Raw genomic sequence first — 43,522 nt, forward strand, 5'->3', positions numbered from 1 at the left:
AAATACGGCAACCATATTCATTTATTATTACATTTACACAATATGAAATGGAATAACGCTTTACACGATTACCAATTTTATTTAAAAATAGAAAAAGGCTTGTCGCAAAATACCATTGACAGTTATTCGCGTGACGTAAAAAAGTTGATTTTATATTTGGAGGTAAATGAAATGATCATTTCTCCCATTTCAATAAATCAGGAGGATTTTAAGCAATTTATTTACGAAACTTCCAAACATATCAATGCACGATCGCAGGCACGTTTAATTTCGGGCATTCGAAATTTTTTCAGCTACTTAATTTTTGAAGATTATCGGAAAGACAATCCAACCGAATTGATTGAAACGCCTAAAATTGGCAGAAAATTACCAGATACTTTGGCTTTAAAAGAAATTGATTTGCTCATTTGCGCCATCGATTTAAGTGAGCCGCAAGGCGAGCGAAACAGGACAATCCTGGAAACATTATACAGTTGCGGTTTGCGTGTTTCTGAACTTACAAATTTGAAGATTTCCGATTTATTTTTTGAGGAAGATTTTATTCGGGTCATAGGAAAAGGCAATAAACAACGTTTTGTGCCCATCAATTCACAAACTCAAAAGTATATTTTATTTTACCTAAATGCGATTAGAACCCATATTGAAGTTCAAAAAGGATTTGAAGACACGGTTTTTTTAAACAGAAGAGGAAAAAAATTAACCCGCGTGATGATTTTTACCATTATCAAAAATTTAGCAATTAAAGCCGGCATTAAAAAGAAGATAAGTCCGCATACATTCCGTCATTCCTTTGCCACACATTTATTGGAACGGGGCGCCGATTTAAGAGCAATTCAACAAATGTTAGGGCACGAAAGCATTACCACCACAGAAATTTATATGCATTTGGATAAAAGTTTTTTAAAGCAAGTAATTAATACTTTTCACCCACGTAAATAATAAAGATGGGGTCTATTGCCAAATCTTGTTTATGCTATCACCTTAATGATAAAACAAATTAACCTAGATATTTATTGGTTGCAATTTACTTATTTCGAACATAAATCAATTTAAATCGCACCCCGCTTTGAACCCTCTCATCAATTTCAAACTGGTTAAGCGACTTAAACAAAGGTGTCAATTTATCAAACCCGAAATTTCTGGCATCGAAATTAGGTTGTATTTTCAGAATCAAAGAACCAACATCGCCTAAAAAAGCCCATCCGTCTTCATCTGCTACATCTGAAACTGATTGTTTAAGGAATTTAATCACTTTTGGTGTGATTTTGTCTAAATTTCGCTTCTTCGACTCCCCTCCTGTTTCATCTTTAGTTTCACTATAAGGTTCTAAAATTTCCAGATATATAAATTTATCACAAGCCACAATAAACGGATCAGGTGTTTTCTTTTCCCCAATTCCATAAACCTGCATTCCTGATTCTCTCAGTCTTGTTGCCAATCGCGTAAAATCGCTGTCTGATGAAACCAGACAAAAACCATCAACGTAATTTGAATATAAAATATCCATAGCGTCTATTATCATCGCGGAATCTGTTGCGTTTTTTCCTATTGTATAACCATACTGTTGGATTGGTGTTATGGCATTTTCCAGCAAAATGGCTTTCCATTTACCCAATTGCGGCTTGGTCCAGTCTCCATATATTCTTTTTATAGTTGGAGTGCCATATTTGGCAATTTCTTCCATCATTTCCTTAATATATTTTGAGGGTATGTTATCACCATCAATTAAAACTGCTAATTTTAAGTCTTTTATCATACTATTTAAATGTATAAAATTATTATCTATATTTATTTAATTCATTTTATTTAACCCTTAAAATGAATAAGTTAACTACTTTATATCGCGAATTTCGTAAAACTATTCATAACAATAAATCAAAAGAAAGCGGGTTTCAGAAAAAAAATAAATTATTTTATCGCTAAATTAGTAAAACCCAATTATAAAACAGTATCTTTGCGGCTAATATTATATTTAAAATTTTTAACAATGAGTAAAGGAACAGTAAAATTCTTCAATGAAGCAAAAGGATTTGGTTTTATTAGTGAGGAAGGTTCAAACAAAGAACATTTTGTACACATTTCTGGATTAATCGACGAAGTACGCGAAGGTGACGAAGTTGAATTCGATTTACAGGAAGGTAAAAAAGGATTAAACGCAGTAAATGTAAAAGTTATTTAATATATACTTACCTTTTTACAATGTAGAGCCTGTCATTTTTGACAGGCTTTTTTTTTGAATGATGACCATTGAAAGAATAGCCAAAACTAATTGCAGTATTTACCCTCATTTTCAATGCTTTATACATAAAATTACATATATCCAAACAATTCACCTACCTTTGCCACTTTTAATAAAACTACATGACATTTAAAGATCTAGAAATTATTGAACCTATACTGAAAGCCTTAAGTGCTGAAGGCTATACACATCCCACTCCAATTCAAGAACAATCAATTCCAATTTTGCTTAATCGAAACGACCTTTTGGGTTGTGCGCAAACCGGAACAGGAAAAACGGCAGCATTTGCCGTTCCAATATTACAGCACCTTTACCTTGATCATAAAAGTACTAGCAAAAATCAGCGTAAAATTAGAGCGCTCATTATTACACCTACACGAGAATTGGCTATCCAAATTTCGGACAGTTTTACGGCTTACGGAAAATTTACGGGAATTAAAAACACTGTTATTTTTGGCGGCGTGAAACAAGGCGGACAAACAGATACCCTTCGCAGAGGTGTGGACGTTCTTGTTGCAACACCTGGAAGATTACTAGACTTGATGAATCAAGGCTACATTTCATTAAAAGATGTTGAGTATTTTGTATTGGATGAAGCTGATCATATGTTAGATATGGGATTTATTCACGACATTAAAAAGATTATCGCCAAATTACCGACAAAACGACAATCATTGTTCTTTTCTGCTACAATGCCTGCAGATATTGTAGATTTATCCCGAAAAATATTGGGGAACCCACAAAGAGTGACCGTGAAACCTGAGCAGGCAACTGCCGAAAAAGTGGAACAGGCCGTCTATTTTGTGAGTAAAAAAAGCAAACCTAAATTACTTGTTCATTTGCTGGAATCGGAAGAAGTATTTTCCACACTTGTTTTTTCAAGAACCAAACATGGTGCGGATAAAATTGTTCGGTTTTTAGCGAAAGCCGACATTAGTGCCGCTGCAATTCACGGCAATAAATCACAAGGAGCGAGACAAAGGGCATTGGGCAATTTTAAAAGTGGTGAAACAAGTGTTTTGGTTGCGACTGACATTGCTGCTCGTGGTATAGACATTGACGAATTATCGCATGTAATAAACTACGACTTGCCAAATATTCCTGAAACCTATGTTCACCGTATTGGAAGAACCGGACGTGCAAGCGCCAGCGGAATCGCACTTTCGTTCTGCGATGCAGAAGAAAGAGCATTTTTACGCGATATCCAAAAATTAATTGACCAAAAAATTCCTGTGGTGACAGAACACCCTTTTCTGATTGATGGCATTGATGATGTGCCTGTAAATGAGGAAAAATCAAAAAATTCACGTTCCCAAAAATCAAGTAATGGCGGCGGAAGAAATAATGGTTGGAAGCACCGTAAACCGGTGGCAAAAAAACAACGTTAGTAACAAATATTAAGTTCCTAAACTATAAAAAAAAAGGCTATCATTTCTGATAGCTTTTTTTTTTTGGATTATATAAAGATTAAAATCTTTTTTTTCCACCAAATTTGTTGTCACGCCTTGGTGAATCAGTTTTTGGTTTTGCTTTACTAACAACAATTGTGCTGTTGTCGTATTGGCACTCATCAAGCTCTTCAATTGCTTTTAAAGCTTCGTCGTCCTTCGCCATTTCTACGAAACCAAATCTTTTAGATTCGCCCGTTTCTTTGTCTGTAATAACTTTCGCAGAAACTACCTCGCCATACTCTTCAAATAATCCCTGTAAGTCTTCACTAGTTGTAGAAGAACTCAATTTTGCTATGAAAATGTTCATGTTTTTAGATAAAATGTTTTATGATTTAAGTTTAAGAGATTGCAGTAAGTAATTGAATAAAAACACTTACAATACTAAAATTTCCATTTAATCGGCAAATATAAAAAATTAAATTCAATTTATTTTATAAAAAACTAACTATCTTACTCTATGCTAAATTAATAGAACGAGATATTCAAATTTAAAAATGTAGTTTTGCAGTCAAGAATATTATTTTATTAAATTTAAATTATGGCTAAAAAGGGACGCGCAAAAAATACGGAGAACAAAGCATTACATACCAAACTTCTTAATAGAAAAAAAGAGAAGTTAAAAAATTCTAAAATAACTACCAAAGAACGTCTTAAAGCCATTATAAAAAAATCAAAGGAAGCTTCTTAACTGTTACTCGCTATCGCCTTCTATTTGGTAATAATGGTGGCGGCTCTCCATTAAAAGGATTCCAACGGCTTATGCTTTTTGCGCCCATACCTGAAGCTCTAATCACAGCCCTATCACCATAGCGTTCCCGCATTTTATCCATAGCCTGGTAAAGATTCAGAATTTTATCATTGTCTTCAAATAAATTAATTTGATGTCCGCCACTTACCAAATCACTGAACTTCACTCCTATCATTCTAACCAGCAATCGCCTTTGGTATAAACTATTGTAAAGTTCTAAAACAAAGGGTAAAATTGAATGGTCTGACGAGCTGTACGGTATTTTTTTTTGTTTTGTGTAGGTTTGAAAATCAGAATATCTAATTTTAAAAGTAATACAAGCTGTTAATTTATCGCCTCTTCGCAATTGAAAAATCAAATTCTCCGTCATCGCAACAATAATAGTTTTCAATTTCTCTATATCTGTGGTGTCTTTATCAAATGTGCGTTCGGTTGAAATTGATTTTCGTTCATGGTATTTTATAACCGGTGAATTGTCTATTCCATTCGCTTTTTTCCAAATACCGCCACCCTGTTTCCCAAAAACTTTAGTCATCATATCAATCGGCATTTCCTGAACGGTTTTTATGCGTTTAATCCCTAAATCGCACAATATATTATAGGTTTTTTCTCCCACCATAGGAATTTTACGGACAGATAGCGGCGCCAGGAAAAACTTTTCGGTACCGCTGTTTATTTTCAGCTCATTGTTGGGTTTTGCTTCTCCTGTTGCTATTTTTGAAACGGTTTTATTTACGGACAAGCCGAAAGAAATGGGCAAGCCGGTTTCTTTTATAATTTTACTTCTTAATTCTGAAGCCAATTGATGACATCCAAAAAATTTATCCATTCCCGTTAAATCAATATAAAACTCATCAATAGATGATTTTTCGTACAAAGGAACGGACTCATTGATAACCTCCGTAACCAGTTTTGAAAATTTGGTGTAAATCCCCGAATTACCTCGCAGTACAATAGCCTCCGGACATAATTGTTTTGCCATACGCATGGGCATCGCCGAATGGACGCCGTATTTTCGGGCTTCATAACTGCACGAAGCAACGACGCCTCTATCTGAAGCACCTCCGATTAATACAGGTTTCCCTTCTAATCGACTGTTTGTTAAACGTTCGCAGGATACAAAAAAAGTGTCCAAATCCATGTGCGCAATCGCGCGTTCTAACGTATTCATACTACTGTTTTTTTAGTGGTATCTGCATATCTGGGATCTTGAATAATTGCCAGTTTTTCCATTCTTTCTATTTCAACAGTGATACAGTCAAATTCCTCCGTAACTTTTCCCGTTAATTCATACACGCCTCTTCCCTTAAATGGATATTTTTTGGCGGCTGGCGGAAAATGCACCGTGTCAATATGATCTCCTTTTACATCCACAAAATTTCCAAAATACATGAGATCTCCTTTAGAAGTACTTACTCTTTTTGTCGTAACATAATAGCCGTAAACCGTTACAATTTTCCCAATGTAATGTGCCAAATCACTTGCAACCAATTGTTGGTGTATTGGTTGTGTCAATAAATCAAACGGACTGCATAACGGAAAACCGAGATATTGAATTTCATCAAATGCGTCTTCAAAATTACTGCAATTGAGTTGTGGCGTGTTATATACTATTTTTTCTGATTTGAAAAGTGTAGAAACATGTTCTTTCAAACACACTTTATTCACTTTCATATAAGCTTCCCATAACAATTCGCGTTTATTTCTCCCTGTAAACTGAAAGGCATTTATTTTAATTAAAATTGAAAGCTGTTCCAACGAAATGACGATCCTCTCTATAAAATCATCCAAATCTAAAAACAAGCCGTTTTTTTCTCTTTCATTTACAATTTTTGTTGCATTCTTTAATTCAAAACTTTCCAGCATCATAAAACCCAAATAAATATTATTTCCTTCGATATAATTCTGATAATGAGACTTGTTAGTGGTTGGCGGATAAATAATTGCTCCGTTCATCCGCGCTTCGTGCACATAATATTCCGGCTGGTAAAATCCACCGAAATTATTGAGTGTCGCCACTAAATATTCCAGCGGATAATAGGCTTTTAAAAACAGGCTTTGGTAGCTTTCAACGGCATAGGAAGCCGAATGGCCTTTGGCAAAAGCGTAACCTGCAAAACTCTCAATTTGTCTCCAAATTTCTGAAGTCAGTTCATCGTTGTGCCCTTGGTTTTTACAGTTTTCAAAAAATTGGTTTTTCACTTTTGAAAATTCTTCTCTTGATCTAAATTTCCCACTCATTCCGCGCCTCAACATATCCGCTTCCCCCAAACTTAATCCACCAAAATGGTGCGCCACTTTTATCACATCTTCCTGATAAATCATAATGCCATAAGTTTCCGGCATTATTTCAAGCAACATCGGATTTGCCTCTTTTCTGCGTTCGGGATTTCTGTAGCGCAAAATATATTCCCGCATCATTCCCGATTTTGCGACACCCGGTCGTATGACCGAACTTGCCGCCACCAATCCCAAATAATTATCAACCTGCAATTTTTTCAGCAACATCCGCATTGCGGGAGATTCCACATAAAAACAACCAATTGCCTTTGCATTTTTCAACAGGTTTTTAATTTTTGAATCCTCCTTGAAGCGTTTTATGTCGTGAATGTCAATCTCGGAATGACTTGGATGGTTGTATTTTACAATGTCAACGGCTTCCCTTATTTTTCCCAAACCGCGCTGACTCAAAATATCAAATTTATACAAGCCAATATCTTCTGCCACAACCATATCAAACATGGTGGTCGAAAACCCTTTTGGAGGCAAATAAGTGGCTGTATAATAATCAATTGGCTTTTCTGAAATTAGAATTCCGCCGGGATGAATGCCCAAATAATTTGGAAATCCCTGAATGTGTTTGCTGTAAATCAACACCAGTTTAGACAAATCATCCAATTCATTTGGGTTGAAATTCCCTATGGAAAGCTTGTCTATTTCTTCTTTTGGAAGTCCGAAAACTTTCCCCAATTCCCGAACTGAAGCTCTGTATTTAAAAGTGTTGTAAACTGCAATTAATGACGTATTTTTAAATCGATCAAAAATAAAATTCATGACGTCATCCCTGTCTCGCCAGGAAAAATCCAGATCAAAATCGGGCGGATTTATTCTGTGCAAATTAATGAAACGTTCAAAATATAAATCCAGTTCTATGGGATCAACATCGGTAATTCGCAACAAATACGCCACAATGCTATTGGCGCCGCTTCCCCTGCCAACATAATAATATTTTTTGCTTCTGGCATATTTCAATATTTTCCAATTGATTAAAAAGTAGGAAACAAACTGCTTTTGCTGAATCATTTCAAGTTCTTTTTCCAACCGGACAAACACACGTTTTCCCAATTTTTTGTATCGATAATTTAAGCCGTCATAAGCCAGTTTTTTCAGTAGTTTAAAATCCAGCTCTTCATTGTTACTGTAGGTTTTCTGATTTTTAGGTGCATTTTTAGAAAAATCAAAACTGATATGGCAATTGTCTAAAATACGTTGTGTGTTTTCAATAATTTGCGGATATTCTTCAAAAATATCTTTCAACGATTTTTCAGAAATCATAACGTCCGTTACCTCTCCCTGCTCCGATTTTGGCAATTTACTAAGCAAGGCATTATTATCAATAGCCCGTAACAATCGGTGTGTATTAAATCCTTTTTTATGTTGAAATGAAACCGTTTTCAATACCACCAATTTCTCCTGATGTAATTGCCATTTTGAAAACTTTAGCTGGTTTAAATCAGAAGGTTTTACGCCTATAAATTCATTTTCATGAAGATCTGTTATTGTGTTTTGATACGGATAAATCACATAAGTATCCGGAATGTATTTTGCGTGTTTTGGAATCGTCATTTTATCCAAATGCAAAAATTCCGACAGGTATTTATTCAGTTGCTGTAAGGCCTCATTATTTTTTGCCAACATCACAAATTGTTGTTGTGCACCATTCCTAAAATCGACCCCAAGTATCGGTTTTATGCCATATTTATCCGCCAAACGCACAAAATCCAAATTGGCAGAAGTACTGTTTATATCAGTCAGTGCCATTGCCGTAATACTATGCTCAAATGCCTTTTGCAATAAGGCTTCCGGCGCTATTGTTCCGTATCTTAAGCTATAATATGAGTGCGTGTTCAAATACATTTTTTCAGAAAAAATTAGGCGGTAAACTTTTTTTTGCTAAATTAGCTCAAAATATTAGCAATTGTTGCTCATAAATTTAGCATTATGAATTATTTGTCACAAAATATCAAACACATCAGGACCTTAAAAGGTTTGACGCAGGAACAATTTGCGGAGGATTTAAAAGTCTCCCGCTCACGCATAAGTTCTTATGAAGAAAACAGGGCCATTCCTCCTATTGAATTTTTAATTGACTTGTCCGATTATTTTAAAATCCCCATTGATATTTTAATTAAAAATGATTTGTCGGGCGCAAAAGATGTTTCGTTTATTGAAATTGGAAACAGAAGGGTTTTATTTCCAATTACCATAGATGGCGCCAACGAAGATTTGATAGAAATTATTCCTGTTGAAGCTTCCGCAGGTTATTTAAGAGGCTATGCCGACCCAGAATACATTGAGCATTTGGAAAAAATAAAATTGCCGTTTTTACCTACAGGAACACATCGCGCATTTCCCATAAAAGGAGATTCTATGCTGCCAGTGAAAAGCGGTTCTTATATTGTTGCACGATTTGTTGAAGAAATTAGCAACCTAAAAGACGGTAAAACGTATATTGTGCTCACTTTAAATGACGGCATTGTTTATAAGCGGGTTTTTAATAAATTGGAAGAAAACAACATGCTTTTGCTGGTTTCCGACAACAAAAAATACGATCCATATTATGTGCCTGTTAATGAAGTATTGGAATTATGGGAATTTACGTGCAGCATCAACACGCAGGAATATGAAGAACACGAATTAAAAATAAGCAGCATTGCCGCTATGTTAAATCAGTTGGGAATTGAGTTAAAAGCACTGGAAAAATCGATAAAATAAATGTACGCAATAGTTGATATAGAAACCACCGGGCATAGTTCCAAAATAACAGAAATTTCCATTTTTGTGTATGATGGAGAAAAAGTAATTGACGAGTTTACGACACTTGTGAATCCGGAATGCAACATTCCTCCTTTTATCACCAATTTAACGGGAATTACGAATTCTATGGTGGGCAATGCCCCAAAATTTTATGAAATTGCCAAAAAAGTAGCCGAAATCACCCAAGACACCATCTTTGTGGCGCACAATGTAAATTTTGATTACAACATCATACAAAAAGAATTTAAAGATTTAGGATTTGAATTTAAACGAAAAAAACTGTGCACTATTCGATTATCCAGAAAATTAATTCCAAATTTAAGATCGTACAGTTTGGGCGCGCTTTGCATTACGCAAAATATTGTAATTAAAGACAGGCACCGGGCACAAGGAGACGCGGAAGCCACTGTTGTTTTATTCGAAAAATTGTTGCAGCTGGATACCCAAAATGTATTCAATTCCTTTTTAAATCCACGGTCAAAACAATCGACATTACCGCCTTTATTACCGAAAAAAACGGTTGATGAACTTTCAGAAAATTCGGGCGTTTATTATTTCAAAAACGAAAAAAATGAAACCATTTACGTTGGCAAAGCCAAAAATATAAAGCAACGCGTGCTGAGCCATTTTTACGACAAGACCAAAAAAGAAATTACGATGTGCCTGGAGACCAGCAATGTTTCTTACGTTGAAACCGGTAGTGAATTGCTTGCCTTGCTATTGGAATCTTCGGAAATAAAAAAAATATTTCCCAAATACAATCGGGCACAAAGAAGGGCTCAGGAAAGTATCGGATTGTTTACTTATGAAGACAGAGACGGCATACTTCACCTGGCTTATAATCGGTTAAAATTAATTACATCTCCCTTAATGAAGTTTTCCAATATTACGGAATGCCGTATTTTTATGGAAAATTTATGCGAAGAATTTGAATTGTGTCCAAAATATTGTCATTTACAAACCAATGTTTCCACTTGTTTTCATTATCAAATTAAAAAATGCAAAGGCATTTGTAAAGACGAAGAACCTGTTGAATCGTATAATTTAAGGGTGCAAAAATCCATTGATTCCTTAAAGTTTAAAACTGAAAATTTTATCATTAAAGAAACCGGCAGAACCACCAATGAATACGCTTATGTTTTGGTTATTAACGGAATTTACAAGGGATTTGGCTACGCAAGCAAGAAAAAAAAGATAACATCCGTTGCCGATTATTTTGATTTGCTATGCGCACAAAAAGAAAATAACGATGTCAGGCGAATTTTAAATGCTTATGTGGGGAGAAATAGCACAAGTATTGTTCCGTTAGATTACGTCAATACACCGTTTGAGCTCAACTTTTTTTGATTTCTTCTAAAAAAGAAAATTTTTGCAGTTATTAAAAGCTTTATTCAGCCATTAATTATCGCAAAAATTTTACTTTGTTTTATATTCCTAAAAATTATCTCGAGTAATTTGGAGATTCTTTTGTGATGGTTACATTGTGTGGATGACTTTCACGCATTCCTGCAGCGGTAATTTTAACAAACTTGGCTTGTTTTTGGGCTTCAATATCTTTTGCACCACAATAGCCCATTCCGGCACGTAAACCGCCAATAAACTGAACCATCGTTTCATTTAATTCCCCTTTATAAGGCACTCTTCCCACAATTCCTTCAGGGACTAATTTTTTAATATCGTCTTCAACATCCTGAAAATAACGATCTTTAGAACCATGTTCCATGGCTTCAATGGAACCCATTCCTCTGTACGATTTAAATTTTCGGCCTTCATAAATAATGGTTTCACCCGGCGATTCTTTTGTGCCTGCCAATAATGAACCCAGCATCACACAATCAGCTCCTGCAGCAATGGCTTTTGGAATATCTCCTGTATAACGAATGCCTCCATCAGCAATTACGGGAACTCCTGAGCCCTTGATTGCATTTGCCACTTCAATAATAGCAGAAAGTTGGGGAAAACCAACACCAGCAATTACACGGGTTGTACAAATAGAACCCGGTCCAATACCTACTTTTACTGCATCGGCGCCAGCTTCAACTAAATATTTTGCAGCTTCACCTGTAGCAATGTTCCCCACAACAATATCAATATTAGGGTGAACGCCTTTAATTTGTTTTAAAACAGTAACTACGCCTTTTGTATGTCCGTGCGCAGTATCAATAATTAGCGCATCAACTCCGGCTGTTATTAAGGCTGAGGCTCTTTCAAGCGCATCAGGGGTAACACCTATTGCTGCCGCTACGCACAAACGCCCATATTGGTCTTTATTCGCATTCGGATTTTCCAAAACCTTAATAATATCTCTATAGGTTATGAGTCCTACCAATTTATAATTGGCATCAACAACCGGTAATTTTTCAATTTTATTTTCCTGAAGAATAAGTTCTGCCTGTTTTAATGAAGTTCCGGCAGCAACGGTAATCAGGTTTTTAGAAGTCATTACTTCAGAAATTTTACGCTTATTATCTCCCTCAAAACGCAAATCCCTATTGGTTATGATTCCAATTAATTTTCCTTCTTCATCAATCACAGGAATCCCACCTATACCATACTCTTTCATCAAGCTTTTAGCGACAAATACCGTTTCATTTTTAGTGATGGTAATTGGTTCTAAAATCATCCCCGATTCTGAACGCTTCACTTTTTTAACTTCTATAGCCTGTTTTTCTATGGACATATTTTTATGCAACACCCCAATTCCGCCTTCACGAGCCATGGCAATTGCCATATTCGATTCGGTAACGGTATCCATCGCTGCGGAAACGATAGGAACATTTAATGTAATGTTTTTTGTGAATTTTGTCTGAATTTTTACCTCACGCGGTAAAACTTCTGAAAATGCCGGAATTAATAGTACGTCATCGTAGGTTAAACCTTCACCTACTATTTTTGAAGAATCTAAAATCATAATGCAATCAACTTATAAATTAATTGCGTGCAAATTTAGACTATTTAATTTAAATAGCGCTATTTACTGCTTTTTTGAAAATAAAATTTGATATCCTATTGCTAATGTTGCCGATACAAAACTAAAAGTCATTAATATTCCAGAAAATATCACCACATATTTAAACCAGGTAACCCCGCTCCAAAGCAAATAGATACCGCCAAAAGTTAAAATGACGGACAAAAAAGGTTCAATCATTAAAAAATACTTGAATTTCTTATTGATGGAAGTTGTAGATAGAATTAATGAAAGCAAAAAGAAAATTACGGACAAGGAAAGAATATGGTTATGAACAATTGTTAAAATTTCGCTTTCACTTTTTTTGAATTTCATGATTTCAGCGGCTTCATCATTCTCATTTCCCAAATAATGACTTTCTAATTCTGAAGAGTTCATAGAAGTTGTGTTGTTAACAAAACTCAATCCGCCGTAAAAACCAACACTAAGCACACAAATAAAAATAAGAATAAGAGATTTTATTTCTTTAGGAAATTGATGTATAAGTCCGTGAATTTGCATTATAGCTGTTTTTTATTATATAAAATCGTTACTGTTTTCAGTAATTTATTTACCTCATTGGTCATAGATTTTGCTGAAATTGTTGCTCCTGAAATTGCTGCAATATCTTTTTGATATTCTAAATTTTCCTCTTTTGTTTTTCCATTAAACTGATTCAACCATCGTTTACTTCCAACTTCACCTCCGTGGGCTTCTCTATATACCAAAATTTTTACTTTTGAAACAATCAAGTCTTTGTCAAAAATAACAATAAAATCGAAATAATCTGCTTTGCCAAATGCTTGACCTAAATAATAATAGCCTAATAATTTATCCTTGCCGTTAATTTTAAAGAAATTGGTTTCATCAATTTTTATTGGAAGTGTTTCCTTTACTTCCGAAGAAACAGCTATTGGCTGCTTGGAATATTTTTCCAAATTAAATGCTGTTTTAATTTCTTTTTCAATTAAGGCTTCAATCTTTTTATTTGTTGTGAAACTTGAAACTAAAAGCACTATAATTGTTAAAATGGCTATTTTTTTCATTTTATAAATTTTTAAATTGAATGGTTTCTAATAAAAAACAATTAAATCCGTCATTCTGAACCAGCCTACTGGCAAGCAGGTTCAGAATAGCGGAAATTTAAATCATTATTTTAGAACCAAATGGCAACACCGGCATTGAATTGTTTTGCGGCATTACTTCCTGAAACCGCATTATTAACCAACTGATAATCAACTTTAAATGCAGCACCATCGGCAACTTTATAGTTTAAGCCAAAAACCAATTCATTTTTGTCAAAAGCCTTATTTGCCACTAAACTCCCTTCAGTTTCAGCGTGTGTATTGTACTTTTCATATCTTAAAAACGGAGTCAGTTTTTCTTCCCCTTTTAAATCAAATCCATACGCAATTTCAGCATACAATCCGTTCATTTTAGACCCCAAATCTTTACCGGTTAAGGTATTATATTCGTTTGTATCCGATAAATCAGCGTTAATATATTGCCCTCTTAATTCTAAGTTATTGTATTTATAACGAGCATCCAAGCCAATCATTGAAATTCCAATAGTTGAACCTTCAACGGAAGTGTCATCTGTTTGGGTTTTCCCAAAATAACCCGACAGTCCTATTCTAAGTCCCATAATTCCGTAATAATCTAATTTAGTGGAGAAGTTGGGTGAACTAACTACTGATTCTGCCCCTTTTTGGCGCCCTTTTCTTAATCCGTCCGAACCACGCAATACACCGGCTTCACCTGCATAAGATTTAAAACCGTTGAATACATAAGCTTGATATTTTAAAGAAGCATTGTCTATTCTTCCGGAAATCCCCGCTCCTAGTTCTCTCCAAGTAGTTGGAACAATAGAATTGTCTACATTAGGACGTTCAACGCCATAAAATGTTGTTGGCTCATGATATTCATTTATAATTCCCATGGGCACCAACATTAAACCTGCCAACACATTTACATTTTTATTTAATTTATATTGTATATAGGCTTGCTCAACATATACCTCTTGAACATGCTCATATTCAACTTCTGTTAAAAAACTTACCTTTTCATTAAATTTATACCCAAAAAGCAATACCAATCGGTGTACATCTAATTTGCCCGCTTTTGACCCATCCGGTTCATTGTAATCTATTTGTGCATAACCTCCTATTGTAATACCTTTACTTAAGTTATCATTTAATAATTTGTTTCCTGAATTTTGATAAGTATTCTCTGAATTTTCTTGAGCAAATCCGATGAAACCGATAAACATTGCTAAAATTAATTTTATATTTTTCATTTTTAAATTTAATTGATTTGTTTATTTTTATTTAGACTCGTTATTAATAACAGCACAAAAATATATAAGTTAGTAGAAATAAAAAAGACTTATTTAGAATAATTATAAATAAGATGACTTATGTCATCTTTTCAAAAAAACGCAAAATGTATATGATTGAATTTGAACTAATTAAGTATTAGTGAAAAATCTTCAAAGCTTCGTTATAAGCACTCTCAAAACTCATGGCATTGATATTTGTTGAAGCTTTTTGCTGATTGAAATAAGAAATTAATTTTTCTGTAGGCATATTTCCTGTGAGATCGTCCTTCGCCATCGGGCAACCTCCATAGCCCATGATAGCCCCATCAAAGCGATTACAGCCGGCTTTATATGCAGCATCCACTTTTTCAAACCAGCTTGTTGGCGTTGTATGAAGATGTGCGCCAAATTCTATTGTTGAATAAGATGGAATTAAATTCGAAAAAAGATAATCAATAATTTTTGGTGTTGAGCTTCCGACAGTATCGGATAATGATAAAATTTTAACGCCCATTTTTGAAAGTTTCTCTGTCCAGTTTGAGACAATTTCAACATTCCAGGGATCACCGTACGGATTTCCAAAACCCATGGATAAATACGCAACGACTTCTTTATTGGTTTTGGCGGCAATATTTAAAATTTCATTCAAAATTTCAACGGATTCTACAATTGTTTTACCGGTGTTTCTCATTTGAAAATTTTCAGAAATTGAAAATGGATAACCTAAATAACTAATTTCATCAAATTGTGAAGCATCCTCAGCCCCACGAATATTGGCCACAATCGCCAATAATTTACTTTCTGTTTTACTCAAATCGAGTTTTGAAAGTACTTGTGCCGTATCCCGCATCTGAGGTATGGCTTTTGGAGAAACGAAACTCCCAAAATCTATGGTATCAAAACCAACCCTCAGCAAAGCATTTATGTATTGTACTTTAGCTTCAGTTGGAATAAAATGCGATTTTATTCCTTGCATGGCATCCCTAGGACATTCTATAAGTTTTACTTTTTTCATGGGTTCTCAAATATACAAAACCAATTAAGAAAAAAGAATAAAAATGGCAATGCCAACAAAAACTAAAATTTTGAACAATTTTATTTTTGAATTGAAGGTTGGATGTCTTTTCAGGTAATCTGCAAAATTCCCTGAAAGCAACGAAACCAAGGAAAAAATCAACAATGCCTGAAGCATAAATAATCCTCCCAATACATAAAATTGTACCATGGTATTTTGAGATGAACTATATAAAAATCCAGGAAAAAAAGCCAAAAAAAATATTGAAACCTTCGGATTTAAAACATTCATCAAAAATCCTTGTTTAAAAAGTTTAATCAACCTTTTTTTATCCACTTTTGTATTTATCAAAACTTCTTCATCCGATTTAAATGTTAAATAAGCCAAGTACAATAAATAAATTGCCCCGAATAATTTAATAGCGAAAAATATATTTTCAGATTGTTTCAGGAGCGCCGAGACACCAAAAGCCACTAAAGAAGTATGGATTAAAATCCCGGAAACCAATCCCAATGAAGTAACAATTCCATATTTTTTACCATTGGTCATACTTTGCGCCAAAACATAAATAATGTCGGGTCCCGGCATAATGGTGAGTAACATGGATGCGCCGATAAACGACAGCAGAATTTCGTAATTCATTTAAAATTTTAAGATAGCCAAAGTTATTGTTTTTTGCTTAACAAAAAAACTTGTTTTGACATATTAAAATAGCCAAGTCAACTATTAAAAATACCAAAACAAGTTCTAAATATTAATCAATTTTAAAGTTTATAACCTTCTTAAAATTTAAAATTCAATCCCATTTTAAAGTTTCTTCCTTTGGTAGTGTATCCAATTGTTTCCACATAACTTTCATTGAAAATATTGTTGGCTTGAACAATCAAAGAAAGTCGGTCTTTTATCAAATGATGGCTTGCAAATAAATCGACCAAACTATAAGCTTTTAAATTAATATTATCTCCTGTTCCCCATTGGTCAAAATAGGTTCTTTTTGAAATATTTTTAAAACGAACAGACAAATAGGTATTTTTTATGCTGTTGGTTTCAATTAATGCCGTTATTTTATATTTTGGGATATAATCAATATCAGCATTTTTGTAAATATAGGTATGACCCAATCTAACTGTAGTTTCTTTAAGAATATCAAATTTAATTTCAGTTTCAACACCTTTTGCATTTAGTTTTTCATTGGAATTGGAATAAGTCACATAATCGGGTAATATAATGGCATTTTCTTCTTCTCTGTAAAAGAATACGGAATTAATTTCAACCTTCTTTTTTATTGAATAAATAAATCCGAATTCCATACTTTTATCTTCTTCTGGTTTTAAATCCACATTTCCATATTGAGAAAATAACTGATAGGTACTTGGCGCAATGAATGCAGTGCTTAAAGAGGTTATTAACCTAAAATCCTTTGAAAAATTATAAGAAGGATTCACGTTATAAACCCAGTGATTTCCATATTCACTGTGATTGTTTAAGCGAGCTCCTGCATTTATATTAAACCCGGATAATGCGTTGTAAACTACAGTAAAATAAGGATCTATAGTGTTGTAATTTGCCAGCCCTTCATTTATATCGCCATACGGACTATTTGTTTCATTGCTCTGTTTCTGATAATTTAACCCGGTAATTAATTGAAATTTATCCGAAAATTTATAATTGTTTATGACATCTGCAACATACGTTTTTCCTGTATATTCAAAATGATCTGTAGCATTTGACCAGCTGTTAAAAATGTCCAACATTCTGTCATTTTTATTGTAAGATGCGCTTGCTGATAAAATTCCTTTTTCATAATTAAAGTTTGATGAAAAACCAAATCTAAGCTGCTCATTTTCTCCAATGTTAATGTCGGAATCCGAAAATGCTCCGGCATCAAAATCATAAACATTTTTGTCATAATTGCTAAATAGCTGAACATTAAACTTCTGATTAAATTTATAGCCCAAACGCACAAAAGAATTTGATGCCTCAAATTTATCGCTTTCAAATTTCACTTCGCTATTCTCATCACTTGCATCCGACAGTCCGTTAATCTTAGAAAAATTACCGGCCGCCAAATAACTAAATTTGTTCAAAATACCATTAACCGTAATATTTTGATTAAAATCCTTAAAGTTTAATTTTGAATCGTTTTGCGAATTGTTGGTTCCCAGAGAAACTTCATAGTTAAGTGAAATTGGTTTTTCTACAGGTTGTTTTAATTTAATATTAATAACTCCTGTAGCAGCTCCTGAACCGTACAAAGTACTGGCGGCACCGTTCATTACTTCAATAGATTCTACCTGACTAAGTGAAAGCAAGCGTAAATCGAAAGTTGTATTTATACCAGATGGATCACTTACCGAAACACCGTCAATAAGCACAATCACATGGCGGTCTCTGCCACCTCTTATGTAAATGCTTTTGTTTTTTCCGGCTGAACTGTTACTGCCATTAATGGTAATTCCTGCAATATTGTCTAAAATATCAGCAACGGATTTTCCCTTTTGATGTTCAATTTCTTCTGGAGTAATTTGGTAAATAATTTTGCCTACGTGTTCTTTTTTGATGGCAAATTTTGTTGCAGTAACTACAACTTCGTTTAATTGCTCAATGCTGTCTTTTTTTTGTTGAGCAGTTACAGTGGTTAATGCAAAAAACAGGCATAACGCACTTGCATGAAATGAATTTTTTTTCATTTTTTTTGATTTAATTAATAAAATAAATCAGGAAATTTTTAAGTATAGATCAACCATACTCAAACCTTTCTCCCGAAAGCTTGAACTATCACAGATTTTTGGCAGGTCTCCTGGCTTGCGTATTGTTATTCACCTTCCCATTCTACTTGAACAGTGGTTTAAAGTTAATAACAACCACCAATTTCTTGGCTAAGCTTACAGTTGCGGGAACAGCTTCGGATTTTAACCGAATTCCCTTTTCACTTGGTTATACAGAAGTATAAATAAGAACCATAATCTGGCGTAAAGTTAAATTAATAAAGTGTATTTAGCCGTATTAAATTTCTAAAATATTACTTTTGTGAAAATTATTTTTTAATGAAATCGTCAATCACTAAAATTATCATATTTACGCTCTTTATAATGCTAATTTCTTGTAAAGCTGATAAAAAAAACGATGCTTTAAATGCGGAAACAAATATCAAAAGCACCCTAAAATATGCCAAAGGATTTGATATTCAGCATTATAACAATTACACAAAACTTACAGTAAAAGCACCTTATCAAAATTCAATAGAAACTTTTGAGTATATACTTGTGACCAATAAATCAAAAAGTGATTTAAAAACCATCCAAATTCCAATCAATTCCATTGTGGTAACCAGCACCACGCATATTCCGTTTTTAGAATTATTGAATGTTGAAGATAAATTGGCTGGATTTCCAAATACCGATTACGTTTCATCGGCAAAAACGAGAAGTTTAATCGAAAAAGGATTTATTAAAGATCTTGGCCACGAAGAAAGTATCAATACCGAATTGCTGCTCGATTTAAAACCCGATTTGGTGGTTGGTTTCTCATTAAACAGCAATAATAAAACGTTTTCAACCATTGAAAAATTGGGAATCCCAGTGCTGTTGAATGGGGATTGGCTTGAAGAAACACCACTTGGTCGTGCAGAATGGATTAAGTTTTTTGGGGTTTTGTTCGACAAAGAAAAAATGGCTGACAGTATTTTTAATGTTCTGGAAAAAAATTATCTGGAAGCAAAAGATATTGCTTCAAAAGCAACAGAAAAACCAACCGTAATTTCGGGCGGACTTTTTAAAGATGTTTGGAATTTACCTGCCGGCGACAGTTTTGAAGCAGCTTTTTTGAAGGATGCAAATACAAATTATCTATGGAAAGATTCCAAAGGAAAAGGAAGCCTTTCCTTAAATATTGAAAATGTGTTTGAGAAAGGAAAAGATGCAGAATTTTGGATTTCCCCTAGCTATTATAAAACCTTGGAGCAACTTAATAATGCAAATGATATGTACCCAAAATTAAGGGCAGTTCAAAACAAAAACATATTCACTTATGTGAATAAACAAGGAGAAAATGGCGGTATTATTTATTTTGAACTGGCTCCTGCCCGACCGGATTTGGTTTTAAAAGATCTGATTAAAATTGCGCATCCGGAACTTTTAAAAAACTATGAATTAACCTTTTATGAAAGGTTGAAGTAAAAATAATTACATTTTATATTCTTGATACATAAATAGTACTCTTCCATTTTAATTCTAAATCATATTTCAAAAGAAGTACTTCAAAAACTTCTTGCCTTACTCAAATTCCTATTTACCAAACTAACTTTTCTATCCTAAATTTATCTAATTCATTAATTATCACTACATTTAACAGTAACTTGAATAGTTAACACTTTAGACTAAAAAAATTGTAATAATTAGCCTTAACGATTAAAAATTTAATGATGGCTGAAAATTTAGGTGAAAACGCAAAGAATATGCGCTCACGTGTTTTTAAGCATATGCTAAAAACCAGAGGTTGGAAATATCGTGCATTTCTTCGTTATCTTAGATTTTTTAAATACGTTTCTTTTAGTCCAACACGAGGTGATTTCCTTGAATCGTACTATACCTTAATGCGATATCTTGATGATATTGTTGATGGTGATGCTCCTTTACCTTTAGGATATTTAGACACCGTTAACTTCCTTAAGGAAAAAATTCAATTTTCTGAAAATCCAGACAATCCAAAAGATGAAATCGATTTTTTGATGCTGCATTGTTTTAATTTGGCAAAAAGATTTCATGAAGATTTTCAAATGGAAACAAAAGATATTCTTTATTCGCTTCTTTTTGATGCAAACCGAAAAGGAAAAGGAATCATTTTCCCGGAAAAGGAATTAATGCGCCATTTCCATTTGATGGATGTTAGAGGTACCATAAAAGCCACGCTTAAAATTTTTAAGGAAGATCCCGAAAAATATAAACTTTTGAAACCTCTTGGAATTGCCACCCGATATCAATTTGATCTTGAAGATTTTGAAGCGGATATAAAGGCCGGATATGTGAATATAACAAAGGAAGAATGCCTGCTGTTTGGAATTGAAACGGCAGATTTACACAATAGACAATCAGCAGGTATAAAAAAATGGTTCCAATACCGGGCTGAACAAGGTTTAGCCTTGCTGGAAGAACATCATCAAAGATTGCCGGAAGGCAGGTTTTCTCTGTTAACCAGAGCAACTTTCCCGATTGTTTATGAATTTCCCGCAAGAAAATTTTTTAAAAAAGCACTGCGGGAAAAGTAATTATTCCAGGTTAATTAATAAATGCTATTGTATGGAAAATATTCAAACAAAATCAGATTCGCCAAATGATTTCTTCTTACAAAAATGGTTTCTTGATTGCATTACGGATGATGGAGACGCCATGATTTTCTATGCAGCTAAATTAAAATGGAAAAGACGGGAAGCCCTGTATTCCAATTGGTTAAGTTACAATGCTAAAACTGGTTTAACTCAAAAATCAAGTTATCGATCAGTGAAATTACCGGAAATTAAAGATGGCGTTATTTCTTGGAATGGCAAAACCTTTAAAGTATCTGGCACTTGGAAAGCATTAGCTTCTTCCGTTCACGACAGACTATATAATTCAGAAGAAGGCAATTTAGATTGGAATTGCTACCAACCTATGTCAAAGGTGCATTTAGAAGTAAATGATAAAGAAATAACAGGAATTGGATATGCAGAAGAATTACGCTTAACCATTGCCCCTTGGAAAATTCCTATGAATGAACTTAGGTGGGGAAGGTATTTATCTCAAGAAAATCAACTTGTTTGGATTGAATTGATAGGCGAAAAAAAACAACAGTGGATTTGGTTAAATGGTAAAAAAATTGAAAACGTCCTCATTAAAGATGATAAAATAATGATTCCGTCTAAAGATATTTCTCTGGAATTGGATAGAAGAATTGTGTTAGGGGCAGAAAAAAAAATACTGAAAGTAGTTAAAGACCTACTCACCTACCTTCCAGATTTTAACAAAGCAATGACAACTAATTTTTTGACTGCCGACGAATTTAAATGGCTTAGCTATGGCGTTTTAAAAAAATCTGGAAAAATAATCAATAGCGGATGGGCAATTCATGAATTTATCGATTTTAACCCTTCTAAAAAATGATTCTAAGAGCCGAAAATATTGTTAAATCTTTTGGAAAGAAAAAGATATTAAAAGGGATAACTTTTGAAATGAATGAAGGTGCATTATACGGTATTGTCGGAGAAAATGGTTCCGGGAAATCTACGTTGCTTAAGATTATTATCGGAGAATTGAAGGCGAATGAAGGCAAAGTAATGATGAATGGAAGTTTTGGTTATTGCCCTCAAAAACCACTTATCTTTTCTCAATTGACCATTAAAGAGCATTTCAAATATTTTAGTGCGGCTTATGGATTGGAAAAAAACAACAGCCAGCTTAACGCTGATTATTTTCTTCAATATTTTAATTTTGAGAAGCATAGAAATGATAAAGTTGAAATTTTAAGCGAAGGAACAAAGCAAAAACTCAACCTTTCCCTTGCTTTATTGCACAAACCGGATCTCCTTATTCTAGATGAACCTTATAATGGTTTTGACTGGAATACTTATATGCGATTTTGGGATTTATCCGACGAGTTATTGAAAAAAGGTTGCACTATTTTAATTGTCACACACCTGCAAACTGAAAAAAAACGATTCAATTTTATATTTAATTTGAAAGATGGATATTTAACATGAAATTAATCCGTATCTATATTAGTGTTTCAATGATTTTACGAATGTTAATCCGTCGAAGGATTGTGCTAATCTTGTTTGTCATAATTCCGGCGGTTTTCTTTTCTATTGTTGCTTTAACAACTTCAAATAGAATCCTTCCTTTTCGTCTTGCTTCTTTAGAATCTGAAGTTTTTATTGAAGTTAGTGAAAAAGAAATTTCGCTTTTATTTTTTGCGGTAGCCATAACAGGATTTTTAGTCTCATTTTTAGCATTAAACCTTATTCAGAAGAATAACGAAGCGAACAGACGATTGATCATTTGCGGATATCATCCGCTTGAACTTCTTTTATCAAATCTTATTTCCTTGCTTTTTATTATCATTCTGATTGCTGTTTATATTGGCCTGCTATCTAGTGCATTTTTTTCATTTAACCATTTGTTCTTATTAATCTTTGGATTATTACTTACCGGATTTGTTTATGGTTGTTATGGTTTGGCGGTAGGAAGCATTATTAAGGGAGAGTTGGAAGGGATTTTATTTATTGTTTTATTGGTTAATATTGATGCTGGCTGGCTACAAAATCCGTTATTTTATGCAGAAGCCCAAAATCAAGAGCTTATTAGATTTCTTCCCGCATATTTCCCTTCTCAAACTGCAATTATCGCAGCATTTACGGACTATTCCGTCATAAATGCGGGCTTAAACAGTTTGCTTTATGGATTGTGTTTTCTTATTGTGGCTATGATTATATTTTTTAACAAAATGAAAATCAAAAAATGAAAAATTCAAAATCTCTTTTAGGCAAAGTTCTTTATGCGTTTCTGTTCTTATTTTTTGTGCCCTTGCTTTTATTCTTCTGGGCAGAATATACCGAAAATATAGTGCAATATCCCGCCATAAAATCAACAATTTGGGGAATAAGTATCGGTATACTTGGAATAATACTCATTTTTTGGGGAATGTATTCTCTTGCAAAATATGGAAAAGGACTGCCCATGAATGCATATCCACCTCCTAAATTTGTTAAAGAAGGGCCTTATCTCTATTTAAGACACCCGATATATTGGGGCTTTGCACTTTTGTTAATTGGCTTTTTCATTGCTATAGGCTCTTCAAGTGGTTTGTGGCTTGTCACTCCTTTAACCATCCTATGTGTTTTAGCTTTAGTGCTTGGATTTGAAAATATTTCTTTAAAGGAACGCTTCCCGGATGAGAAAATGAAAGTGCATTTTGACATTCCAGCTAAAGGGGAAGAAAACGCGAGTTTAGTAGATCTCATTTCCTCCTTTTTAATGGCGTTTATTGCAATTCTTATGGGAAATTACATCACTATCTTCCTAGTGCGTGATGTGCTTCCAGAATATGGCGATTCTTGGAGTATCAGCCTTGTTTTTAAAGGACTTCAAGAATATTATTTAAGTTTTCTTTTTATTATTGCTGTTCCTTTTGTGGTAAAAAAGAAATACATCCTGCGAGAATGGACTATTTCAATACTTATCGCTATTATTTCATCTGTATATATTTCTTTATTATGGCCATCTGTTGGAGCGCAATATTTATCTCCAAATCTCCAAACCTCAAGCACGTTTGAAACGATATCAATAGTACTCATTAATTTACCGTTTTTTTTAATCTTGCTATCACTAAAAGCCTATTTAAAACAATTTAAGAAGTTTGCCTTTATTTTTTACCTGTTCGCAATTTTTATTGGAATTGTCCAATTGACTAACAGCAACTCTCCCATACTGCATTTCATCATTTCTCTGTTTATATTTATTCTGGCTTCATTTTATGAAAGAATTTGGATGTTCTCGAAAAACTTTGTTGAGAAAATTGCAAACTCTTGGAAAGAATGGGTTTTCGGTCCTGTCAGAGTCATTAATCATGGATTTTATGTTGGCTTTGGCTCTTTTTTAGGCATTCTAATTGCAGGTTATTTGGCTGGAAAAGTTTACGCTTGGGCACTGTTGGCATTTGCAATTTCAGTAATTATTTTTTCGGCATTATGGGCTCAAATAATTGAAGGATCTGAAAAATTAAAAAGACCTTTTGGTTATTATGGCGCATTGGTCGGAATTCTGTTTGCAAGTTTTGTTGTTTGGTTTATGGGCGTTAATGTATGGGTGATTATTGGGGTTGTTTCAGTAGTTATGCCTTGGGTTCAGGCCATTGGTCGCTTTCGTTGTTTGGTGAATGGTTGTTGCCATGGAAGTCCGACAAAAAGTCAAAAAATCGGGATTCGATATTTTCATTATCGCTCAAGGGTATGTGGTATCTCCGGTTTGGAAGGAGCATTGATTCATCCCACGCCACTTTATTCAATACTTTGGTTATTTCTCATTGGGTTTATTCTTCTTGCCCTTTGGAGAAATCATTTTTCCTATCCATTTATTTTTGGAATTTATCTAATTCTAACGGGAATTGGCAGATTTGTTGAGGAGGCCTATCGCGGAGAAGTTCAAACAATTATTTGGAAAGGGTTACGGTTGTATCAATGGACAGCAATTATATCCGTTTTAATAGGCATTGGAATGACAACTTTGGCTATTGAAATTGTGGAATTACAACCAGGAATTGATTGGGAAATAGCAGTTTCGGCATTTTTGGGAGGTTTAATTACCTTTATTGCAATGGGTGTTGATTTTCCCAATTCGAATGCAAGATTTTCAAGATTGGTTTGATAAATCATTCGCTGTTGGATTTTGCGAATTGGGATGAGTTATCATTACCAAAATAGTGGAGTGAATCTGAAGGTCCCGCATTTTAAACTACCTTTTTTCTCCTCTCCGTTTTCTTTTTTCCTTGAGCTTTTACTTTCTGGAGTTTTAGGGGGCTTTAAAACAATTTAATTTGCCCCTCGCCATCATCAGATTTGTCATTTTCTGAATTGGAATTATCATCAGAAGAATCCGTATTATTATCAATAACCTCTTCATCATTAACTTCTACATCTTCAATTATTGGGGGTTCATAAGGTAATGGCTCCAACATATTCACTTGTTTAATTTTATCGGAAGTTAACTGGTTGCCCTGTGCTTTTATTCCTTTAATTGCTATAAATTCTTCAAAATTTAATAAGATAGGCTCCAAATTTCGTTTTGAAAACAGGATATCTGCCATTGGTCTATAATCTGTAACAACCATTTCCAATTGTGATTTTGGGTGCTCTGAAATGAAAAGTTCTTCTTTGTTTGGATTGTCGATCATAAATCGTTTTACAAAGTATTTTTCTTTATCACCATCATAATAAATTGCAGAAACCGGTTTTTCCGGAGTCCATTTTTCGAGCACAATCATATCGCTTTCAAAATGGGTAGAAAGTTCCGGTTTAATGGTTTTAATAATTCCTTTCTGGTTGATAATTAGCAATCGGTCTTCCGGCTTAAATTCTCCCAATAATTCACCTCTTGCATCGGTATTTAATCTTTGAACGGTTTCATCAAACCAAATTTTTCTCGCATTAAGCGTTGATACCCCTTCCGATTTTAATTCAATTTTTTTAATGGTATGTTTTGTAACTATATTACCTTTAGAACTTCTTCCTTTTATGGCTAAATCTGAAAAATCCAAATCCCATTTCAATTTTTTAATACTGGCAACAGCACGTAAATTTATGGTTACCGTTTCTGCTTCCCCATTCAGGTTTGCGGTAAAATAGAGAACCTGTGACCCTTTGTTTCCAGCGGTTAAATCGTATTCTTTATCACGCGTAACCCCAGTCACATTAAAACGTTTCATATAACTTGGTCCGTTTTTTCCATCGTGATAAATCATATTATAAACGGTACGCTTATCGCTCTTTTTAAACACAGCCACATGAATAATGTCTTTTCCTACAAAAGTTTTAGAATCAACTTTCGTAACCACCATTACCCCGTCTCTTCTAAAAACAATCACATCATCAATATCTGCACAATCGTCAACATATTCATCTCGTTTTAAGGAAGTACCTACAAATCCCTCTTCTTTATTTACATAGAGTTTAGTGTTTCGCATCACCACTTTGGTTGCAATAATATCGTCAAATAAACGAATTTCTGTTAAACGCTCTTTTCCTTTCCCGTATTTTAGTTTTAAGTTTTTAAAATAGTCAATGGAAAAATCAATAATATTGGCCAAATGCTTTTTAACTTCAGCAATTTTTTCTTCTAAACTCTCTATAAATTGTTTGGCTTTATCGATATCAAATTTTGATATTTTTTTAATTCGAATTTCTGTCAAACGAACAATATCTTCTTCAGTAATGGGACGTTTTAAATGCTTTATGTGTGGCTTCAGACCTTCATCAATCGCTTTTATCACACCTTTCCAAGTATCCTGATCCTCAATGTCCCTATAAATTCTATTTTCAATAAAAATACGTTCCAAAGAAGCAAAATGCCATTGCTCGTCCAATTCATTTAATTGAATTTCAAGTTCAAGTTTTAATAATTCTACGGTATGGTTCGTTGAGCGAACTAATATTTCCGAAACACCAATAAATACTGGTTTATTGTCATCAATAACGCAACATAAAGGCGAAATCGGATTTTCACAACTGGTGAAAGCATATAAAGCATCAATGGTTTTATCAGGTGAAATACCACTTGGCAAATGCACTAAAATTTCAACATTGGCAGCGGTATTATCTTCTATTTGTCTTATTTTAATTGTCCCTTTATCATTTGCTTTTAAAATGGAATCAATTAAAGAAGATGTTGTTGTTCCGAAAGGAATTTCGGTAATTACCAATGTTTTTTTATCGAGTTGTCCTATTTTTGCCCTTACTCTAATTTTCCCTCCTCTTTTTCCATCTTGATATGAAGAAACATCTGCAATTCCTCCGGTTAAAAAATCTGGAATCAACGTAAAGGGTTTTCCCTTTAAATGTTTTATGGAAGCGTCTATCAGTTCATTAAAATTATGGGGTAATATTTTAGTTGAAAGTCCAACCGCAATACCTTCTGCGCCTTGAGCCAGCAACAACGGAAACTTAACGGGTAAATCTATTGGTTCCTTTTTTCTGCCATCATAGGATGATTGCCATTCTGTAGTTTTTGGATTGAAAACAACATCCAACGCAAATTTAGACAAGCGGGCCTCAATATAACGCGCTGCGGCAGCCCGGTCACCGGTTAAAATATTCCCCCAGTTTCCTTGCATATCAATGAGCAATTCTTTCTGGCCCAGTTGAACCAAAGCATCAGAAATAGAAGCGTCGCCGTGCGGATGGTATTGCATGGTGTGACCAACAACGTTTGCCACTTTATTATAGCGTCCGTCATCCAAGTCCTTCATAGAATGCATGATTCTTCGTTGAACTGGTTTAAAACCATCTCTTAGACCAGGAACTGCACGCTCTAAAATAACATAAGAGGCGTAGTCCAAAAACCAGTCTTTGTACATTCCTGTGACCTTGGTAATGGTTTCCTGATTGCCAAATTCCTCGTTTAAATGTTCGTTTTCGTTGATTTCTTCTTCTTCCATAGTATTCAATTCCAAAATCCTTCATAAAGAAGGTAGCATGCTGTTTTTAAACGTTGTAAGCAGTAAGTTTTAAGCTAAAAAAGATTAACTCATCAATAAAAATTACTCTTCAATTTTATCCAATTCAAATTTTAAATTTTCTATGATAAACTTTTGACGAGTGGGCGTGTTTTTTCCCATATAAAATTCCAGCATTTTATCAATAGACATTTCTTTATCAAGCATAACGGGATCCAAACGAATGCTATCTCCAATAAAATTAGCAAATTCATCAGGTGAAATCTCCCCCAATCCTTTAAATCGCGTAATCTCCGGTTTTCCTTTTAAGGAATTGATTGCATTTTGTTTTTCTTCTTGAGAATAGCAGTAAAAAGTTTGTTTTTTATCCCTAACCCTAAACAATGGCGTATCTAAAATATATAAATGGCCTTCTTTGATCAGTTCAGGAAAAAATTGTAAAAAGAAAGTGATTAACAGCAAACGAATATGCATTCCGTCCACATCAGCATCAGTTGCAATCACAATGTTGTTATATCTTAAATGTTCAATAGATTCTTCAATATTTAAAGCCGCCTGCAATAAATTAAATTCTTCATTTTCATACACAATTTTTTTATTCATTCCATAAGAATTCAAAGGCTTTCCCCTTAAACTGAAAACAGCTTGTGTATTTACGTTTCTTGATTTGGTGATAGAACCGCTTGCAGAATCTCCTTCAGTTATAAACAAGGTGCTTTCTAACCTATTTTCTTTCTTTAAATCACTTAAATGAACCCTGCAGTCTCGTAATTTTTTATTGTGTAAGCTGGCTGTTTTAGCACGTTCTCTGGCTAATTTCCGAATACCGGACAAATCGTTTCGCTCTTTTTCAGCCTGTAATATTTTCTTTTGAATTCTTTCGGCCGTAACCGGATTTTTATGAAGGTAGTTGTCTAAATTCGTCTTCACAAAATCGGTAATAAAACCTCTTACAGAAGGCAATCCGTCGCCCATTTCCGTAGAACCCAATTTTGTTTTGGTCTGGCTTTCAAAAATAGGCTCCATTACTTTTATGCTTATCGCCGAAACAATGGATTTTCGAACATCTGAAGCTTCATAGTTTTTGCCAAAAAACTCACGTATCGTTTTCACAATGGCTTCTCTAAAAGCATTTTGATGCGTCCCTCCTTGCGTAGTGTGCTGTCCGTTTACAAATGAATGGTATTCCTCACTATATTGTGCTTTGCTATAAGTAATTGCAACTTCAATATCATTTCCTTTCAAATGAATTATTGGAAACAACATAGATTCTTCATCGATATTTTCTTCCAATAAGTCTTTTAATCCGTTTTCGGAAAAATACTTTTCTCCATTAAAAATGATGGTTAAACCTGTGTTTAAATACACATAATTTTTAATCATTTTTTCAATATACTCGTTTCTGTATTTGAATTTTGTAAAAATGGCTCTGTCCGGAACAAAGGTTACTTTGGTTCCTTTGCGATGCGTGGTTTCTTCTGGTTTTTCAACGTGCGTGATATTTCCTTTTTCAAATTCGGCAAAAACAGTTTTTCCTTCTCTAAAAGATTGCACTTTAAAATAAGATGACAATGCGTTTACCGCTTTGGTTCCAACACCGTTTAGACCTACCGATTTTTTAAAAGCAAGAGAATCATATTTTCCGCCGGTATTCATTTTAGAAACTACATCCACCACTTTCCCTAATGGAATACCACGTCCGTAATCGCGAATGGTAACCGTCTCTTCTTTCACCAAAACTTCAATTGTTTTGCCGGCGCCCATAACATATTCATCAATTGAATTGTCAATAACTTCCTTTATCAAAATATAAATCCCATCATCGGGAGATGAGCCATCGCCTAATTTACCGATATACATTCCGGGACGAAGTCTAATATGTTCTTTCCAATCAAGCGATCGAATATTATCCTCGGTGTATGCTGTTTGATCTGTCATTTTTATAGTGTGATTCTTGAAGCGTGGCTAAAGTACTATTTTGCTTTAAGAAATAAAAAAAAGTCTGTCAAAATAATTATTAACACTAAAAAAGGTAAAAAGTTGAAAAGTTTAAAGTTAAAAAACACTACCTTCTAACTTCTCAATACGCAATTACACATTAAATCTAAAATGCATGATATCACCATCTTGCACAACATATTCTTTACCTTCAACACGCATTTTACCAGCTTCCTTAACTTTGGCTTCACTTCCGTATTTCACAAAGTCATCATAACTTATAACCTCTGCCCTAATAAATCCTTTTTCAAAATCAGTGTGAATCACCCCAGCTGCTTGTGGTGCGGTGTCCCCAATATTTATTGTCCAAGCACGCACTTCTTTAACGCCTGCGGTAAAATAGGTTTGTTGATTTAATAATTTATAGGCAGTTCTAATTAAAACAGAAGCGCCAGGTTCTTTTAATCCTAAATCTTCCAGAAAAAGTTGACGTTCTTCGAAGGATTCCAATTCCGTAATATCTGCCTCAGTTCCTACAGCTAAAATAATAACCTCTGCATTTTCATTCTTTACAGCTTCTTTTATGATATTTACATACTCATTTCCGTTAACAGCAGAATTTTCATCAACATTGCATACATACAATACCGGTTTGTCCGTTATAAATTGTGTTGGCTTTATATATTCTTCACGCTCTTTAGCGGTTAAATCAATAGCTCTTACTGAAATTGCCGACTCTAAACCTTTTTTTACTTTTTCTAAAGCATCCAATTCTTTTTGGGCTTCCTTATTTCCTGTTCTGGCAGCTTTTTTAACTTTATCAAGTTTTTTATCTAAAGTTTCTAAATCCTTTAACTGTAATTCTATATCAATGGTTTCTTTATCCCTTAAAGGATCAATAGTAGTATCGACATGGATAATATTATCATTGTCAAAACATCGAATTACATGGATAATGGCATCCGTTTCTCTAATATTTGCTAAAAATTGATTTCCCAATCCTTCTCCTTTGCTTGCACCTCTAACCAATCCTGCGATATCAACAATATCAACAGTTGCGGTTTGCACACGCTGAGGTTTTACCAATTCTTCCAATTTTGTCAATCGGCTATCCGGCACATTTACCACACCAATGTTTGGTTCAATGGTACAAAACGGAAAGTTGGCACTTTGTGCTTTCGCATTGGACAAACAATTAAATAAAGTCGATTTTCCTACATTTGGCAATCCTACAATCCCGGCTTTCATACTGTTAATTTTATTATTTTTTTTCTAAAAAAGTAATTTTTTACAAGCCCGCAAAGATAGTATTTTCAATGAAATAAATTAAGCTTTTTTGGTTTAAATAATTCCCTAAAATTGAAGTTTAAAATTTTCATATAAAATTAATAATTGTATATTCGCTTTAAACATTAACCAACCTAAAAATGAAAAAAATAAACATTTTATTAGTATTACTCTGTTTCTTTACAAATATTACATTTGCGCAAGAGCTTATTTCTGGAATTATCAGAGACACATCCGGCGAACCTTTAGCTGGAGCAAGTGTTATCGAAAAAGGAACATCAAATGGAACCGTTGCAGATTTTAATGGAAATTATAAAATTTCCGTAGCAAAAGGCTCTATACTTATTTTTAGCTATATAGGCTATCAATCAAAAGAAATTCAAGTAACAAATAACATTTTAAATGTAAGTTTGGAAAGTGGCGAGCAATTACAGGAAGTTCAAATTGTAGGTTCCCGAAACGCAAAACGAACATCAGTGGATACCCCTGTCCCAGTTGATGTTATAGATGTAAAGGAATTAGCCGCTAAAAACGGAAATGTTGATTTAACTCAAATTCTGCAATATGCAGCACCTTCCTTTAATGCTACAAAACAATCAGGGTCTGATGGCGCTGACCATGTTGTACCTGCATCTCTAAGAGGTCTTGGTCCTGATCAAACATTGGTATTAATAAACGGAAAAAGAAGACACCAGTCTTCCCTTGTTAATATTTTTGGAACTCGTGGTAGAGGGAATTCAGGAACAGATTTAAACGCAATTCCTGTATCTGCCATAAAAAGAATTGAAGTTTTAAGAGATGGTGCTTCGGCACAATATGGTTCAGACGCTATTGCAGGTGTAATTAACATTGTACTAAATGATGCCACTGATGGTTTAGTTGGTGGAGTTACCTATGGAGCGTATAGTACAAAGACTGGTGGAGATTATGCTCAAAAGATATTTGAAACTCAAGATGGTTGGGAGCCAGAGCTTTTTAATGTAGAAGGAAAAAACAGGCTGGATGGAGAAGATAAAAATTTTGATGGGGAAACCACTAAAATAGACTTGAATTATGGTGTAAAGATTGGTGAAAATGGATTTATTAACTTTACCACTGAATTATTGTCACAAGAAAAAACATTACGCCCAGGTTTTGATTGGAGAAAAGGATATGGAAGTGCCAGTGTAGACGCTTTCAGTTTTATGGTGAACTCTTTGGTTCCTGTTAATGATAATACTGAAATTTACGTCTTTGGAGGCAGAAGCTTTAGAGATATAAATGCCAATGCATTTTCAAGAAGCAGTTTTGCAGATGGCGATAACCGCTCTGTTCCTAGTATATATCCTAACGGTTTTACACCACAAATTACTTCAAACATAACTGATGTTTCTGTTTCTGCCGGTCTGAAACACAGTATGGCCAACGGATGGGATCTTGATTTTAGCAATACTTTCGGTAAAAATATGTTCCACTATTATATCAAAAACTCAAATAATGCTTCCTTAAAAGATGCTTCACCTACTGATTTTAATGCCGGTGGTCACAGCTTGTCACAAAACACTACAGGTTTAGATTTTAATAAATATTTTGAAGAGGCTGCAAGTGGAATCAGCCTTGCTTTTGGAATGGAGTTTAGAACCGAAAACTTTTTGATTTTTTCAGGAGAAGAAGCTTCTTATGCCTTATATGATGAAAACGGTATAGCCATTACAAATCCTGCAATCCAAACGGTTGCAACTGATTCTAACGGAGACGAACTTTCAGGTGGCTCTCAAGGATTTCCAGGGTATAGTCCTGCTAATGAAGTTGACAGAAGCAGAACCAATGTTAGTTTTTATGTTGATTCTGAAATTAATATAAGTGATAATTTCTTAGTTGCAGGAGCTTTACGTTATGAGAATTACAGTGATTTTGGAAGCACCTTTAACTACAAATTGGCAAGTCGATTAAAAATCAGCGAAAACTTATCATTTCGTGGTTCTGTATCATCAGGATTTAGAGCGCCTTCATTAACGCAACTTTACTACAACTTAAAATTTACAAATATTGTTGCGGGAGAATCTGTTCCTTCATTGCTTTCAGCTAACAACAGTACAGTTACAAAAGCATTTGGAATAGAGCAGCTAAAAGAAGAAACGGCATTAAATGGCAGTATTGGATTTACCTATAACAAAGGGGGGTTTACCGCTACTTTAGATGCTTATTCAATTAGTGTAGATGACAGAATTATTCTTACAGATAATTTTACTGATCAGGCAATTTTAGGTCCATTAAAAGTGGATGCAGCTCAATTTTTTGCGAATGGAGTTGATACAAGAACCCGGGGAGTTGATTTAGTGCTTGCGTACAAAACGGCTATTGATGATCATAGTTCTATAAATATTGGTTTAACCGGGAATATTAATGACTTGAAAATTGATGAAATCCACAATGGAAATTTAAATGAATTTACATTTTTCAGCCCTTTTTCAAGAGCCTATTTAAAAGCTGCAGCACCTGACTATAAATTAGGTTTGAATTTAGGATATACAAATAACAAATTTAGTGTAAGTGCAAATTTAACTAAATTTAGTGAAGTTAAATTACAAGATTTTCAATGGGTAGATTCACCTCCAACAACACAAAGTGAAGCTGATGCTTTATATGCTGTTGCAACTGATACTTACAAAACAAAAATGGTGATGGACTTAAACATTTCCTATGAATTTTCGAAAGGATTAACTTTTACTGTAGGAAGTACTAACCTGTTTAATGCCTACGCCACTCCGCAATATGATGGATGGACTGATCAAGGAAGTTTAATGGATTCAGTTCAAATGGGTTCTGATGGTGCTTATTTCTTTGGAAGAATTGCTTTTAAATTATAAGAATTAATTTATAGATGAATTTAAAAGAAGGTGTATTTTTAAAAATACACCTTCTTTTTTTATCTAAAATATTTTAAAAAACTAAGGATGAAGCTCTAAATACTTCTTTACAAAAGCGTTAATTCCTTCTTCCAAATTGGTTTCCGGTTTAAAATTAATATAGTTGAATAAACTTTCAACATTGGCATAAGTGCTTTGTACATCGCCTGGCTGCATTGGTTTAAATACCATTTTTCCTTTTTTATTCAGCGCCTTTTCAATGGCTGTTATAAAATCCATTAAAGCAACCGGACTATTATTTCCAATGTTAAACAACTGATACGGTTTTGAACTTTTAGAAGGTACTGGTTTTTTAGGATTAAATTCCGGATTATTTTCTTTTGGAGCTAAAGGCAATAATCGCTTTATGCTTTCAACAATATCGCCTACATAAGTGAAATCACGACTCATATCTCCATTGTTGAACACTTCAAATTCTTTGTCCTCCACAATGGCTTTCGTAAAAATATGCAAGGCCATATCTGGTCTTCCCCAAGGGCCGTAAACCGTAAAAAATCGCAATCCCGTTGAAGGAATATTATATAAATTGGCATAAGAATGCGCCATCATTTCATTGGCTTTTTTACTAACGGCGTACATTGCCAAAGGATGATCAGTGCAATTGTCTTCCTGAAAAGGAATTTCTTCACTTAAGCCATAAACTGAACTTGAAGAAGCGAATAACAAATGTTCCACAGGAAAAGCCCTGCAACTTTCCAATATATTTAAGAATCCGGTAACATTGCTGTCCACATAAGCATGAGGATTTTCCAATGAATACCTTACACCAGCCTGAGCAGCTAAATTTACCACATAATCAAATTGTTGTTCTTTAAAAAGATTTTTTAACTGGATTAAATCCGTTAAATCTAATTTTATAAAGGAAATGGTATCTGACTTTTGCAACTTATTGTATTCAATTGTATCGGTATCAAAACCCAAGTCTCTTAAACGTGCATATTTTAGTTGAGGGTCGTAATAATCGTTAATATTGTCTAATCCAACAACTTCATAATTCGATTTCACTAACAGTTTCGCCAAATGATGCCCTATAAAACCTGCCATTCCGGTAATTAATACTTTTTTCATTTAATAAATATCAATATTATAATTCAAACAAAAATAAAACTAATTAGTCAAACCTCTTAAATGTGTCCTATATATTTCAAAAAGAATGCTAAAAAATTGAAATATACTGCCTAAATTTGACCTGTTAAATGAAAAAAAATGAATAAACAATTAATAGAATGCGTACCAAATATTAGTGAAGGACGCGACATTGCCAAAATAAATGCCATTACTGCCGTTGTTGAAACTGTTGAAGGCGTTAAATTATTAGATGTAGACCCTGGAAAAGCAACCAACAGAACGGTAATTACTTTTGTTGGCGAACCGGAAAATGTGATTGAAGCTGCCTTCAGAGTGATTAAAAAAGCTGCAGAATTAATTGATATGAGCAAACATTTCGGAGAACATCCGCGCTTTGGCGCAACAGATGTTTGTCCGCTAGTCCCAATCTCAGGAATTACTTTAGAGGAAGCTGCTGTTTTTGCCCATAAATTAGGTGAACGCGTAGGCAAAGAATTGGGAATTCCTGGTTATTATTATGAAAATGCCGCAACCAGTGAAACCCGCAAAAACTTAGCCAGCTGTCGTTCCGGAGAATATGAAGGATTGAAAGAAAAATTGGTAAATCCAACTTGGAAACCCGATTTTGGCCCTGCCGAATTTAACGAATCTGTTGCGAAATCAGGAGCTATTGCCATTTCCGCACGTGATTTCTTAATCGCCTACAACATCAATTTAAATACAACTTCAACCAGAAGAGCCAATGCCATTGCTTTTGACATTCGTGAAGCAGGAAGGGTAAAATATGAAAATGGAGTCTCAGGAAAAGTAATATTGGATAAAAATGGTGAACCTGTTCGAATTCCGGGAAAATTAAAAGCAGTTAAAGGAATTGGCTGGTTTATTGAAGAGTATGGCATTGCCCAAATATCCTACAATTTAACCAACATCAACATCACACCAATGCACATCGCTTTTGATGAAACCGAAAAATGTTCCATTGAAAGAGGGTTGCGTGTAACGGGTTCAGAATTAATCGGATTAATTCCGTTAAAAGCCATGTTAGATGCTGGAGATTATTTTTTGCGCAAACAACAACGTTCTTTAGGAATTTCAGAAGAAGAAAAAATAAAAATCGCCGTAAAATCGCTTGGGTTAGATGATTTAAAACCTTTCAATCCAAATGAAAAAATTATTGAATATTTACTTAAAGGCGGCACAAAAAAACTGATTGATTTAGCGGTAAGTGGTTTTGCCGAAGAAACTGCAGCGGAATCCATTGCTCCCGGAGGCGGTTCTATTTCTGCCTATGTGGGTGCTTTAGGTGTTTCATTGGGAACTATGGTTGCCAATTTATCAGCGCACAAAGCCGGTTGGGATGAAAAATGGGAATTCTATTCCGATTGGGCTGTAAAAGGTCAGGCCTATAAAAATAAATTATTGCAGTTGGTAGATGAAGATACCAACGCTTTTAATAAAATTATTGAAGGATTCAGAATGCCTAAATCTACTGATGAGGAAAAAGAAGCCCGCAAACTAGCGATAGAAAAAGCGACAATCTATGCAACTGAAATTCCGTTTGAGGTGATGGAAACTGCCTGTAATTCTATGGAAGTGATGCAGGCCATGTTAAAAGAAGGCATGCAAAGCTCACTTTCCGATGCCGGTGTTGGCGTATTGTGTGCAAGAACGGCCGTAGTTGGCGCTTACTTTAATGTTCGCATCAATGCGAAAGACATAAAAGATCGCGTTTTTGCAGAGGATATTTTAGCTAAAGGTGAAAAAATATACCAAAAAGCAATTGCCGTTGAGAAAGAAGTCATAAAATATATAAATTCTAAAATGTAAATTTAGTTTTTGACTGCTAAAATAAAAAACGTGCTGTAAGTTTACAGCACGTTTTTTATTCTTAATATTCTTTCTAATTTAAAGACTTGCCAAGCTCGCTTTTATTGTTTCAATTTTGGCCAAAGCATCGGTTTCTTTGTTACGTTCATTTGCAATCACCTGTTCCGGAGCACTGTTTACAAAACGTTCATTGCTCAATTTCTTTTGAACCGATTGCAAAAAACCTTCTATATACTTCAACTCTTCCAATAATTTAACTTTTTCTTCCTCTACATTAATATCAGATTCCATTGGAATAAAATACTCATTAGATTTTACCCTATAACTTAAAGCACCTTCCACTTTTTCTGAAACATAAGTCAGGGAAGTTATATTGCCCAGTTTTTCAATAACAGCATCAAAATAATTAGTTGCGCTTTCATTGTTGATTACCAAAAGTTCAATTGTATTTTTAAATGAAATATTTCTGTCTTTTCTGATGGTTCTAATTCCTGAAATTACTTCTGATGCAAATTTAAAATCATATATTAAAATTTCGTTTACTTCTTTTGATTTCGGATATTCTGCAATGATCAAAGCTTCTTCAGGAGTTCTGTCTGTAATATGTTGCCAGATTTCCTCAGATAAAAATGGCATAAACGGATGCAGTACCTTTAAATTATCTTCCAAGAAATTAACTACGGAATTGTATGTTTTTGCATCAATTGGCTGCTGATATTCAGGTTTCACCATTTCTAAAAACCAAGAAGAAAAATCATCCCAAATTAGTTTGTAGGTAATCATTAAAGCTTCACTGATTCGATATTGTTCAAATGATTTTTCAAGTTCGCCTAATGCTTGCTGAAATTTCGCAGTGTACCATTCTATGGCCACTTTGGCAGCTTTTGGCTGTTCTATGGCGTCAGAAACTTCCCACCCTTTAATTAAACGGAAGGAATTCCAAATTTTATTTGAAAAGTTTCGTCCTTGTGCAACCAAATCCTCATCAAACAATAAATCGTTTCCAGCTGCCGAACACAATAACATTCCAACACGAACTCCATCTGCTCCGAATTTCTCAATCAATTCGATTGGATCAGGAGAATTCCCTAAAGATTTTGACATTTTTCTGCCTTGTTTATCTCTAACAATTCCAGTAAAATAAACATTGGTAAATGGTTTTTCATTTCTGAATTCATAACCGGCAAAAATCATACGGGCTACCCAAAAGAAAATAATATCCGGTCCCGTCACCAAATCGTTTGTCGGATAATAGTAGTTAATTTCCTCATTATCAGGATATCTTATTCCGTCAAAAACAGAAATTGGCCATAGCCAAGATGAAAACCAGGTGTCTAATGCATCCGGATCTTGGGTAATATCATTTGCAGTTAAATTTTTTTCGACTATTTCAGAGGCCAATTTCACTGCTTCTTCCATGGTGGAAGCTATTACAAAATCGTTCACCCCATCACCATAAAAATAAGCAGGAATTCTGTGCCCCCACCAAAGCTGGCGAGAGATATTCCAATCTCTAATGTTTTCTAACCAATGGCGATAAGTGCTGTTATAATGTTTAGGATAAAAATGGATTTCTTCATCTTCCAAAACCGCTTTTAAAGCCGGTTTAACAATAGTTTCCATTTTCAAAAACCATTGTGCAGAAATTTTTGGTTCAATAACTTCCTTTGTTCTTTCTGAAGTTCCTACCTTATGAATATAAGATTCAATTTTGGACAAACTCCCTGAATTTTCCAATTCTTTGGTAATTTCTTTCCTTACAATAAATCGGTCTTTCCCTTCATAATGTAAACCAAATGAATTCAAAGTGGCATCATCATTAAAAATATCAACGACTTCCAACTGGTGTTTTTCACCCAATATTTTATCATTTGGATCGTGCGCAGGCGTTACTTTTAAACAACCTGTACCAAATTCAATATCCACATATTCATCTTCAATAATGGGAATTATCCTGTTGGCAATAGGGACAACCGCATTTTTGCCTTTTAAATGCGAAAAACGGGGATCGTTTGGATTGATGCAAATAGCGGTATCTCCAAAAATTGTTTCCGGACGCGTAGTTGCAATGGTTAAAAAATCATTACCGCCTTCAATTTTGTATTTTAAATAATATAGATTTCCCGCTTTTTCTTCATAAATTACTTCTTCATCAGACAACGTTGTTTTAGCGGAAGGATCCCAATTTACCATTCTATAACCACGATATATCAATCCTTTTTTATACAAATCAATAAAAACATTGGTCACAGACTCACTTAAATCTGGATCCATTGTGAACTTTGTTCTCTCCCAATCGCAGGAAGCACCCAATTTTTTAAGCTGTTCCAAAATAATTCCACCGTGCTCATCCGTCCATTTCCAAGCGTGTTTTAAAAATTCTTCCCTTGTTAAGTCCGATTTTTGAATTCCTTGCCCTTTCAATTTAGCCACAACTTTAGCCTCAGTTGCAATAGAAGCATGATCAGTTCCCGGAACCCAACAAGCATTGAACCCTTTTAATCTGGCTCTTCTAATCAACACATCCTGAATGGTGTTGTTAAGCATATGTCCCATATGTAATACGCCTGTTACGTTTGGCGGTGGAATTACAATGGTATATGGCTCTTTTTCATTGGGTGTTGAATGAAAATAGTTATTCTTCATCCAGTAGTCATACCACTTATTTTCTATTTCTTTAGGGCTATATTTTGTTGCTAAACTCATTTTGGTATATTATTTGTAATACGATTCGCAAATGTACAATTATATGACATATCAGAAAAAATTTTGAAAACATAAATAAAGTATTAACTTTACATTTTAAATAGAAAAATTATGAGAAAAATTATCACAATGTTTGTTTTAGGGTTTTTAACATTCACCATGAGTGCCCAAGAAAAACAAGTTACTGAAAAACCTAAAGATCCAAATGCTCCAGCGTTTGAGTTTGTTACTGAGGTTATAGATTACGGAAAAATTGTGTTGAATGCCGATGGCCTTCGCACATTTAAATTTAAAAACGTAGGAAAATCTCCTTTAGTGATAAGCGATGTTAAATCGAGTTGTGGCTGTACAGTTCCAAAAAAACCATCTGAACCTATTATGCCAGGAGAAAGTGGTGAAATTGAAGTAAAATATGCCACTAATAGACCAGGAGGTTTTTCAAAAACGGTAACGGTTTATTCCAATGCAGATGAAGATGTTAAAACTTTACAGATCAAAGGCATCGTTTTAAAAGAGTAAACTTCAAATAAGTACAAAAAAGACCTTCAAAAATGAAGGTCTTTTTTTATTTCAGCATATCTTTTAAATAGAAATTATATTCATAATCTTGTCCGTTTCTTTCAACAACCAATGAGATTTTGGTGTTTTCTTTCTGGAAAAAATTTCCAACAATTTCATCCAGTTCTAAATCGTAAGTAAACTTGTCGTTAATTTTAATCACAATATCACCTACCAACAAACCTGCTTTATAGGCAGGAGAGCCAACACGAAGGTTATGAATTTTATAAGAAGGCTTAAAAGTATATTTATAATTATAATCCAATATAACGGTATTTTTCTCATTAGCTTTACCGTCAGTTAAACCAATTGAAGCATAATTTTGTTCTCTTACCAATTGCTTTCCGTTATAAATAAGCTCAATACCGCTCATATTATACCTAAATGGTTCCTTAAAAGTACTTCCCTTTTTAAAAGATATTTTCTTGTTTTTATAATCAAAAACCACTTTAAATCGTTTTAAAACAGCGGCACCTATACTTCCATTCCGCTCAACAAACTGACGGGCAAAAGAAATGGATTCAGGATCTGGATAAGAAACCGTTGGCTTTTTTAATTCAAATTTCCCAATAACTAAAGCATTAATAAATGATCTTTTTCCATGAACTGCCCCGCTTAATCCTTCTCCCAAAAAATCATCAAAAAACTTTTTTGGAGGTAAAATAGCCGGATGACTATTTTCAAATAGCCATAAAGCATCACTTCCGCCGGAATCAATTAAAAGTTTAACGGGTATAATTTCAGTTGAATTAGGATCTAATTTTACCCCCACATCAATATATGGTTTTAATTTATATAACTCCAGATCAATTGTTTCACATTTTTTACAAACGCGATATTTATATTTGTCGGGATTGTAAAAGTTGATTCGTTTTGTGCCATAATTAATATCAACCACAAAATCCTTTAAAATTTCATATCCAATAATGCCATGAACGGTAATGCCAAGCTTTGAGGATAAATCAAAACCGTCATCCAAAATCAGATATAAACTTTGGTCATTGCCACGAATATTTCCGAATGTAAATACGTTCCCTTTTGAAAATATGGCTTCAATCGGCTCTTCACTTCCCAAACCTTGTAATTTGACCTTTTCCATATTATGGAGCATAACAGAATCCTTACTGTTTAAATTAAATAACAGCGTGGTTCCAACACCGGAATCCAAAATAAAATTCAAGGGACTTCCGTTAACTTCAATTGGAAACACAATTAAATTATTTAACAATTTAAACGAAACAGATTGCCTTTTTGAGGTGCTTTCCAGTTTAAAATTACTCTGAGAAACCGCTTCTGTTCTTATAAATAAGAGAATTACTGAAAAAATAAAAATTTTAAAATAAGGATTCAAAGTGTTTTAACTTTAATTTTTTTTGTTAAGCTACAAAAACCCCCAATTATAACATAACTTTTATGAAAATTTTAACCTTCAACAAATTACTTCAAAAGCCAAGCATTTTAAAATTAATTTCGCAATTTTGTAACTCGAATTTTTATAAAAATAAACGATGCCAAAAATATCTACAAAAGGTGTAAATATGCCTGAATCACCTATTAGAAAGTTGGTTCCTTATGCAGAGGATGCTAAAAAAAAAGGAATTGAAGTTTTTCATTTAAATATTGGCCAGCCAGATATAAAAACCCCGGAAGTTGCTCTTGAAGCCGTAAAAAATAACACAGTTGACGTGCTTGCTTACAGCCGTTCAGAAGGTTCTGAAGAATATAGACAAAAGATAGCAAAGTATTATAATAAAAGGAATGTTCCTGTATTAGCCAATGAAATTATTGTCACTACAGGAGGTTCTGAAGCCTTATTGTTTGCCATGGGGAGCATAGCAGATCCAGACGATGAAATTATTATTCCTGAACCATTTTATGCAAATTACTTAGGTTTTTCAACAGCATCTGGCGTAAATATTGTGCCGGTAATTTCAAAAATTGAAGACAATTTTGCATTGCCACCAATGGAGGAATTTGAAAAATTGATTTCTTCAAAAACCAAAGCCATTTTAATTTGTAATCCCAATAATCCAACCGGATATTTATATTCAAAGGAAGAAATTCAAAAACTGGCCGATATTGTAAAAAAACACGATTTGTTTTTAATTTCTGATGAAGTTTATAGAGAATTTATTTATGACAATGAAGTACACCATTCCGTTTTAAGCGGATTTGGCTTAGACAATCATGCCATTGTTATTGATTCTGTATCAAAACGTTACAGTATGTGTGGTGCACGAATTGGCTGTTTGGTTTCCAAAAACAAGGAAATCATAAGTACCGTATTAAAATTTGCACAAGCGCGATTAAGTCCGCCTACTTTTGCGCAAATTGCAAGTGAAGCGGCTTTAGAAACGCCGCAATCCTATTTTGATGAAGTTATTGTTGAATATAAAGCCAGAAGAGATATTTTAATTGCTGAGCTAATGAAAATTGAAGGCGTAAAAGTAGCCAAACCAAAAGGAGCCTTTTATTGCGTTGCCGAACTTCCTGTAGATGATGCAGATAAATTTGCGCAATGGCTGTTAGAAGATTTTAACCTAAACAACCAAACTATTATGGTTGCTCCGGCTGCCGGATTTTATTCAACAAAAGGAATTGGAACCAAACAAGTGCGAATTGCTTATGTGCTCAAAAAAGAGGACCTCATTCGTTCTGTAGAAATTTTGAAAGCAGCTATCAAAAAATACAACGAAAAATAATTGGAAATTCAACAAAACATATCGTTAAAACCTTACAACACGTTTGGCATTCAAGCAAATGCCAAACGTTTTGTTTCCGTGAACTTCATTAAAGATTTAAAAGAAATAATCGCTGCGGAAAAAAATATTTTTTTGTTGGGTGGCGGAAGCAATATTTTATTGACAGGTGATGTGGAAAAATTGGTAATCCATTTAAACACAAAAGGAATAATCGTAAATGATTCTGGGAACAATGAAGTTTTGGCAACTGCCGAAGCCGGTGAAAATTGGCATGAATTTGTGCAATGGTGTGTCTCTCAAAACTATGGTGGATTGGAAAATTTAGCTTTAATTCCCGGAAATGTAGGTACTGCTCCTATTCAAAATATTGGTGCTTACGGTGTTGAAATTAAAGATGTTTTTCAGCAACTCGAAGCCATCGACATTGAAACAGGAAAAACCAAAATCTTTACAAATGAGGAATGTAATTTTGGGTATCGGAATTCTGTTTTCAAAAATCAGTTGAAGGGAAAATACATTATTGCAAATGTTACTTTCAAACTTACCAAGAAAAATCACGTAACTAATATTTCGTA

General features: G+C 34.1%; 34 protein-coding genes and 1 riboswitch. Of the genes, 17 read left to right on the plus strand and 17 right to left on the minus strand.

Annotated elements, in window-relative coordinates; genetic code table 11:
• Positions 1 to 42 precede the first annotated feature (42 nt).
• Positions 43 to 939, plus strand: coding sequence for a site-specific tyrosine recombinase XerD (gene xerD, locus ABY285_RS06090; protein ID WP_372768154.1), 897 nt, complete (start codon positions 43 to 45; stop codon positions 937 to 939).
• 85 nt (positions 940 to 1,024) lie between these two features.
• Here the strand turns inward: xerD and ABY285_RS06095 are convergent, their stop codons facing one another.
• Complete coding sequence (locus ABY285_RS06095; protein ID WP_372768086.1) at positions 1,025 to 1,756, minus strand: NYN domain-containing protein; 732 nt, start codon at positions 1,754 to 1,756, stop codon at positions 1,025 to 1,027.
• Positions 1,757 to 1,987: 231 nt separating this feature from the next.
• Here ABY285_RS06095 and ABY285_RS06100 point away from each other — a divergent pair, with 231 nt between their 5' ends.
• Positions 1,988 to 2,179 carry a cold-shock protein gene (locus ABY285_RS06100; protein ID WP_372768088.1) on the plus strand — a complete coding sequence of 64 codons (192 nt, stop codon included), beginning with the start codon at positions 1,988 to 1,990 and terminating at the stop codon, positions 2,177 to 2,179.
• Positions 2,180 to 2,361: 182 nt separating this feature from the next.
• Entirely contained in the window at positions 2,362 to 3,627 is a 1,266-nt protein-coding gene (locus ABY285_RS06105; RefSeq protein WP_372768090.1) for a DEAD/DEAH box helicase, read from the plus strand.
• A 79-nt stretch (positions 3,628 to 3,706) separates the two neighbouring features.
• Here ABY285_RS06105 and ABY285_RS06110 read toward each other — a convergent pair whose 3' ends face one another.
• Positions 3,707 to 3,997, minus strand: coding sequence for an RNA recognition motif domain-containing protein (locus ABY285_RS06110; protein WP_372768092.1), 291 nt, complete (start codon positions 3,995 to 3,997; stop codon positions 3,707 to 3,709).
• Between the two features lie 231 nt (positions 3,998 to 4,228).
• On the opposite strand from ABY285_RS06110, the gene ABY285_RS06115 reads away from it, so the two are divergent.
• Positions 4,229 to 4,378 carry a hypothetical protein gene (locus ABY285_RS06115; RefSeq protein WP_372768094.1) on the plus strand — a complete coding sequence of 50 codons (150 nt, stop codon included), beginning with the start codon at positions 4,229 to 4,231 and terminating at the stop codon, positions 4,376 to 4,378.
• A gap of 10 nt (positions 4,379 to 4,388) precedes the next feature.
• Here ABY285_RS06115 and dinB read toward each other — a convergent pair whose 3' ends face one another.
• On the minus strand, positions 4,389 to 5,609 hold the full coding sequence (gene dinB / locus ABY285_RS06120; protein WP_372768097.1) for a DNA polymerase IV: 1,221 nt from the start codon (positions 5,607 to 5,609) through the stop codon (positions 4,389 to 4,391).
• A complete protein-coding gene (locus tag ABY285_RS06125) occupies positions 5,606 to 8,575 on the minus strand; it encodes a DNA polymerase III subunit alpha (protein ID WP_372768099.1) in 2,970 nt (989 codons plus the stop codon). Before ABY285_RS06125 ends, dinB begins: the two co-directional genes overlap by 4 nt.
• An 84-nt stretch (positions 8,576 to 8,659) precedes the next feature.
• Here ABY285_RS06125 and ABY285_RS06130 point away from each other — a divergent pair, with 84 nt between their 5' ends.
• Positions 8,660 to 9,433 carry an XRE family transcriptional regulator gene (locus ABY285_RS06130; protein ID WP_372768101.1) on the plus strand — a complete coding sequence of 258 codons (774 nt, stop codon included), beginning with the start codon at positions 8,660 to 8,662 and terminating at the stop codon, positions 9,431 to 9,433.
• Positions 9,434 to 10,822 (plus strand): exonuclease domain-containing protein, encoded by a 1,389-nt coding sequence (locus tag ABY285_RS06135; protein ID WP_372768103.1) that lies wholly within the window; start codon positions 9,434 to 9,436, stop codon positions 10,820 to 10,822. It begins immediately after the preceding gene.
• A gap of 94 nt (positions 10,823 to 10,916) precedes the next feature.
• Here ABY285_RS06135 and guaB read toward each other — a convergent pair whose 3' ends face one another.
• The 7 genes from guaB to ABY285_RS06170 form a co-directional block, all read right to left on the minus strand.
• The gene (guaB, locus tag ABY285_RS06140) at positions 10,917 to 12,386 is read right to left on the minus strand and encodes an IMP dehydrogenase (protein ID WP_372768106.1); all 1,470 of its coding nucleotides are present in this window, start codon (positions 12,384 to 12,386) and stop codon (positions 10,917 to 10,919) included.
• 63 nt (positions 12,387 to 12,449) lie between these two features.
• On the minus strand, positions 12,450 to 12,944 hold the full coding sequence (locus ABY285_RS06145; protein ID WP_372768108.1) for a hypothetical protein: 495 nt from the start codon (positions 12,942 to 12,944) through the stop codon (positions 12,450 to 12,452).
• On the minus strand, positions 12,944 to 13,468 hold the full coding sequence (locus tag ABY285_RS06150) for an FMN-binding protein (RefSeq protein ID WP_372768110.1): 525 nt from the start codon (positions 13,466 to 13,468) through the stop codon (positions 12,944 to 12,946). The genes ABY285_RS06145 and ABY285_RS06150 overlap by 1 nt, the downstream gene beginning before the upstream one ends.
• Positions 13,469 to 13,578: 110 nt before the next feature.
• On the minus strand, positions 13,579 to 14,718 hold the full coding sequence (locus ABY285_RS06155) for a porin (RefSeq protein WP_372768112.1): 1,140 nt from the start codon (positions 14,716 to 14,718) through the stop codon (positions 13,579 to 13,581).
• A gap of 178 nt (positions 14,719 to 14,896) precedes the next feature.
• On the minus strand, positions 14,897 to 15,754 hold the full coding sequence (locus ABY285_RS06160; protein WP_372768114.1) for a hydroxymethylglutaryl-CoA lyase: 858 nt from the start codon (positions 15,752 to 15,754) through the stop codon (positions 14,897 to 14,899).
• A 24-nt stretch (positions 15,755 to 15,778) separates the two neighbouring features.
• A complete protein-coding gene (locus ABY285_RS06165; protein ID WP_372768116.1) occupies positions 15,779 to 16,396 on the minus strand; it encodes a LysE family translocator in 618 nt (205 codons plus the stop codon).
• Between the two features lie 140 nt (positions 16,397 to 16,536).
• The gene (locus ABY285_RS06170) at positions 16,537 to 18,444 is read right to left on the minus strand and encodes a TonB-dependent receptor plug domain-containing protein (protein ID WP_372768118.1); all 1,908 of its coding nucleotides are present in this window, start codon (positions 18,442 to 18,444) and stop codon (positions 16,537 to 16,539) included.
• Between the two features lie 82 nt (positions 18,445 to 18,526).
• A riboswitch (cobalamin riboswitch) is annotated at positions 18,527 to 18,734 on the minus strand.
• A 67-nt stretch (positions 18,735 to 18,801) separates the two neighbouring features.
• On the opposite strand from ABY285_RS06170, the gene ABY285_RS06175 reads away from it, so the two are divergent.
• From ABY285_RS06175 to ABY285_RS06200, 6 genes are all read left to right on the plus strand, one after another.
• Positions 18,802 to 19,932, plus strand: coding sequence for an ABC transporter substrate-binding protein (locus ABY285_RS06175; RefSeq protein WP_372768120.1), 1,131 nt, complete (start codon positions 18,802 to 18,804; stop codon positions 19,930 to 19,932).
• Positions 19,933 to 20,177: 245 nt separating this feature from the next.
• Positions 20,178 to 21,020: a class 1 isoprenoid biosynthesis enzyme gene (locus ABY285_RS06180; RefSeq protein WP_372768122.1), complete on the plus strand. Its 843-nt coding sequence runs from the start codon at positions 20,178 to 20,180 to the stop codon at positions 21,018 to 21,020.
• Between the two features lie 31 nt (positions 21,021 to 21,051).
• Positions 21,052 to 21,891, plus strand: a complete 840-nt coding sequence (locus ABY285_RS06185; RefSeq protein WP_372768124.1) for a hypothetical protein — start codon at positions 21,052 to 21,054, stop codon at positions 21,889 to 21,891.
• On the plus strand, positions 21,888 to 22,487 hold the full coding sequence (locus ABY285_RS06190) for an ABC transporter ATP-binding protein (protein WP_372768126.1): 600 nt from the start codon (positions 21,888 to 21,890) through the stop codon (positions 22,485 to 22,487). The genes ABY285_RS06185 and ABY285_RS06190 overlap by 4 nt, the downstream gene beginning before the upstream one ends.
• Positions 22,484 to 23,248: a hypothetical protein gene (locus ABY285_RS06195; RefSeq protein WP_372768128.1), complete on the plus strand. Its 765-nt coding sequence runs from the start codon at positions 22,484 to 22,486 to the stop codon at positions 23,246 to 23,248. The genes ABY285_RS06190 and ABY285_RS06195 overlap by 4 nt, the downstream gene beginning before the upstream one ends.
• Entirely contained in the window at positions 23,245 to 25,149 is a 1,905-nt protein-coding gene (locus ABY285_RS06200; protein WP_372768130.1) for a prolipoprotein diacylglyceryl transferase family protein, read from the plus strand. Before ABY285_RS06195 ends, ABY285_RS06200 begins: the two co-directional genes overlap by 4 nt.
• Positions 25,150 to 25,303: 154 nt before the next feature.
• On the opposite strand, the gene ABY285_RS06205 is transcribed toward ABY285_RS06200, so the two are convergent.
• The 3 genes from ABY285_RS06205 to ychF form a co-directional block, all read right to left on the minus strand.
• Entirely contained in the window at positions 25,304 to 27,934 is a 2,631-nt protein-coding gene (locus tag ABY285_RS06205; protein WP_372768132.1) for a DNA gyrase/topoisomerase IV subunit A, read from the minus strand.
• A gap of 102 nt (positions 27,935 to 28,036) precedes the next feature.
• Entirely contained in the window at positions 28,037 to 29,890 is a 1,854-nt protein-coding gene (locus ABY285_RS06210) for a DNA topoisomerase IV subunit B (protein WP_372768134.1), read from the minus strand.
• Positions 29,891 to 30,043: 153 nt separating this feature from the next.
• The gene (gene ychF / locus ABY285_RS06215) at positions 30,044 to 31,138 is read right to left on the minus strand and encodes a redox-regulated ATPase YchF (RefSeq protein ID WP_372768136.1); all 1,095 of its coding nucleotides are present in this window, start codon (positions 31,136 to 31,138) and stop codon (positions 30,044 to 30,046) included.
• A 179-nt stretch (positions 31,139 to 31,317) separates the two neighbouring features.
• On the opposite strand from ychF, the gene ABY285_RS06220 reads away from it, so the two are divergent.
• Positions 31,318 to 34,026 (plus strand): TonB-dependent receptor domain-containing protein, encoded by a 2,709-nt coding sequence (locus tag ABY285_RS06220; RefSeq protein ID WP_372768138.1) that lies wholly within the window; start codon positions 31,318 to 31,320, stop codon positions 34,024 to 34,026.
• Positions 34,027 to 34,107: 81 nt separating this feature from the next.
• Here the strand turns inward: ABY285_RS06220 and ABY285_RS06225 are convergent, their stop codons facing one another.
• A complete protein-coding gene (locus ABY285_RS06225; protein WP_372768140.1) occupies positions 34,108 to 35,154 on the minus strand; it encodes an NAD-dependent epimerase/dehydratase family protein in 1,047 nt (348 codons plus the stop codon).
• 138 nt (positions 35,155 to 35,292) lie between these two features.
• Between ABY285_RS06225 and ftcD the strand changes: the two genes are divergently transcribed.
• Complete coding sequence (gene ftcD / locus ABY285_RS06230; protein ID WP_372768142.1) at positions 35,293 to 36,981, plus strand: glutamate formimidoyltransferase; 1,689 nt, start codon at positions 35,293 to 35,295, stop codon at positions 36,979 to 36,981.
• A 78-nt stretch (positions 36,982 to 37,059) separates the two neighbouring features.
• Here ftcD and ABY285_RS06235 read toward each other — a convergent pair whose 3' ends face one another.
• Positions 37,060 to 39,687, minus strand: coding sequence for a valine--tRNA ligase (locus ABY285_RS06235; RefSeq protein WP_372768144.1), 2,628 nt, complete (start codon positions 39,685 to 39,687; stop codon positions 37,060 to 37,062).
• A gap of 111 nt (positions 39,688 to 39,798) precedes the next feature.
• On the opposite strand from ABY285_RS06235, the gene ABY285_RS06240 reads away from it, so the two are divergent.
• Positions 39,799 to 40,206: a DUF1573 domain-containing protein gene (locus ABY285_RS06240; protein ID WP_372768146.1), complete on the plus strand. Its 408-nt coding sequence runs from the start codon at positions 39,799 to 39,801 to the stop codon at positions 40,204 to 40,206.
• A gap of 46 nt (positions 40,207 to 40,252) precedes the next feature.
• On the opposite strand, the gene ABY285_RS06245 is transcribed toward ABY285_RS06240, so the two are convergent.
• Complete coding sequence (locus tag ABY285_RS06245; RefSeq protein ID WP_372768148.1) at positions 40,253 to 41,455, minus strand: aspartyl protease family protein; 1,203 nt, start codon at positions 41,453 to 41,455, stop codon at positions 40,253 to 40,255.
• A gap of 298 nt (positions 41,456 to 41,753) precedes the next feature.
• Between ABY285_RS06245 and ABY285_RS06250 the strand changes: the two genes are divergently transcribed.
• A complete protein-coding gene (locus ABY285_RS06250; RefSeq protein WP_372768150.1) occupies positions 41,754 to 42,947 on the plus strand; it encodes a pyridoxal phosphate-dependent aminotransferase in 1,194 nt (397 codons plus the stop codon).
• Positions 42,948 to 43,522: FAD-binding protein (locus ABY285_RS06255; RefSeq protein WP_372768152.1), on the plus strand; the 575-nt coding region annotated here is incomplete at its 3' end.

Source organism: Lutibacter sp., from assembly GCF_041555395.1.
GTDB lineage: Bacteria > Bacteroidota > Bacteroidia > Flavobacteriales > Flavobacteriaceae > Lutibacter.

Bases quoted from the DNA above. Each gene is read 5' to 3' on its own strand.
- xerD (WP_372768154.1), top strand. From the start codon at position 43: ATGAAATGGAATAACGCTTTACACGATTACCAATTTTATTTAAAAATA.
- ABY285_RS06095 (WP_372768086.1), bottom strand. From the start codon at position 1,756: ATGATAAAAGACTTAAAATTAGCAGTTTTAATTGATGGTGATAACATA.
- ABY285_RS06100 (WP_372768088.1), top strand. From the start codon at position 1,988: ATGAGTAAAGGAACAGTAAAATTCTTCAATGAAGCAAAAGGATTTGGT.
- ABY285_RS06105 (WP_372768090.1), top strand. From the start codon at position 2,362: ATGACATTTAAAGATCTAGAAATTATTGAACCTATACTGAAAGCCTTA.
- ABY285_RS06110 (WP_372768092.1), bottom strand. From the start codon at position 3,997: ATGAACATTTTCATAGCAAAATTGAGTTCTTCTACAACTAGTGAAGAC.
- ABY285_RS06115 (WP_372768094.1), top strand. From the start codon at position 4,229: ATGGCTAAAAAGGGACGCGCAAAAAATACGGAGAACAAAGCATTACAT.
- dinB (WP_372768097.1), bottom strand. From the start codon at position 5,609: ATGAATACGTTAGAACGCGCGATTGCGCACATGGATTTGGACACTTTT.
- ABY285_RS06125 (WP_372768099.1), bottom strand. From the start codon at position 8,575: ATGTATTTGAACACGCACTCATATTATAGCTTAAGATACGGAACAATA.
- ABY285_RS06130 (WP_372768101.1), top strand. From the start codon at position 8,660: ATGAATTATTTGTCACAAAATATCAAACACATCAGGACCTTAAAAGGT.
- ABY285_RS06135 (WP_372768103.1), top strand. From the start codon at position 9,434: ATGTACGCAATAGTTGATATAGAAACCACCGGGCATAGTTCCAAAATA.
- guaB (WP_372768106.1), bottom strand. From the start codon at position 12,386: ATGATTTTAGATTCTTCAAAAATAGTAGGTGAAGGTTTAACCTACGAT.
- ABY285_RS06145 (WP_372768108.1), bottom strand. From the start codon at position 12,944: ATGCAAATTCACGGACTTATACATCAATTTCCTAAAGAAATAAAATCT.
- ABY285_RS06150 (WP_372768110.1), bottom strand. From the start codon at position 13,468: ATGAAAAAAATAGCCATTTTAACAATTATAGTGCTTTTAGTTTCAAGT.
- ABY285_RS06155 (WP_372768112.1), bottom strand. From the start codon at position 14,718: ATGAAAAATATAAAATTAATTTTAGCAATGTTTATCGGTTTCATCGGA.
- ABY285_RS06160 (WP_372768114.1), bottom strand. From the start codon at position 15,754: ATGAAAAAAGTAAAACTTATAGAATGTCCTAGGGATGCCATGCAAGGA.
- ABY285_RS06165 (WP_372768116.1), bottom strand. From the start codon at position 16,396: ATGAATTACGAAATTCTGCTGTCGTTTATCGGCGCATCCATGTTACTC.
- ABY285_RS06170 (WP_372768118.1), bottom strand. From the start codon at position 18,444: ATGAAAAAAAATTCATTTCATGCAAGTGCGTTATGCCTGTTTTTTGCA.
- ABY285_RS06175 (WP_372768120.1), top strand. From the start codon at position 18,802: ATGAAATCGTCAATCACTAAAATTATCATATTTACGCTCTTTATAATG.
- ABY285_RS06180 (WP_372768122.1), top strand. From the start codon at position 20,178: ATGGCTGAAAATTTAGGTGAAAACGCAAAGAATATGCGCTCACGTGTT.
- ABY285_RS06185 (WP_372768124.1), top strand. From the start codon at position 21,052: ATGGAAAATATTCAAACAAAATCAGATTCGCCAAATGATTTCTTCTTA.
- ABY285_RS06190 (WP_372768126.1), top strand. From the start codon at position 21,888: ATGATTCTAAGAGCCGAAAATATTGTTAAATCTTTTGGAAAGAAAAAG.
- ABY285_RS06195 (WP_372768128.1), top strand. From the start codon at position 22,484: ATGAAATTAATCCGTATCTATATTAGTGTTTCAATGATTTTACGAATG.
- ABY285_RS06200 (WP_372768130.1), top strand. From the start codon at position 23,245: ATGAAAAATTCAAAATCTCTTTTAGGCAAAGTTCTTTATGCGTTTCTG.
- ABY285_RS06205 (WP_372768132.1), bottom strand. From the start codon at position 27,934: ATGGAAGAAGAAGAAATCAACGAAAACGAACATTTAAACGAGGAATTT.
- ABY285_RS06210 (WP_372768134.1), bottom strand. From the start codon at position 29,890: ATGACAGATCAAACAGCATACACCGAGGATAATATTCGATCGCTTGAT.
- ychF (WP_372768136.1), bottom strand. From the start codon at position 31,138: ATGAAAGCCGGGATTGTAGGATTGCCAAATGTAGGAAAATCGACTTTA.
- ABY285_RS06220 (WP_372768138.1), top strand. From the start codon at position 31,318: ATGAAAAAAATAAACATTTTATTAGTATTACTCTGTTTCTTTACAAAT.
- ABY285_RS06225 (WP_372768140.1), bottom strand. From the start codon at position 35,154: ATGAAAAAAGTATTAATTACCGGAATGGCAGGTTTTATAGGGCATCAT.
- ftcD (WP_372768142.1), top strand. From the start codon at position 35,293: ATGAATAAACAATTAATAGAATGCGTACCAAATATTAGTGAAGGACGC.
- ABY285_RS06235 (WP_372768144.1), bottom strand. From the start codon at position 39,687: ATGAGTTTAGCAACAAAATATAGCCCTAAAGAAATAGAAAATAAGTGG.
- ABY285_RS06240 (WP_372768146.1), top strand. From the start codon at position 39,799: ATGAGAAAAATTATCACAATGTTTGTTTTAGGGTTTTTAACATTCACC.
- ABY285_RS06250 (WP_372768150.1), top strand. From the start codon at position 41,754: ATGCCAAAAATATCTACAAAAGGTGTAAATATGCCTGAATCACCTATT.